We start from the raw sequence: 57,671 nt of genomic DNA, 5'->3' as shown, positions 1-57,671 counted from the left end.
TGACCGCAAGGCCGGTACCCGCCACCGTTACGTAGATACTTCTTAAAAACATCTTTCCGATTTCATATTCGGATAACACATTCACGTAGTTGGAAACCATCCATTTTGATGGTATTTTCCAGACGTTATCGATGTTAAAAAACTCCACACTCGTTTTAAACGAATTGATTAGTGCCCACGCAAATGGGAACACTAAGGATATTGCATAAGCTGTAAAGATGACAAACACAATACCTAATATAACTTTTTCTGTAAACGACTGTTTCATTTTTTAACCCCACTTATTTATCTTTAATTAGATTTTTTTAACTTTCTTAAACACGACAAATGCCACACCAAAACCAACACCAAGTGCAACCACACTGGTAAGTGAGGCCACTAAAGCTGTATTTGACTTTTGTGCTTCAGGCACTTCTGGATAAACACTTAAGATGACATGTTCAACCGATTGATTACCATCACTATCTGTCACGGTTAAGCTTATGGTGTATTGACCCACTTTTGTTAAGTCAAACCCACCATTGTTGATCATTTGATCGGTAATTGTAATGCTGTCTTTATTATCTGTTACTGTAAAATACGTTTTTAAATCAACGACGTCTGTGCTGTTTTGTTCAAACTGTACAGGTTTTGTGTTATTTATGGTAATGACTGGTTTGACAAGTGTCATAGGATCTACTGAATCAGTGATTTCAGGTTTTGAGAACTCGCCACCCATTTTAACGATACTCACGTCATCAAGTTTAAATGAACCAGACGCACTTGAAGCAAGTGCCACACGACCTTTGGTGTTGACGTCTTCGTAGGTTAACAGTGGTGCACCATCAAATAATGTGACTGGGTCTGAGGCACGTTTCATCCAAATGGAAACTTTTCCATTTAAAGCGATCACTTTAAACTCAAATGTTTCATCTTTGTTTTCATCCGCACTTAGCAGTAATGCCGTATCAACCGAATACACGGTTGCATCATTCATGTTAAGTGTATAAATCACTGCCCCACCATCTCTGGCTTGGAAAATAATAGTAGGTACATTCCAGAAGTTTTGTAAGGTAGATTCATAACCAAAGCTTAATGCTACATAATAAGTTGTAGGTACTTCAACCCCACCAATTTCGCCATCTTCATTTCTTGGCGTGATTGGTTGATTAAAATCTTCTAATGAGAAACGAACCTCAACATTCGCGTAATCGTGTTTCGTGATTAAACGAGCTGATTCACCAGCCACATCAAAGTTTAACTTACCATTTTCAATGTAGATGCCTTTAGTGGTTGGGAATAATGGCATCTCAGTGCCTGGACGAAGGTCTTTCGAGTTATAGATTTCCCAAAGGTTTGAATCTAGGTAACTTGTTTCAAAGTTTTCAGCTAAATCAGGTGCTTGACTTTGATCATAATAGGTATATGCTTTTGATGTAAAGTTATCGACAAGTAGTCTTGTGCCTACCTCACCAGTAAAACCGAAGTGACCAATGGTAGCGCCTGCTTTAAAGTCGTAATGCTTTAAATCAGCTAAGTTCACATGAACATTATTAAATGCACCAAATGATAACTCAACATCAATATAACCAGTACTTGCTAAGTTTAAGTCAAGCGATCTTTCCGCAAGAACTTGAACTAATGCTTCGCCATCGCCCATGGTTGCACCAATGAATGTCGTTGGTGTGCCTGCTACGTCACGATTAACAAAATAAATATGAACCACACCTTCAGTGACTAACGTGTCTGTTAAGGCTTCAACACCATAAACAACACCGGTCTTTTTATCTAGATCAAGTTGAGTTAGATTTTGTTGGTAAGCCATATGTAATTTTTTATCCACGTTTGGATTAACCACCACTGGGTTTTTTGATAGAATCATTGCGCCTAGCGCTGGATTATTTAAATCAAGTGCTTTTGCTGGACCATATGAGAATTTATCTGAAACGGCCAACGTTATTTCTTCTGGTAGTTCAGCAGATTCAAAATCTGACTCAACATAAAGAATTGATTCAGTAGCGGTTAATTTTTCAATCTTTAGGTTATCGAGTTCATATAACCCCTTACTTGATGAGACAATCGCAAAATGATAATCTTCTTCTAAGGATAAGCTACCGAACGTAAAGGTGTTTCTTAAGGTTGACATATCCATTGTCTCAGAAACTTTATCGTAATAAAGCTCTAATTTCTTTGTCGCTGTTGTATAAACGAATTTGAATCTGACATTGACGTTTGCAATGCTTGCAACCGAAGGTGTCATTTCCTCAAACGTCGTTAATGCATTTGGTGAAGCCGAACTTGGTCCATCGACGGTGTCGCTTGGGTTATTAATTTGAAGGCTTGAGATACGGCCCATTAAGTAACCGCCTTTACCCCAATCTAACCCTTTTACAATTTCTGTTTTGTTAAATGCAAACCCAAACCAGTCGCCCCAATCGGCAGACTGGTATAAGAAATCAAACTCAACACTATACCCTGTCACACCTTCACCTGAGGTGAGTGGGTTTGTGGTCATCATGACTTCTTCTGCACCGGTTGTATCAACGTAACGTAGTGTACCTGCATCGCCTAAATAGCCGATGGCTTCTGTTGTGTCATTGACGACTTGCCATTTTTCATCATTCATTCCGCCATCGAATGAATCATTTAAAAAGGTTTCGCTCATCACTGCTGCGTGGCTTGTGAATACAAACACAGAACTCACGCTAAATAAGAATAGTACTGCTAACAAACTCTTTTTGATGAAACTAATCTTTCGCATTTTTTTCTCCTCTTTTTATTTAAGGTATCCTTAGATACCATTAATACCTAATACTCAACGTTTTCTCCTATTTTTTCCATGCCCCACTTAATGAACATGATTAAAGGAATCGCCACCAATGTGAATATCATTCCAAACGCTGCAGGTGTGGTATAATCCCCCGATTGTACCATCTCTACAATGAGATACGCGATTGTTTTTGTTGAACCACTTGGTCCACCATTGGTTAATAGTAGAATTTGCAAGAAGATCGTAAACACCGCCGTTGTGCCTATCACAAACAGGGTTGTGATGGTAGGCCAAATCATTGGAATGATGATTTTAGTTAATTCAGTATACATAGATACCCCATCAAGTCTGCCTGATTCAATGACTTCACTTGGAAGTCTTGAAATGGCACCATTGATTAAGACCATGTTAAATCCGATACCTGCCCAAATACAGTAAAGATAAACCATGTTCATGGCTGTCCCCTTTGTCCCAAACCAACCACCCACTGGCTGAATGCCTAATTCAGCGAGTAATTGGTTTATTGGTCCAAACAAAGGATCAAACATGAATTGAAATGCCATTGTGAGTACCACAATCGATATGATGGATGGTAGGAAAAAGAGTACTTTAAATAGCCCTCTACCAGGCACACCTCGAAAGATGAAATACGCACTAATAATTGATAATGGTAGGGTAATAAAATTGGTAATCGGTAAGAACATAAACGAATTGATCACCGTTTGTTTCATTTGAGGTAACTCTCTTAAATCTCTTATGACTTGTTGATAGTTTTCAAACCAAACAAACTTATAGTCCCCTGTGTAATAATCAAATCGTTGAAAGGATAAAATAATCGTATCAATGTTCACGTAAACAAAGAAAACAAGGAAATGCGTCACTGGTAAGAAAAGCATCATGAAGATGAAGAATCGTTTTTGTCTTCTTCTTTTTGCCTTGTACGATTTGTCTAGTCTAAAGACATTCTCAAACGTCTCTACCAAAAAATGTTTAAACCGATTTAGTTGTTGTCTGATACGATTTTTTGTCATCCGCTAAACTCCTAATTTTAATCAGTCATGCCTGCGTTTCGTTTGAATTCATCCCAACGTTCGAAAACGTATTGGTAGTCCCCATTCCAAACCGACTGTGCCGATTCTTCTCCTAAATAAATATCCCCATAAGGTGCCCCACTCTTAGGGAATGTATTGACATACACACCATAATAAAGCGGACTCTTTGAGATGATATAAAAACTCTTACTGTTTTTCCATATTTCTAATGCACTTAAGATAAATGGACTTAATCCTTCAATTGTAGTTGGATCATATTCAAATGGTCTTGGTGTGCCTGTGTCTTTTGTATACTGTAGTAATTGTTTGTCTTCTGCCATAAATCTCAAAAATTCTTTAGCAAGTTCTTTATTTCTTGCTTGTTTAGGTACCACAATAAAATCACCAAGCATTGAGTTATTGATTTTTGGTTCTTTTGCCCCTTCAATCGTAGGAATTGGCATCATCTTCATTTCAAATCCAGCAGGTAGTGCCGCTTTCATTTCAGATTCAATCCATAAACCATTAGGAATCATTGCCGCAAACCCATTGATAAACTGCATTTGAGCTTGTGTGTGAATTAAACCATTCACACCTGCTGTACTGTTACTTTGATCACCAATTAAAGTTTCATAAGCTTCTAATGCTTTTAACTTGCCTTCTTGTTTGAATACCTCAGGGGATTCAAACTGATAAAACTCATTCATGGCTTCTAAGCCTTCGTATTGTGCCCACCAACCGTAGACCACAAAGTTCCAATAAGCTGAATATTGCCCAGGCCATGTGAATGGCTTAACACCAGCACCTTCGGTTTTGATTTGCTCAGTTAAATCAATTAGATCATTGACTGTTTCTGGTACTTCCCAGCCCTTGTCTCTAAACATCTTTGAGTTATACACAAGGCCAGTGACGCCATCATTCCAAGGTAGGGCGTAAATATTGTCGCCAATACGTCCAAACTCAACGACTTCGTCAATGAGTTTATCCTCTAAGGTTACCCCTGGCTCAGTCTCCATCTCATAAAGATCATCTAGTGGTTCTAAATAACCCCTGGTTGCCCAGCGCTGCCAGTTTGTTTCTAATAAGAAATAAATGTCAGCTAGATCTCTACCGCTTTCAATCTTTGGTCCCGCATTCGCGGTCATGTTTGGATTGCCATCAAGGACAATCTCAACGTTTTCATTTTCCGCTTCAAACGCGGTCTTTAAATTTTCTAGCCATCCTCTACCATAACCCGCCTCAGCAAACGCGATGACTAATCGCTCTTTACCAGAATCTTCTTTCTTCTTGCCGCAAGCAGCAAGACTCAAGGTTAAGGTAATACTCAGTAGTACTAATACAACTTTTTTCATATATTCTCCCTCATTCTTAGTATGGAATCACAAACGCACTAGATCCACTTGCTAAGTTTAGTGTGAGTTTGCCTTTATTTAACTTCACGGTTTGTTCAACCCCATCAATGTAGACAAGCGCATGCGTTGCGTCATTAAATGTGATTGTTACATCGTTTGATTTACCAAACGCTGGGTCTGTGAAATTAACCACCATAAACCCATCTTCTTTGTTTTGTCCTTTAAAGGTCCCCATTAAAACGTCTTCGGTGCCTTTAAAGCTCTTGATACGCTTATGTGATTCTTCTTTGTTGATCATTCGAAAGTTGGTGTTTGGAAAATCGGGTGTGGTTGAATACGTCATCACCGATTGCCAATCAAAACTCAAATACACGTGATCAAAACTCAAAATTTCATGATTCACTTTAGTACCTGCATCATACGTTGGTGTTTTTTCGCCATCTTTATCAATAAAGGCATCCGAGAAGGATTCAATGCCACCACTATCTGGTGTCCAGTACGTGAAGTGCTGGATACCTTTAGTGCCATAAGCCATCGCTACCGCACTTTGAAACCTTAAGTCTGCTTCTGTGATGTCTCTACGTTGTGTCCCTGTGATATTAAAATACCCGACACTTTGTAAGAATAACCAAAATGGTAGTCCCGCTTCTTTTGACTTTGTCGCAACTATCTCTAGGTTTAATAGATAATCATCGGTTAAAACAGATTCTTCATAAAACAACATTAAAGGGTAATGATCATAAGAAACAAATTTTGGTTTTACCACATCAATGTATTCTCCAATATAATCCTCATAATCCCTGTCACCTCGTGCCGCAAGGCTAGCGTATGTTGGAAATAAGTTCACATAGAAATCTTTATCTGGTAAGTATTGTTGGTAGACCTCATGATAAAAACCTAACCACTGATATAAATCAGCACTTGGCTCATCCACAATCAAATGCCCTTTAAATGCCGGATGATCCTTATAAGTTTCAATCGCATTTAAGAAGATTTCTAGGTCGTCCTCATACTCACTTTGAATCACATTGCCATTTGAATCAAAGATGTCTTGAAATAAACCCGCAATCCTTGAATCTCTCACGTAGTATTCAATACCGACTTGTTCAGATAAATCAAGCGCAAGCAGTGTCGCATTTAGATCAATGTGTTCATACAAAGCGTAAATCACATTAATCCCTGAATCTTTAATCCGTTGGTATTGTTCAAGGGTAATGTATTTATAATTACCATTTTCGTCTTTTACCGTGCTTGGGGAAACCCAAGCACCAATATGCATCGTCAGGTCTTCCTCATAGACTGGCGGTTTTGCGTCTTTTTGACAAGAAGCCAAGCCAAAGACTAGTAGAATTAGTGTGATGAATAATAAGAGTTTCTTACTTTGTCTCATACATCTAGATACTCCTTTTTATAATTGACTTCAAATGTCTCTGCTAGTTCTTTTAACTGGTAGTCTTCAATCGTATTAACCATTTGTTTACCTAAGGTCATCAAATAGATTTGAGCCGATTTTTCAACCGTTTCAATTAAACCAAAACAGTCATCAAGTGAACTACCTGAGGCAAACACCCCATGCATTGCCCAAACGACTAAACGATGGTTCTTCATCTTTTCAGCTGTTTTATAACCAATACGTTCGTTACCACATAACATCCAAGGCAAGATACCCACCCCATCAGGAAATACCACAATCGATTCTGTACACATCTGCCATAAGCTTCTTGTGAAACTACGATCATTTAATTCATGAACAAACGTCATTGCCATGATGTTTGTCGCATGGGTGTGAATGACGACTTTATGTGCTTGATCTTGTCTTAAACGTTCTTGATGTGTGAGTAGGTGAGTACTTAATTCGGATGTGGGTCTACCACCATCCTTAAAACCACCTAAAATTTCGACTTGTTTGCCGCCCTTTAATACCCGAATAACCCCAAGGTTTAAGAGCGGGTCTCTTGAAATATTTTTAATGTATTTACCTGAGCCTGTCACAACAAAGCATTTACCTTCTAAGTCTTTGACTTCACATTGAAGTTCGATTACTCTAATGCCTTTTAAGTCTCTAACTAAATCTAGTTCACTACCCGTCAGTAAATAAGAAATATTACCACTGTTACGTTCATGCCATCCATTTTGATACATTTGATCAGCAGTTCGTCCAATTTCATTTATAAAATCCGCTTTTAAGAATTCATTCATATATTTACCTATCCAATCTTTCTTCATAAGCCCTTACTTTATCAAACCAAGTGTGTTGAGACTCACAGTGATGACGCTTTAAGAATTCATCATAGACAACACCATAAGGTAGTCCTTTTAACATCTCTTGGTAATAAAGACGTTTTGAGTAATCTTTATTAAACTCAATGCTTGTTAGTGCTTCTTTTGGTTCTAGTAAAGCTTTCATTAATGCTAATTGAAATGATCTCGCCCCAATGACTAAGGCACTCACTCTTGAGATTGACGCATCAAAGAAGTCAAAACCAATATGCACTTTATCTAGTAAGTTACCTCTTACTAGCACTTGTGCAATCTTACTGGTTTCATCATCAAATATTACAACATGGTCTGAATCCCATCTAACTGGTCTTGAGACATGTAGTAAGAGTGTTTGATTAAACACACTAAGTGATGCAATCTTATCTGCCACAGACTCTGTTAAATGAAAGTGTCCTGTGTCAAAACAAACACCTAACTTGTTTAGGAGTGCATAACTTAAATAAAACTCATGAGAGCCTACCGTGTAGGCTTCAGCACCTATCCCAAATAGTTTTGACTCCATGACATCTGTTACATCTAATTTTTCTTGATAAATCTCATCAAGGGATTCTTTTAATCTCACCCTCGGTGTGATTAAATCATAGGGATTGTCTTTAAACCCATCTGGAATCCATAAATTCACGACTGAGGGTTGTTTTAATTCCTTTTGGAAGTATGCCCCGATTTTTCTACTTTGTATGCAGTGTTTTATCCAAAAGTCTCTAATGTTTTGATCTGGATGACTTAGTGTAAACCCATCACTTGATTTCTTATGAGAAAAACACGTCGGGTTAAAGTCTAGTCCAATATGTTCTTTTTTTGCCCAATCCACCCAAGGCTTGAAATGTCTTGGCTCAATTCGATCTAGGTCAATGACTTCATTTGTATCGGCATAGATTGCATGAAGATTGACTTTGTGGTTTCCTGGGATTAATGATAAGGCCAAACTTAAGTCATCTTTGACTTCTTGTGGGTTTCTTGCCCGTCCTATATAATTACCCGTGACTTGAATCCCACCAGTTAACGCATTGTCTTTAAATAAAAAACCTTTCACATCATCGGTTTGCCAGCACTGTAAGGATAGTCTAACTTTCCCTAAGGCATTAATCGCTTCTTCGGTATCCACACCTATTTCTTGATAGGCTTTTCTTGCTAATTCATAATTTGTCATGACTTATCCCCTTCAATTAGTTTTAGAAAGCGTTCGTAGGCTTCTTCACAAGCCTCACATTCGGTTGGTTCATAAACCGTCCCCTTAAATGATTTTTCAATTAAGGTTTGTCCACTCTTGATTGTCTTTATCTCTTTAAAATAATGCATCTGAACGATTGAATTACCAAGGACGGTTGCTTCAACCGCACCGGTGATGACTCGTTTCTTACAAAAATTCGCCGTCATTTGATTTAATAATTTTGATTGACTGCCTCCACCAATGATGAGTATCTCATCCATTGGTCTTTGAAGCACTTTTTCTAGTTGTTCAATGGTGTATCGGTATTTAAATGCTAGACTTTCATAAATCACTCGAAGCATCCCTTCAGTCTTAATAGGAATGTTTTGATTCGTCTTTTCTAGGTATGTTCTCATACGCTCTATCATACTGCCTTTGGTTAAGAATATTTCATCATCAGGATCAATAAAAGCTAGAAAAGGTTCTGATGAAATCGCTTTCTTTTCTAAATCAAAAAAAGAGAGATCTTCATTACTTTTCATTAACTCACTTCTTGATTCGTTAATTAACCACATACCCATGATGTTTTTTAGGAACCTGGTTTGTCCTAAATACCCTAGTTCGTTTGTAAAGTTACACCTAAGTGCTTCTTTACTTCGTTTGGGTTTAGATAAGAGTGTGCCAACCAAACTCCAAGTCCCAGAACTGATCAAGGCTTGATTCTTAAGTATCTTAGTTGATACAAAGGCACTAGCAGTGTCGTGTGAACACACGTTAATGACCGGTGTCTTTGGAAAGTTAAAGGTCTCTAGGGTTTCACCAAGAATCACGCCTGGGTTGACAAGTGAAGCAAATGAATCCTTTTGCTTGTCTACCTCAAAGAGTGTTTCAACAAATCTATTTGTTCTAGAATCATATAGTGCAGTGGTTGAAGCATTTGTGACTTCGGTTTGCTTGTTTCCGGTTAAGAAGTACCCAATCAGATTAGGAAGTAATAATATAGTCTCTGAATTATTTAATTGATTATGCCTTGCATGATCGTATAACTGATAAATTGTATTAAATGGTAAGTACTGTATACCAGTTAAACTGTATAGTGTTTCTTTCGAATACGATTCATGAAACAACGTAGATGATTCGATAAAACGCTTGTTACGATAACATAGAGGATCACTTGTCAGAGTACCGTTCTGATCTAGTCGTCCATAATCGACACCAAACGTATCGATTCCAATCGACTTAATATCTTCATGTAAAAAGAACGCTTTTTCAATCCCTGTGACGACTTCTTTAAATACATCATTAAAATCCCAGTAATGAAGTCCTTCTTTTTCATACGATTTAGTTTTAAATCGGTAAGCCTCATCGAGTCTTAGGGTTTGTTTGTCTTTAATGACAACCACAGCCCTACCACTTGAGGCACCAATATCGATTGATAAGTATTTAGAAATCATGCCATCTACCTCGCAGCTTGATGATATCATTTAGTGATTGAATAAGTCAACTTTTGATTGAATAGTTGATTTTCAATCACAAAAGTTCTATAATACAATCACAATAGCGCTTTATTTTGAGCGTTTTCATAAGGAGAGACCCATGGACATTAAAGAAAGACAAAAACGCATTCTTGAGATCATTAACACTAAAAAAACAGTCACCAACAAAGAGCTTCTTCATCTACTCTTTATCAGTGAAGCAACCCTTAGACGTGATTTAACCGAACTAGATCAAAAAGGCTTAATTGAGCGCACCCACGGGGGCGCCTCCATGATTGAATCGTCAAACATGGAGTCATCCATTTTGATTCGCTCACAAAAGAACGTCAAAGAAAAAAAAGTCATCGCACAAAGGTGCTTAGACTTTATTAAGAATAACGATGCCATTTTTATTGATTCATCTAGTACAGTTGGTTATATGTTACCACTACTATCCAACCTTAAAGATTTAACCTTTATTACCAACGGCATTAACAATGCCCTGGTCTTATCAAATAGTCTCTTAAAATTCTCTTTACACATTACCCCTGGTGTTTATAACGCAAACACCAGTTCAGTCTTAGGGATTGATACGATAGACTACATAAAGAACTATCACTGTAACATCTCTATATTCTCTTGTGGGGGTATCTCAGAGTATGGTATTACAGAAGCAAACCATGAACAAAGTACCATTAAAAGGGAAATGTTAAAACGTTCTAAGATACATATCTTATTAGCAGACCACACAAAGTTCAATAAGATCTTTATGAGCCAAACCTGTGACTTTGATCAAATCGATATCTTAATCACTGATCAAATGCCTACAAAAGAGTATATAACACTATTAGAACAAAATGATTGTCAGTTAGTGATTGCATAATAAAACCAGCAAGTGCCTAGATAAACTCTGCACTTGCTGGTTTTTCAATATTATAACTTTTCCTCTAAAATATCAGCAATTCTCTTACATGCAAAGCCATCACCATATGGGTTACTTGCTTTTGACATCTTTTCATATTCTTCTTTATCTGTTAATAATAGATTAAATGCTTTATAGATAGTCTCTTCATCTGTACCTACAAGTTTGAGTGTGCCAGCTGAAATACCTTCTGGTCTTTCTGTGGTATCTCTCATTACAAGAACTGGTTTACCTAATGATGGTGCTTCTTCTTGAATACCACCACTGTCTGTTAGAATTAAATATGAGGCATTTAAGAAGTTATGAAAATCAACGACTTCTAAAGGATCGATGATTCTGATCCTATCATTATCTGCAAGAATACTATTAGCAGTTTCTCTTACTACTGGATTCATATGAATTGGATAGATAGCTTTAATATCGTTATGTTCATTAATGATACGTTTAATTGCATTGAACATATGTTTCATTGGTTCGCCAAGATTTTCTCTACGGTGAGCTGTAATCATGATTAATCTTGATCCTTTTGCCCAATCTAGCATTTCATGATGATAGTTTTCTCTTACAGTTGTTTTTAATGCATCGATAGCAGTATTACCTGTAACATAAATAGAGTCTTGTTCTCTGCCTTCATTTAATAAGTTTTGATTTGCTGTTTCAGTAGGTGCAAAATTATACTTAGAAATAATCGATACTGCTTGTCTATTAAACTCCTCCGGATAAGGAGAGTATATGTTATGAGTTCTTAATCCTGCTTCAACATGACCAACCGGAATTTGTAGATAAAAACAAGCTAAAGCAGTCACAAATGTGGTGCTTGTATCTCCATGTACAAGTACTACATCAGGTCTTTCTTGTTCTAAAACTTCTTTTATTCGATTAAGTATATTTGTTGTTACATCAAATAGTGTTTGTTTGTCTTTCATAATAGATAAATCATAATCAGGTACAACACCAAAAGTGTGTAGTACTTGATCAAGCATTTGTCTATGTTGTCCAGTAACACAAACGACTGTTTTGAGTGACTCTCTTGTTCTTAACTCATTTACTAATGGGCACATTTTGATTGCTTCTGGTCTTGTACCAAAAACAAGCATAACTTTACTCATATTTAATCCCCTCTTCTTCGTTATAATTATAAGATTTTCCTTCCATGATATATGAAGTTATTACATCAGGACTTAATACTTTAATCACTATTGAATTATCCACATACAAAGATTTTACATCTCTAAATTGGACATAAAAATTGTCTATTTCATCAAATCTTACTAGCCAAAATCGTTTAAAGTGATCCAGGTAATTAATAATAAATGGGTCTGTATTCTTAGGATATAGAACCATTATAGGTTTGTTAGTGCCTGCATAATAATATAATTTACCGGGTATCTGCGTGCCAGAATTGTTTAAAATAGCGACATAAACATCTGTTTTATCTTCAATTTCTCTCAATTTTGATAGTGACTGATTTGGCATAACATCAATATTAGCCGTTGATGACAGTGTTAAATTCGAGTGACCAGCAATTACAAGCTTTGCATTCATTAAATTATCAAATGAATCATACAAAGGCTTAATATTTCTTATACTGGAATGGTAAGAACCTAAGTATGAAAATTGAATTGTGTCCTTTTTGTAATATTCTAATTTGTCATTGTTAACGTCTAAGTCTAGAGGTAATGGAATAAAACTAATTTTCTCAGCGATTTTGGCAAAATTCTTTTTCATATATTTTGATGTACTTGGTGAAACGTACACAATTTGATCTGCATTCTTTATCAAATTATACTCAATTCTTTTTAAGACTAATCTCGGTGTAATTACCTTATTAGAAATATCAATAGACAACGGATCACCCCATATTTGAATCCATTTCTTCACAGACAGTCCACTACTAATGAGCTTTTTTGCAGCAATATGTGAAGTCTTCGGATCTGATACACTGATTACATAATCATATGAGTTGTTATTTACACTTTCTAACTTAATACGTTTCGCAGCAAAAACTGTGTAATTAAAAACAGATATACTTTGATATACTTTTTTAACTATTTTTATTAATTCTTTTTTTACAAAACTTTTGAATCCAGTTTTTCCGATTGATGGGTTCAAATTTATTGGTTGCAATCTGAAAACATGACGAAACTTATTAGTCAATATACTATTATTTAGCTGAACATCATTAACAGTATTAATGGTTAAAGCATCGATAATATATCCTTTTTTTACTAGTGAATTAATAAGATTTCTATTAACTGTCATCGCGGAGGAACCACTCTCGATAGGGTCTAACGTTATAAAAAGAATTGTTCTAGGTTTAATCATTTTATCACCTTTTTCAATTTAAAATTATTCTTTATGTATATAATTGCTTTGGGTTTCATTAATAATAATATTGTTAGGTAAATTAACCCTACTGCAAAACTTGTGATAAATCCTTTCCAAATCCAATCATTCCAAGTCATTATTTCTAGTTTTAAAATAAAACTAAGTAGCAAGAGAACAACAAATATCGCAGATTGAGTAGGATAAAGTAAACTAGTATGTGGTCTTTTTGAAAAAAATGTTTTTTAGAATACAATATAATATCTATACTTCGATAAGTGAAAGATGCTAGCGACCCAACCATAACAGAATAGATTCCTAATGGTTTAATCAGTATTAGCGATACTACTAAGTTGATAGTAGCTTCTAAATATGCTCGATTTTTTGTTTGAGCATAATGTCCCTTTGCTTCAATAAGTATATTTGATGGGATTCGAATCATATTCAGAATCCCAATTACTATGAAAAATACATCAAGATATTCAATAATATAATTAGTGTCATCTATCCCATTAGTGTATAACTTAATGAAAGGTATTATTAAGAATGCCGTTACAGAATAAAACCAGAAACCGAATGTGAAAAAAACACTTTGAAAAATATCAAAAACATTTGAAGTTCTTTCGTCATTTTCAGATATCATTAAATTCCCGAAGCTTGATACTGAAGATTTAGAAAACATGAATAATGTTGTAACAATTGCATTGAATACAAGAGCATATACAGAATAGACACTTGTAATGTTTAACCCTAAAAAAGAAGTTAACAGTATAGGTGCTGAATTAAAGACAATTAGGCCCGAAATTTGATGACCAATTATTGAAAATCTATCGTTCAAAATATTCATTTGTGGTTTAAGATTGTAGTTAGATAATTTATATTTACTTCTTATGTATACTTTTGTGATTGTATACCTAAGCAAAACTGCTATGGCACTTAGTAGTTGTACATAAATGAACATAAAGCCTGATAAAATGAGTTGGATTTTAATTATTGTTGAAATTATTAAAGTAAACGTTTGTATATTATTTACAACATAACTCTTTTGGTCAGACATAAGCAAAACACGAAAATGTCCATTTAATGTATATTCTAAAATACTACTAAACCCAAGTATCAATATTAGATACGTTGGACTAAATCCAATCCCTGTATAATCAATGAATAGTGGATATATTATTGCTACAATAATAACAATAAACATAAAAATTATCGCTGTTGATTTATATAACCTTTTAGCTGTTGAAAGGATCAAATTTATAGAAGGCCAATCATTATGTACTAGTGGATGATATAGTTTATATGTCGCTGATAAGGCAATTCCCGCTTCTATAATACTTAAATAATTAATTATGTTTATGAAAGTATTATTTAACCCGTTTGTTTTTGAACCATAATAAACGATAATAAGTCTAACAACAATAAAGTTCGATACCAAAACTGCAATCTGATAAATTACTGATGACATCATAGATAAAAGAACTGACCTATTCCTCATTTGATAGTCCTCTTATTATTTTATGGAACTCAGACAAATCGTTATTGTTGTAACCTTTATGAGTTAATGAATTTTGTCTAATTATTCCATAAAAATCAGGTTCTGTGATTATTTTCTTAATCCATTCATACAAATTCACAACATTTTTTTCAGAAATCACTCCATCGATCATATGATTAACCATTTCCGAAGCTGAGTCAATATTAGTTGTCAATATCGGTAATTTAAAATGTCTTGCTTCCATAAGGACTACAGGCAAACCTTCATAATCTGATGTCAATACAAATAAGTCTGCATTTTTGAAATACGGGTAAGGATTGTCACAGCTCCCCTTAAATATCAAGTAATTCTTTAAATTCCTATTCCTTACCTGATTAAGTATTTCCTCATAATCTGGACCATCACCCAGAACATACCATTTAAATGATGTAATATTGTTATCTATAAGCATAGAAGCTACATCGACAATTCTATCTATTCTTTTAGATGAATTTTGGATACGGGCTACCGTGAGTATTGTAAAAACATTAGAATCATGTTCTATAATTTTTTTATTTAGACATCGCAGATAATCTTTCATAATCAACTGTATTATAGAGAATTTGAAATTTAGAGATGTCATTTTTAATAAAATTTTCTTAATTTTATTAAGAGAATCCATTGAGACACACAAAATAATATCATATTTAGAATAGTATACTTTGTAGTGGTGTGACTTGATACCTAATTTATTCGGATCGTTATGGATCCACGATAAATACAGTCTTGATTTTATTGTCGATAATAAAAGGTAATCCCAAATGCCTGGTCGTCCTGTGTAGGATATCGCAAGGTCATAATAAATTTCATCTTTCTGCCTAAATGATATTGCCAAATACAGCAACTTAGATAGTTTTATTTTATTAGTGATATAAAAAACGATTTTTAAAATAATATCGCTTAGTCCTTTAGTATTCTTGCGATGTGTACCTTCCAAATCAACATATTTTCTAATACTCTTGTTGGGGAACCTTAATTTAATACTCTTATCTAAGCGTCGAATCATGTTTTCATCATACTTACCTAAAATTTCTAAAGTAACATCATAATCTTTCATTAGGATATTAATGAATGAAACGAGTGAAGTTTCTACCCCTCCAATTAAAAAATTATTAATACTAATGTATGCTTTCTTCACTTTATAACCCTCTTATTATTTTATTTACGTATTTGTTTATATAGTAAAATATAAACATGATTAAAAATCTATCAAAGAAATACAATCCTAGTATCGAAATATTGTAGATGGGAAATAGTCCAAATACAACTGTTATAAATGAAAAAATGTATTTTTCGTCAACTGTACAGGATTTAATTGCGAAAGTATCAAATACGGACAATAATTTAGTTAAAATAGTTGGCATTAAAATTATACCAGCTATTTTGAAATAGGCAATACTCTGACCAATAAGCGGTATAATTTGATCACCTTCACCATACATCATACCTTCATATATGAAATAATTAAATCGATAGGAGGTGCCGTAGTTTTGAAGTATCTCATTTTTAAATAGAACGTTACCCAAATAACCTGACCATAAAAAGACGTCAGTTAAAAAAGTTTTAGCATTTAACAAATATGCGTCATTTTTGAATAGATCAATACTGTTTGCAACCGAGTTAGGACCAGAAAAATATACTTGAATTAGTTTTGAAAGTGATGTAATTGAATTTTCTAGGTTACTTCCATATAGTTTTTCTCGCTGCAATGTTATAATCGATATAATCAAAACAATAGCCGCTAAAAATACATACTTAATAAAACCATCATTTTTTCTATATATCCAGGAAATCATGGACATGTATGATATAGCACTAATTATAAAAGATGCTCTATTTTCTGATTGCAGAATTGACATACTAAGTACTACTAATGTTAATGAAAATAACAATCCCACATAATAACCGAATTTGCTATTTTTACTTAATCTGTGTATAAATGAAACAGAATAAATTGTAATCAGTATTTGGGTAAACCGAATGATTCTAATATCAAAACCTCTAAAGTAACTAACAATTTCAATATCTCGTATACTTAGAATGTCAAAATTACCCAATAATCTTGGGTATAAAGCCAACAGGACAATGGAGATTATTATTAAGCCAATATAAAATATAGAATAGTTACTGTTATTTGAATTATACGGCTTAATACTTTCTTTTCCAAGTTTATCCTTATAAAAATATGTAGCACTGATTATTATTGTTAACATTTCAATTATCATAAAAATTACAGCCACTAAGATGCTTGATGAATCTGGTTGTCGACCAATACTATCGGTTTTACCGACAATCGCGATGAATAATGGCATAATTATGTATCTAATTTCAAGAATCACGAATAGGATTTTAAATCCTAAATACTTGAATAATTTTAAGTATTCACTCTTAGTAAGAAGAATGATTGTAATTACGAAAGTATAAAAAATAGCTAAAAGACTGATTACGGGAATTTTATTGATCACCGATAAAACTACTATGATTAGTGATAATAGTATATTAGAGACAATCAGTATATTCTTCATATTGTTAACTCTTCTGAATTAAAGAAATCTTTAATCTTTAAATAGAAATATCTCTCATCTTCAAGAATAAATTTTAATAAGGAATCACAATTAGCTTCAAACTTCATTTTATCAATTCCCATATAGGCTGTATATAGTTCTTCTGCTAAATTATCCGATAGCCGCACATTCAACCCTATTCCATTTTCTAATGCTATTTGGCCTAGATAAACGTCCGGGTTAGCCCAAAGGGGTTTCTTATAAATAATCGCATCATAAAATTTATTTGATAGTGCATAGTGATTCACAGGATCTTTACCAGGATAATAACTGTTAATAATATCAGAACTAATTATCAGTTTCTCTTTTTGTTCATTATCATACTTTCCTGTCATATTGACATTTTCTAATCCTTGAGTGTATGATTTTAAATCTTGATAGCTAGCCCCGTGACCGTGAAACTCAACAATATATCTAGGGTCACACGCTAAACAGTCAACTACGTTTTTATCGTTTTCAAAATGTCTAATTGCTCCAATAAATGAAAGTTTTAAAGGAATGGTTTCCTTCTTTTCAAAACGGTGGTATTTGGCTTGAGAAACTTGATTATTGTTTATGTTATGGGACAGTATGTAATTGAACTTTGGTAGAAATTTTTAAAATATGGTGATGATATGGTTGTAATCCTAGAATAATTAATTATTTTTTTTTCAAAGAATCTAAAAAATATGTTGTTCTCATATGTATAGTCACGGATATCAAAAATAAATTTACCCCTGTATTTTTTTAAATTTTTAGTATTAACTAAAAAACCGGTTAATGTTGTTAGAAATATCACTTTACTGTATTTTTTTTGACTAAGTATCCTATTAACGAATTTCCTATATCTCATAAATTTTAAAGCTTTCTTATATTTACTTGTTTCAAGTGGTGTGTAATCATTATACACAACAAACTCTTTTCGTGTATATTCATAGTTTAATCTATTCCAAAATACAATCTCATACTCTAATTGTAACTCATCTAAAATACTCGTATATTTCTTTATATAGGGTGAAAATTCTGTATTGATCAAATGTATTATTCCAATCATATATTTACCTCTATTCAATATTCAAATTTACTATACATCATAAATTTTTATTATTTCATTCAAAATTAACTTTATATCATACTTTTCCGATTCCCTAATGTTATTATTACTATATGAGATCCAATTATCCTTATTATTAATAATTTTCTCTATTTTATGAGCTATATCACTCACATTCTTTGGATTAAACTTGAATCCAGAAATTTCTTCTGCTGAGTAATCATTAATACCGTGCACATTCGAAGTCAAAATTGGTAATCCAGATGCCATTGCCTCAATTGCAGCAATACCTAATCCTTCTCTTAATGAAGGAAAAATGAATATATCGGCTTCGAGTAAAATTGTGTTAATGTCTTCTCTATAGCCCAATAATTTTATCTTATCGTTTAGCTTATATTTGTTTATTAAGCGTTTGAGTTTACATTCAAGTTTACCTGTACCGACTATAGTGTAGGAATAGTCAAATTTTATTTTTAACAACGCTTTAATTACACGTACATGATTTTTATTCTTATTAACTTCACCTACAGAAACGAAATTGACTTTATTTGAATTGAATTTTTTTGTATTAACAATATATTTGTCTCTATCAAATCCAACACCATTAATATGAACTAATCGCTTCTGAAAAAACTTTTTTTTGGCTAATTCATAATCTTCCCAATTTATTACAATAAGGGTATGAGTATATTTAGACAAGTATCGTTCAAGCGGATAGTAAATAAGCCAAGATAATATACTACTTTTCCGGTGAAAATGAAAACCATGAGCCGTATAGAAAATTTTTGATTTGCAATTTCTAGCAGCAAGTCTGGTAATAAACGAAGCAACTGGTGTATGTAGATGGATAATATCATAATTATGTTTATTGCTTATTTTTCTTATTTCTTTGTATGCTTTATAATTATCAAAACTAAATGGGCTCCTGTTAAATGAAACGTTAAAAGTGTTTCCGATGATACTTTTTAACTCTGGTGCAATTTCCTTGTTAAAGTTTGCGGCAATATCGATTTGATGTCCGTTTTTGTTCAACTGTTTTATGTGTTCCACTAAAAAGGCGTTTATTGTACTTGATAACGTTGATACATATAAAACTTTCATTTTTTTCCCCCTCACATTTAGGTTCATTTTACTTTCTTAACGGGTGATCCAACATATGTTCCTTTAACTCTCAAATTACTTATAACTGTGCTACCCGCGCCTACTATGATATCAGAAGAAACACAAACCCCGTTTATTACGGTTGAATTCGCTCCAAGCCAGACACTCTTACCTATTTTTGTATTCCCGCAAATCACTGATCCTGGTGAAACGTGAGAAAACCCTCCTATATTTGTGTCATGCTCGATTATTGATCCAGTATTAATAATACAACACTCATTTACTATTGAATTAGTACTAATTACTGAATTCGGCATCACCACAGTACCTTTGCCAATTACAACGGTATCACTTATTATTGCACTAGAATCGATAATGGTAACTAGAGTGTTGTTACTATTTTTAGCGATATTGAATATAGATTCTCTAGTTTTGTTATCACCAACAGCAATAATATAGTCATAATTATCAATTGAATTAATCATGTCTATAGATCCAATTACCTTAATACCGTTAATCAATTCCCCAATGTGATAATCATCTAAAAATTGTATGGTTGTCCATTTAGATTTTTTTTTCGCCATGTCTAGTATTACCTTTCCATGACCTCCGCACCCAATTATTAAAAGTTCACTCATATTTTCTTATTACCTTCAAAATTTCTCATAGTCACAGAATCACTAGATGTTATTCCTTCTCTAATAATCACTTTTTTAATCGTTAATAACATCACTCTCATATCTGTTAATAACGTTATATTATCAACATAATTAACATCATAATCAAATCGTCTCTCCCATGAAGTGGCATTTCTACCATTTACTTGTGCAAGACCAGTTAAACCAGGCCTTACTTCGTGTCTTCTTCTTTGCTCGTCATTATATAACGGAAGGTATTGAACAAGAAGAGGTCTTGGACCAACTATACTTAAATCCCCTTTAAGAATGTTAAGAAGACTAGGTAACTCATCCAAGCTTGTAGAACGTAAAAACTTCCCAAATTTTGTAAGTCTAATGTCGTCTGGAAAAAGACTACCTTGTGCATCTTTTTGATTGGTCATAGTTCTAAACTTGTACAAATGAAAAATCTTTTCGTTTTGACCTGGTCGTGCTTGTTTAAACAAAACTGGTGAACCTAGTTTTATTCTCACGAGTATCGCAACAACAATTAAAACTGGTGACAACACAATTAACGCCATAAAGCTTAATATAAAATCCATTGGTCTTTTGATAAATCTTTCGTAAAATCCTTTTTTATGCATTCTTGAAAACCTCTTTAATTGCTTTAATCACTCGATTTTGTTCTTCAATAGTCATTTTTGAATCACTTGGTAGGCATAAACCTCTATTGAATAAATCGTCAGAAGTTCTATCTCCTATGAAATCGTATTTTTCAAAGAATGGTTGTAAATGCATCGGTTTCCATAAAGGTCTCGATTCAATATTCTCTTTTTCCAAAGCAATGATTAGATCTACAGGTGTTACTTTTCCTTTTAGGGTAATACTAGTAAGCCAGCAGTTTGAATAGTTCCAATCATTCATTGGCATGAATTCGATTTCTTTTATGTCTTTTAATGATTCTTTATAGTATTGATAAATCTGTCTTTTCTTCTCTACTCTTTGATCAAGTACTTTCAATTGTCCGCGACCAATGCCTGCAACCACATTACTCATTCTGTAGTTATAGCCTAATTCGGAATGTTGGTAATGTCTTGCTTGATTTCTTGCTTGAGTAGACCAAAATCTAACTTTTTGAATACGTTCAGCATTATTAGAAACCAGCATCCCACCACCCGAAGTCGTGATAATCTTGTTCCCATTAAAACTGAATATGCCATAGTCCCCTAAGGTTCCTGTATATCGACCTTTAAATGTAGTACCCAAAGATTCAGCAGCATCCTCAATTAGAGTTACATTATGCTTTTTACATAAGGCTACAATTTTGTCCATATCAGCAGATAGACCATATAAATGGACAACTAATACTACTTTCGTATTTGGATATTTAATAAGTGCTTCTTCTAAAAACTTAGGACTCATATTCCATGTTTCATAATCACTGTCTACAAATACTGGAATCGCTTTTTCATAGATAATAGGATTCGCGGTAGCAGAGAAGGTTAGAGATTGACATAATACGATGTCGCCTTCTTTTACCCCAGCAGCCTTTAAAGCCATGTGGATAGCTGCAGTTCCAGATACTAAGGCAGCTGCATGTCCAATACCCACTTTAACTGCTATCTCATTTTCAAAACCATTGACGTTAGGTCCTAGTGGCGCAACCCAATTGGTATCAAAGGCTTCTTTTACATATTCTTGTTCATAACCCTCAGCACTCATGTGTGGTGAAGAAAGTAATATTTTCTTTTCCATTTTCTTTTCCTCTATTCAAAAAACTCTATAATGTTTTCAATTGGATAATCAATTTGTAACAATTTATCTTTGATTAAATCTTTCTTTGTATAGGTTGTGATTAATATGCCATCATGTTCAAAATCATGAATGCTCTCTCTTGGAATGATGACATAATTGCCAATCTTTTGTCCAACCTTACTAAGGTCGTCATCAATCACAGCCAAGACATTCACTTCATTTGTTTTAGATGTCATAATCGCGTGTAAGATCATCTCTGCGACCTCTCCTGCTCCGTATAACAAAATATTGGTGAATCCTTTATCTTTGACTTGGGCTAAGAACTTCTCAAAGGTATCTTTCGCTTGGAAGTATAATTCTTTAGTGGCGTTCAAGTATCCAATATTGAGGACTTTACGCCTTTCAATGCCTATTTTTGTAATCAAATACTCAACATGTTTCGTTGAGTGTTTTATCCGTTTGACTAGCTTTTCTTTCTCAAACTGATCTAAGTGATCATTGACCATGGAAAGTGCAATCCCTATCTCTTTACTAATTTCTCTTTGAGTCACACGGCTATCTTTTTCAATCATGTCTAGTATCATATATTCTTTATATAATACTGTCGGTTTAAAGAATTGGTTTTTGTTCATATGCCACCGCCATCATTGTTCGTTTAATTAACGATTACATTTTATCTTAAAGATTTGATTATTACAAGGCTATTTTAACGATTTGTTTATAAAACGAACACTTTTGTCTGAATCCTTTCATAAATTTTAGTTTTTTTGAGTTATTTAAGCGTTTTTTTCATTTATACCCAGTAAGTGCCAATGATATTCATTTCAAAATTATTTCAAACACCACGATATTTTGCAAAGAATCATGATTTACTTCCTCGATATAAAGTACCAATCAAGATTGGTTTGTGAAGTTTATATTCTAAAAAATATGATCAAAAGAACCAGTAATATAATTTAATTAAGGGAACTGATTTTAGTGGTAAAAGAATTAATCATTATTGGTAACGGTACACATTCAAAAGTCGTATCTGAGATCGCAGTAGAAAATGGTTATACCGCAACAGGTTTTATTGAAAGTTCAAATAATCAGAAAAATACGCTTGGAACATTATCAGATATCGATCACATCAAATTTAAATATCCCAATGCCTTATTCTTCATCGCCTTAGGTAGTAATGAGTTTATAAAAGAAATCGCTATAAAACATCCAGATTTAGTTTACAGAACCCTAATCTCAAAGAGTGCTTATGTTTCTCCTAGCGCTTCTATTAAAGAGGGTACAGTTATTATGCACCGTGCCGTTGTTAACACAAACGCAACCATCGGTTCTCACTCAATCATTAATACAGGTGCAATCATCTGACATGATGATCAAATCGGTAACTTCACCTATGTTACCTCAGGTGTCACAGTCGGTGGTTCAACAACGATTGGTGATTTATGTTTAATTGGCATGAATAGTACCATTAGAAATAACATTCATATCACCTCAAATGTCACCATAGGGATGGGGGTGCGTCATTACAAGATCAATTGATGAGGCTCGTATCTATATTGGTATACCTGCGAAAAAATATATAAAATAAACGATAGAAAACCCGAAAGCAGTTAAGTCACATGCTTTCGGGTTTATTATTAATTCTTTAATTAGTCATTTTAGATCATATAAAAATCATCATTTGATATGATATGAATCAGTTAATAAGTAATAAAACATCAAATAGTTACTTTCCATCTCTTCTCTTAAGATATATGAATCAATTTCAAGTTCAGAGTTATCTTTTAATCTATTGATGTATGCTTGATACTTCTCAGTTGATTTGATATTCACATGTCTAAGTAGTGCTTTTGTCTCTTCAATTGAAGCGCCTCTAAGTAAGTTAAGGGTAGCTGCGGTATGCCTTAGTGAATGAGGTGTGATACCTAAGTGATCTAACTTAACGTCTTTTAAAAGCTTATTAAACATCGTCATAAAAAACATCCTGCCTAGCGGTTTTTCTTCCATCTTGTTTTTATGAGCGATAAATAGATAAGGATTATGATCTTGTCTTCTAGATATATAATCCGTGATGGCTTCATTAGCCCCACGTGAGATTTTTGAGGCCTGTTTATTTTCGCTATGGCCTTTTCTTTTGATGTATAGTAATGCTTCGTCATTTAACACTTGATAGTCTTCTAGTTTTAAATAAGTAATCTCATGAATACTTAAACCTGAGGTTAACATCAAATAGATGATTGCGTGATTTCTATAGTCCCAAATAAACTTTCTTTGGTCTTTTGTATATAAGAGGAGTTGTTTCGCTTCAAGTGGTGTTAAGACTCTTTTTTTAACGTTGGGTTTTATTCTTTCATTCTTAATATCAGTCATTATGTCATATTTATATTTAGGATCTAAGTTAAACCTTTCTTGATTCATCTTTAAATAAAGATATAAGCCCTTTAAAGCACTCATATGAATATAAACATAGTAAGTCGAATAACCTTGTTCTTTCATCTGATTTTTGTATCTAATGACATCACTTGTCCTAGGATAGGTGATGTCTTCTTTCTTTAGATAATCAATATATTTCTTAAATACAATCTTATATGACTTGATGGTTGAAGCTGAAATATTTTTTTCTGATAAATGGATTTCAGTTAAATCTTCTAAATGATGTTTAGTCATAATTCATTACCTCACATTTATAATTATTCATCACTACTTAATATAAAGCTTTCTAGTTCATTCTGGCTATCAAGATTCTTCTCTTTTAGATGATGGGCATAAATCATCGTAGAAGTTACTTGACTGTGTCTCATGAACTGCCTGGTTTGTTCGAGTGATTCACCTCTAAGTAAATTAGCTGTCGCAGCTGTATGTCTTAAGGCATGTGGTGTTAGGTTCAAATCACTTAACCCAGAGTCTCTTAAAACCCTTTTAAACATTGAATCAAAAAAGGTTCTTGATAACATGTATTTATCGGTATGTTTCCTATGAGAAACAAAGATATAAGGACTCTTATCTTCTCTTTTTGATAGATAATCATTGATCGCTTCTTCAACACCGCTAGGTATCTTGACGTACTCATCTGCATTATCTCTACCCTTACCTTGAACATATAAGATTAACTGTTCATTAAGTACACTAAAATCCTTTTTCTTTAAGCGTCTAACCTCAACACCTCTAATCCCCGTTGTTAGCATCAAATAGATCATCGCGTGGTCACGATAGTGCCAAATGTATCGTCTATTTTCTTTCGTTTTTATGATCAATTGCTTGGCTTGTTCAATCGTTAGTAGTGGTCTGTTGTTTTCTCTTGATGATTGTTCATTTTTAATAGATAACGTTATATCAAAGGCATATTCTAAGGGTAAATCATATCTTCGTTGATTGTCACTTAAATATCTATATAACCCTTTAATCGCTGTTAGTTGGAGATTAATCCAACTAACTGAATAGCCTTTATCTTTAATCGATTTTATGTATTTAGTTACATCACTTGTTTTAGCAAATTCAATTTGATTATTTTTTAAATAATTAGTGTATTGTTTAAGTATGGTTTGATACAAGTCAAAGGATTCTTTGGTCATATCCTTATCAGTAAGGTAGTCTTCAATTAGTTGGAAAAGTGGATGAAAAGACATTTTTACACCTCCTTAAAATAATCATTATCGTAATCATATAATACAAGATGAAAACTAAATTACTTCAATTTATGAAGTCTCTGTAAAGATCCATGATCATATAAAAAAAATGTATTGTTATTTTAAGGTGTTTAATAAATGCTACACAGAACCATCATCATTGAGTTGTTATAAAGCTCATTTTGAGGAATCAATTGTAAGCGTCAAACTTTAGACGTCAAAAAAAGACCTGATTGCTCAGATCTTAGTGGTTTTTGAGTTTGGTAGATGGGATAATAACTTTGACGAAACTTGTGAGTGTTGATTCATACTTAAATTTCTTTAACCAATACTGTAGGTGGTGGATTTTAACATCATATTTAAGACAAAAGTCTTTCATGGTTAAGTCTGATTCGTTGTAGGTCTTGACAAGAACGCGCCATTTGTTTCTTATGGATTACATTTCATTTGATTAACCGCCTTTTTATTTTAATCTTAGCAGTTTAGGATGAACAATGAAATCCGTCTAATATTTGACGCTTACATTTAATTTAACAAATCAAAATTACCTAACTACCGAAAAATATTAGACTAATGTGAAAAAAACCATCTCAAGTAGCTACACTTTGTAGAGATGGTAAGATAGCCAAAGCCTATAAAGACTCAATGATTAAGCACTGTACAATTCCAAAGATCGCCTTTTTCCATTAAAGAACAGAGAACACCTATTTCTTATTTTAAAACAGCAAACCATCATTGTAATAAGCTACCATTAGCCACTAGTTACTTTAAGAATAATATGCTGTTAATATAGAACAGTAGACAAAAAGAGTAAGAATCCTACTTATGTTAGAATATAAGGAAGGAGTTGATCTCATGTCTTCAACAGGCAATCGTTATTCAAACGAATTTAAACAACAAATCGTCGAGATAAGAAATAAAAGAAGTGCCGTTCAATTCGAGCGACACTTTTTGATAGAAGAATTTGGTTATTTAAGTTTAAAATGTCTGCTAGCTTCAACAGCAACTTTCCAACCCTTAATGTATTTAGCTCTGATGTCTTCAGTCATGCTCGGTTCAAATAAATTCTTTAATTGCCAAGAGGCTTTGATATCATCTTTCGTTTCCCAATAGCCAGTGGATAATCCTGCAAGATAGGCTGCACCTAAGGCAGTTGTTTCGAGGATTTTAGGTTGTTCAACTTTTAGATTCAAAATGTCTGATTGGAATTGCATTAAGAATTGATTAACGGTTGCACCACCATCTACCTTTAAGGATTTAATAGGAAGTTTGGTGTCTTCCTCCATAGCTCTTAATACATCCATGGATTGGTAACAAATCGATTCTAGTATTGCTCTAGTGATGTGTTCTTTGGTTGTGCCTCTAGTTAGGCCAAACATTGCGCCTCTCGCATCTGAATCCCAATAAGGCGTTCCTAGACCAACAAAGGCTGGGACAATGTATACCCCTTCATTGGAAGGTAATGATTTGGCAAGCGCTTCAGTTTCTTTGGCTGAATGAATCAGTTTGATACCATCTCTTAACCACTGAACAGAAGAGCCACCAACAAAGACGCTACCTTCTAGTGCATAAGTAACTTCATTACCTATGCCCCATGCAATCGTAGTTAATAATCCGTGTTGAGATTCTATTGGTTTAGCACCAGTATTCATAAGCATAAAACAGCCAGTGCCGTATGTATTTTTGACAGATCCTTTTTCAAAACAAGTTTGACCAAATAGGGAAGCTTGTTGGTCACCAGCAATCCCAGAAATCGGAACGATGCTTCCGAAGAAATGTTCTTTTATAGTATGTCCATAGATTTCGCTAGAAGACTTCACTTTAGGTAACATCGACATTGGAATACCAAGAATATCGCAAAGTTCTTCATCCCATTTTAAGGTATGGATGTTGAACAGTAATGTGCGTGAGGCATTAGTATAATCAGTTACATGCACAGATTCGCCTGTAAGTTTGTAGACAAGCCATGTGTCAATGGTTCCGAATAAGAGTTCGCCTTTTTCGGCTTTTTCACGTGCTTGAGAAACGTTGTCTAATATCCACTTAATTTTAGTTCCTGAGAAATAGGCATCAATTAACAAGCCAGTTTTAGCCTTAAAGGTTTCTTTATACCCTTTTAAAATGAGATCATCACATATAGCTGCTGTTTGTCTTGATTGCCAGACAATGGCGTTATATAAAGGTTGACCGGTTAACTTATCCCAGACGACGGTTGTTTCCCTTTGATTGGTAATCCCAATGGCATGGATATCTTCTGGTTTGAGTCTTGCTTCCAATAATGCTCTCGCAATGACAGCTAATACACTAACCCAAATTTCATTAGGGTTATGTTCTACCCAACCTGGATTAGGGTAATATTGTGTAATCTCTTCACTCGCTACAGCAAGCATGTTAGAGTCTTTGTCAAAAATTATAGCCCTTGTGCTTGTGGTACCTTGATCAATGGATAAGATGTATTTCATAGAGCGCCTCCTAAGAAAGTTACGATACTGGTTTTGGTTGATACAATGTCAACGCCAGTGTTTTTAATGTTATGTATGATTACATCTCCTATTTTAACATGATTTTCTACCCTAATGCTATCTAGGTCAGATAAAATAGCTTTCATAAGTTCTTTTGGGACTGGACTAGACGTCTTCACGGATAGTCTTGGAAGATTAGGAAATATGGTTTTAACTGTGGATGTAATCATTCTCTTAGGGGCAGTCATTTCTTCTATTGCATATTTAGCTCCTCTCGAACACCTGTTTCCAGTAGGTACCATTTCATCGGATACTTCAATATGACACCCTACAGGGCATACAATACAAGTTAGTTCTTTCATAATGTTTCCTCCAGTTCTAGAGTGATATCTTCAAACTTCTTAAGTTCTTCAAATTTGATGGTTATGTTTTCCATTTCTGCTGGGGCGATGTATTTTGCTTTCTTAATTTGAATGACTTCACCATTTTGCATTACTTTAAATGTGCCTGAAGTCAGTTTTCTTGTAACCCTAAAGGAAAGCGTAATGGCATCTTCACTGATGTTGTTAAAGTCGATTTCTTGAGGGACTGTATAACGGATATTTGCTCCAGGGATAATCCTCTTTACATGTTTTGGATTCTTACCATTAAGTAAATATTGTTTAGCATATTTACCGGCCTTTTCGCCTTCTTTACTTACCCAGTCTACCAGATCATGAACATGAAGTGCATTCCCACAGATAAACAACCCCTCGACAGAAGTCATTAAGGTTTGATCGACAACGGCACTCTTAGTAATCTTGCTTTTAGTCATCTGTAAGGAATCAAATAACCCCACATCAGGAATGAGTCCTACCGATAGAAGTAAGGTATCTACATCAAAGGTTTTTTCTGTATTAGGAACAGGGTTAAACTCATCATCTACTTGTTGAATTGTGATTTGTTCTAATTTGTCTTTACCTTTGATGTTTGTAACGGTATGAGATAAATATAACGGAATGTTATAGTCATCTAAACACTGGACAATATTTCTGGTTAAACCATTAGAATATGGCATTATTTCTGCAACACCCAGTACATTAGCACCTTCTAAAGTCATACGTCTGGCCATGATTAATCCGATGTCTCCACTGCCTAATATAAAGATGTTTTTACCAACCAAATACCCATCCATATTAAGATATCTTTGGGCACTACCTGCAGGCATAATGCCCTTAGGTCTTTCGCCAGGAAGCTCAATGGCCCCACGTGTTCTTTCATAACATCCAGAAGCAATGATCACTGCTTTGGACTTTATTTCTTGATACCCGTGGGCTTCGCTTGTAAGCGTTAGTTTAAATAAGTCATTCTTCTTGATGTCAATGACGGTTGTTCCATAAAGGATATCAAAGGATTCATTAGACAGAGATTCAATAAATCTTGAAGCGTATTCTGGACCAGTTAGTTCTTCATGAAACATATGTAAGCCAAACCCATTATGAATACATTGATTTAAGATGCCACCTAAAATACGTTCACGTTCAACTAGTAATATGTTTAGTCTATCATCAAGGGCACTTTTTAGGGCTGCTAATCCAGCTGCGCCACCACCAATAATGGTCAGATCGTATGTTTTCATTTTGACTTCGTCTCCTTAAGTAGAATTGGGGTATCTATAGAATAGTAATTAACTTCTGTCAAAGGCTTATTAAGTTCTCTTGCGATGATCTTTAATACTAAGCCTTCACAATACCCACCTTGGCATAAACCCGCACCCGCTCTAGCACGTTTCTTGATGCCTTTAATGGTGTCATTGCCTGTAGGACCATGAATGGCATCAATGATTTCCTGTTCACTGATTTTTTCACATTTACAAATCAAGTTTCCATATTTTGGTTTTGTTTGAAGTAATTGAAGTTTATCATCCATTCCTAGTTCATGAAAGACAATCGGTTTCTCGCGGTATGGATCAAACGCTTTTTTCATGGGTTGTTTGATCTTAAGGAGTTCATGAACTACATAGTTCGCAATGGCTGGTGCAGCAGTAAGACCTGGTGAATCAATGCCAGCGACATGATAAAAACCCTTATGTGTTTTCGATTCTTTGATATAGAAGTCTTCATAGGTAGAAGAAGCCCTAATGCCTGCGAATGTTCTGATGATTAAATCATAAGGAATATCATTCGATAAGTCTTTTAAGTGTTCTTTGATATAGGTTAAACCATCTCTTGAAGTACCATAGTTTTCACGTTCACTTGTAATAGTGGAGGTAGGACCTAAAAGAATATTACCATGTGTTTGAGGGACGATTAAAACACCCTTACCCTTCTTAGTTGGTAGTGGGTAAATGACACTATTAAACAGACCTTTTGCCTTACGGTCTAACACATAGTATTCACCTTTTTTAGGGATAATCTTAAATTCTGGACTTTCAATATATGAAGCGATTATGTCACTATTAACACCTGCACAATTGATGACATTTTTTGACACTATCGAATCCCTATTTTCCAGTATTAATTCAAAGTGATTCTCATGTTTAATGATGTTAATAACGTGTGCATTTCTTTTAAACTCAGCGCCATTTTTTATCGCATTACCAATACTAGCAATCGCAACTTCCCAAGGAAAAGTGACTTTGGTTGTTGGTAAGTCTAGAGCCATCACAATCGATTGTGATAACCTTGGATCTCTTTTTCTCGCTTCATCGCCCGAAATGATTGATACCTTAGGAACCCCATTTCTTAATGCACGTTCATAGAGTTCATGAAGCTTCTTATTCTCTTCATCATCATGAGCCACCACTAACGCACCGGTTCTTAATAGAGAAATATTTAATTCTTTTTCGAGTTGTTCATACAAGAGGTTTCCCTCTACACAAAACTTCGCTTTTAATGACCCTTCTTTTGGGTCATGGCCAGAGTGAACGATCGCACTATTCGCGACGGTTTGATGACTGGCAATATCATTTTCTTTATCAATCACCAATACTTTAAGTGGGTATCTTGATAGTTCTCTTGTGATCAAAGAACCAATGATACCTGAACCAATAACTACATAATCATACATGTAAATGCCTCCTTATAAATGAAAAGAGAAAAAAGGTTTCTAAAACGCTTTTTTTCTCTTTTGTCTCTTTTCTTAGATTAACTTTTATTTTAACCAAAACGCTTTATTGCTTGTAGTAACAGCAATTGCCCCACTTAAAAGGCACGTAGCGATTTGATCTTTAGACCTTATTAAACCACCCATCAAAATGTCACATTTAACATGTTCTTTAATTTCGGGTAATATATCTACACACAATGCTGGAAGAACCTCTAGGTAGTCTGGATTGAGTTTTGAAACTACTTCTAGACCTTGTTCAAGTGATATTGAGTCCTTAAAGAAAAACCTTAGGATTCCAATCACCTGCCTTTTCTTACATAATTCGATAACTCTCGGTTTGCTTGAGATGATGCCATCTATTTTTAGAGTTTGAATTAAATAGATTGCTCCAAATTCATCAGAACTTAATCCTTTGATTAGTTCGGAATGAATTAATACTTTTTTGTTGAATTTTTTCATTTCTAATACAAGTTCAGGTAATTGAGCCAGTTGAAAGTTCATCAGTATACCATAAACCATATTACTGGATAAGAACACTTTTAAATCTTGAAAATTTCCGATTGCCGGGATGATTCTTTGATTGTTTAACACAAGTACCCCCTCTTATAAAAATAATAGCAAACTCAAAAAATGCTCATACGATATGCATTAGTGGATTTTGCTCTAGACTCTATCTCTTAAATTCTATCTTCATTATAGATTTTAAAAGTAGTTTAGTCAAGAGGGTAATTCATATTTATATCAATAGACCAATCGTTAATTATACTAATTAAAAATAAAGTAAAGAGCTTTCGTCCTTGTTTTCGTAGAATATAGTACTCAAAATAGCCTATTTCCAACGTATTGACATATATTTCTTTGGGTGATATAATGAAATCGATAACGTAATGTAAGCGCTTAGAGCCCGTAGAGTGAAGCTGGAAAAACGATTCTTTTAAGAATAGTTTTAGCTTCACTCTTTTTTATGGATTCTATAAAATTACATAGAAAAAGGAGAGATTATGTTGAAGAAAATTCAAAAGCCAGTTGTATGGTTACTAACACTCGTTATTGTTGTGTTAGCATCAAGTTTTTTTGCATCGACGGTTCAAAACTCGTTTTTTCAAGTTAAGGTTGATAAGGTGAGTTTTGAAACAGAAAGAGGCACTCTTTCAGGCTACCTATATAAACCTAGGGGCGTTAGTGATTCTAAACCTGCACCAGCAGTAGTACTTACCCATGGGTATTTAAACAATGCTGAAATGCAAGAAATTGGAGCCATTGAGCTTTCAAGAAGGGGCTTTGTCGTATTGGCATTTGATATGTACGACCATGGCGATTCAAGATGGGATACGCCGGCTGCGTTTAACTTCTTTGTTAGATCAGTATATGACGCTGTACAATATGTTTATGATTTAGATTTTGTCTTAAAAGCTGCTAATGGCGATGGTATGATTGGCGTAAGCGGTCACTCTATGGGAGGGTTCTCATCATCCTATGCAGTCATTTTTGATGAAATGGATTTCCTAACAAATGGCTACAGAAAGATAGCTGCAGCATTACCAGTTGGTGCTGACTTTAGATATATCGGTGTTGCCAATCCAGAAACTATGTTTGGCCCAAGATCTGCTGGTATTATCGCTGCCCATTGGGATCAATTCTTCTTTGATAATAGTGGTGCTGACGGCACTGTGAAATACAAAGATTTCGTTAAAGACACTGTGGGGCTTAAGTTCCTAGGTAGAGATGACGAAGGCAATGCAGAAGCTTCAACATGGTATGACAGAGATTCTGGTCAAAGAATCATCTATACACCAGATGAAACACATCCTCAAAATACATGGAGCTTAGAAACTGGTAGAAATACAATTGATTTCTTCACAGATGCATTTGAATTCCAACTTAATAGACATGCAGATTTAGGCACACTTTCTTCATATGGTATTGAAGAACAAGGTGGACAAGTATGGTGGCTTAAAGAAGCATTTACGCTTATCGCTTTAATCGCATTGTTCTTAATGATTTTCCCAGCATTCACTTTACTAACACAATTACCAGTATTCAATAAAATTATTAAACAACAAAGTGAATCAACTAGCCTAAAATCATCCAACGAACCTCATTTAAACAAACTTAAAGTGGTTTTAATTGTAGGATCATTATTGTTAAGTGCTTTCTATTTAAACATCTTCATGGATAGACAAGCTGCAGGTATGGACTTACTTGCGAAAACGATGCATTATGTTGCTGGTGGGGCAATATTCTTCGTAATCGCTGTATGGTTAATTACCCTTGTTAAAGAAGAAGAAAGACTTGTTAAACTTGCACAAAAGATTACACTTGGTTCTTCTGTAGTTGTCTTAATCGCATTAGCATTTAGATGGGTATTAGTCAATCCAGGCATCATTAATAACGTTAATTACTGGAGTGCACCTTCTATTAACTCAATTGCCTATTGGGCAATGGCTGCTGGTTTATTAACATTACTGATTACATTTGCTACTACACCAATGTTCAAAGTTTCTGATAACCCTTACGGGCTTAAAGCATCTTGGACAGAAGTTGGTATGGGCTTAGTAACTTCAATAGTCTTAACCTTTGGATTCTTCTTATTCATTGCGATCATTGAATGGATTTTCAAGACAGACTTTAGATTCTATACATATGCAATTAAAGTCTTCAACAACCGTCAATTTATTGCAGCATTAAGATACATACCAATTTTCTTCGTTTACTACTTAGCAGTAGGCATTAGCGTATTCGTTAATGCTAAGAAGATGAAGCCAATACTTGCTGATATCTTAGCAGCAGTACTATTGGTTGGACCAGTCATTTTATTCTTAGTGTATGACTATTTTGTTCTATACAACACAGGTGTTGCAGCATTCAACAACTTCTCACTTAACGCAATCCTATTAGTTGGTTTAGTTCCAACCCTAGTGGTTGCAGGTATCATCTTAAGAAGATTAGCTGAAAAGACAGGCAATATTTGGACAGGTGTATTCTTCACAACAATGTTCTTCACATTCGTTGCTGTAGCAAACACAGCTGTTTACTTAATCACATTCAAATAAATCTAGTAGCTTTTAGACGGGAACTTAAATAAGTTCCCGTTTTTTTGTATAAGATGTTAATATAGCAATCTATAAGAGTTTAGGTCTGTATGATTTTGAACAGTTTATTATCTTTGGGATTTTAAATGCGATGACGGTACATCTGTCAGCTATCTCAAGCTTAATCGCAACAGCAATTATTACAACCGTCATCAACCATGCATTTAGTAATGAATTGCCTATAATATATCACTTAATTAGCGTAAATTATTTCTAAAAGCTGACTGGTTTTATCATCCAGTTCGATAAGGTTTGTCTAGATAACGATAAACCGATTCGCTTATAGTCTTCGCTTTGGCGATATAAAGGGAGTGCGTTGGCTTTTTTATCGGTAATTACCTGTGAAAGTAGACTCGCTCTAGCGATACTACCTTCAATTGGTAAGTGAGGACTTTCTTGTTTGTGGAATGTGTTACACACCGGACACTTATGTGTGATCGTCTTTTCCATGACCTTAATCGCTTCAATGGTTTCTCTAGTCAAATACCGCCTTCAACTAAAGTAGAATGACAATCGCTGCAGGTCTTATCCTCCTCATTTAAGTCATAGACGATTTCTCTTTGTTTAACCGTCTTTACTTGTTCTTTAAGTCTTTTTTTTAGGTGTGCTGACTTTATCAATGGTTGGTTCAACGGCGTTTAGGTTTTGATGTTCTTCTGGTTCATTAAAGTTGAACAAGTTAACGTCCTCATCCTTCTTCATTTGTTCACTCTTTTTACCAAAGAGTTCTTTATTAAATTTCGATAGAGTAAATTAAAGGGTGTCGACTTGTTTCATTAGACTATATATTTGATGGTCTTTCTCACTTAACAATAATGCTAAGTCTGGATTCTCTTCAATTAGTTTTTTGATGTTTTCATTCATAAGATAACCCCCTTATAAAGCGCTTTTATCTACTTATAGTCATATCAAAAAAAACGATGAAAAATCAACGTTTTCTATCGTTTCATTATCTGATATTTTAGTATAAATAAAGCTTTTTTATAGGTTCAAACTTACGTGTTTCAAGTCTCAGTTCATGGCCATTAATGAACCATTTTAACTCTTCAAAACGGATGTTGAATAACCCTTCTTTATCCGGCCATTTGAATTTACCTTTTTCCAACCTGCGGTAATATAACCAAAAGCCATGATCGAAGTGAAGTATTTTGAATCTATTCCTACCCTTATTACAAAAGACAAACAGACTGGGTTCAAACGGATCTAACTTAAACACCGTTTGAATCATGATTGAAAGACCATCGACCTGTTTTCTCATATCGGTGTATTCATGACTGAGATAGATGTTTTTAACTTTATCCAGGTTAATCAACGTTCATCACCCAGTCTCCGTAGGGTCTTAATTAAATCAATCAAGGTAGATTCGTTATAGGATTCAGGCATATTAATCCGTAAATCCTGAAAGTCAAACGTTAGTGGTTTTTGAGTTTGATAGATGGGATTAATAACTTTGACGAAACTTGTCGGTGTTGATTCATGTTTAAATTTCTTTAACCAATACTGTAACTGATGGACATTGACCTTATGTATTTGACAAAACGCTTTCATCGTTATGTCTGATTCGTTGTAGGTCTTGACAAGAACGCGCCATTTATTTGTTTTTTTTGATTACATTTCATTTGATCAACCGCCTTTTTATTTTTAATCTTAGCAGTTTAGGATGAACAATCAAATCCGTCTAATATTTGACGTTTACGGATATTTATCAAACCTAGGATAAATAAAGGCATTAGCATTAAGTAGTAATGTAGTAACAATCTTATAGATAAAATCATAAGGTGTCATAATTTCATTTGGCTTATGTTTCAAAAGAAAAGACAGTCTTCCGCTTTTCTCGGATACTGTCTTATCGTTTTCTATTTTGATATATCTTGATTTTAGTTTTGCACATTGACTGGCAACTCTATCAATACAAATCTTAACCACATCGCTTTATAAAATATTCGTTCCAAAAGGTGTATAGAATGTGCTTGTGTTATTTATGATTTGTAAGGCATCTACTGAACCAGTTTTGTTTTTTCGTTTAAATATTGGCATTTACTTGCCTCTAGAATTATTTATTATTTCAGTAATAAATTTTCTCTCTGTAAAATGGGACTTATTAAACTGAACAAGCTTTTTAGTGAAAAACTTACAATATAAATATTTGAGATAATACCCTGATTTATTCACAAATGTGTGTCCAATATATTTCGCTCTAAAATATAATTGTGCAAAATATGATATTACAATAGCAATCTCCAGATAACCCAATGTTGATACATCAATCTTCTTGTTCGATATCCACAATAGCCCTTGATATATCAATAATGCAAAGAAAGTTAAATCTATTGTATTATACAATATATTAGTATCACCGATTTTATGAACAGTTGCGCTAGGTTCAATGGCAAAATTAGGATTTCCAATATCGCCATTATTCTTATACTCCAAAATGGTTGAAATTCCATACTTTTCTACTTTATCATTTGATTCAGTTATTACATGAATATAATAACGCCTTATTAATCCGCCATCGATCATATCAGATAATTTATCATCTAATTTAATATACAACTCTTTAGGTTTACTATAATAAACAGAATATCTTGAATTCAGATGATTGTTATCTGTGGATAAAAGACACTGTATTTGCTCACTTTTCAAATAAGGCACTTTAATATCCTTATCATCTGAACACGTTATTTTTAAATATTTATTGTGTATTCGAGATCTTACTTGATTAGCCTTTGGCATATCTTCCTCGAAAAATGATTCTACTAGTTTGATAGATCGCCACTTGTACATGGTCGAAATAAACCATAAGTTCTTTGTTTCTTGACTTGTCATTTCTACAAATTCTGCTTTTAACACAAAAATCACCTCACATTTAATTGCTATTTAACCCATGTTTTCTTGTTAAAAGAATCTCTTTCCAGTGGGTTTCTCTCTCGAAAATATAAATGTCACTAGTGTTTAAATTGTTGATTTCTAGAACTGAATATTGGAAATTCTTTTTATAGTCATCTCCATTTATTTTCAATAGTTCTCTTAAATCTTTATTACCACCATGTCCATTTTTAGAGTATTCAGACCATCTCTGCCATAATGCAGATTCTCCATAAGCACTTCCCACATAAAGCTTTCCTGTCAATGTATCTGCAATTAGATAAATCCCTTTTGCTTTTGAAAGTGCATTTTTCCAAGTAGGTATATCTTGGTTGATAATGCTGTTTAAAATATCATAGCTAATTTTAATCTTATCAAATCCAGGAAAGTCCTCTATTGATAACTTATTTACATCAATTTTATATACTACCATATCAGCTGGTTTATTTTCACTAGCTGGCATTAACTCTAATCTGGGATAAGATGCTCTAAAATCTTTCTTGTAAGTGAAAAATAACCTACCTATTAGGTCACTCTGAATATCAAGTAGATTCGTTTGATATATGTAAAGATTTGAACTTACATCGAGTGTCGGATCACATAGAACTTCAAAAATACCTGCATACATCCATATATCTCTATCGTAATTAACGAGTGAAATAATGTACTTTCGATTAAAATTAGGCTTTGTTTGATATTCCTGATATTCTTTAAATCGTCCCAACAAATATTCGTTTAATGGGTCATTGTTTGCTCCAAAAGCGAAATGAATCTTATAATTAATAAAATCTTTCTCATCGATTCCTAGTATATTCGTTAAAGTTAACATACGACAACCCCTCACAATTTAAATTATTTCTATTATATCATATTTCCAAAATCTATTTTATACCTATTTAAAACTGCATATGCAATAATTAATGCTACTGTTCCATCAATTAGTTTGTATTTGGAGTTTAGCTTTGAGGGTTGAATGTTTCCATTTAAATCTACCTTAGCTTGTGTATTAGATAAGCACCATTTAAGGATTGGATTATTATCATAAACTAATAGATTGTTTTTAAGGTCTGCTTCCATCTGTTTCATGGGTTCGGATAATGAATAAATACCTTGTCTAACTTTTTCCATGTTAAATCCTAGGTCTTCCATCTCTTTGATCCAATATTGAGAGTTCCAAGGATCATACCCTACCCAAAGAGGTCTTATACCATATGTTTGAATCATCTTCATAAACAACTTTGTAACAAGACTAAAATCGTTCTGATTTCCTTCTGTTAGTGTTAAAAAGTCTTTTTTTACCCATATGTCATAGGGAACATTATCTTCTGTTATTCTTTTATCTAGAACTTCACTTGGCATAAAGAAATGTTGAATCACAAATTTCTTGTTGCTATCTTTTTTCTAAATGATTAAGAACCATTTTACAACCGCCTTTTACATAAACAAACATTAAAGGTTTTTAAATAAGTATTTAAACTCATATCTTGCTTACCCACATGACTGTGGGATTTTTGTCTATTTAGATTTTTAGATTTGAAAATAAAATTTCCTATTAATAAAAAAAGCTGACTGTCATTATATTGACAGTCAGCTAATATTAAAATGAGTGCCTTATGAATTAAAACTGATTAAGCTTGGTAGTGATTCCAGTTCACCTGATAAATCACGTGATGGAATACTAGAAATGTTAAAGGCAATGTACTCATAGTTGCCAATAAATGCTTCATCTAAGACAATCGTTCCAGTCAGATTTTGACTTCTTAGCATGACAGTGTACGTATTATGATCATAGCCTAAAAAGACGACTCGAACTTGATAACCTTCAGCAATCGTTAGTGATGAGTAATCAGCTAATGATTCAATCGATAACACGTTAGATACACCAAATCCCTTAATGAAGGTTGTATCACCTGTGGTGATTTTTGTTTTATTATCTTCATAGTAACCTGTTTGAAAACTGAGTGTTTGATCCACGTGAGGCACTAATTCATCCGTGAATTCACCAAATGAGATTTTTGTTGAAACAACTTCAATTTCTAGTTCAATGTTTGATGCCGGTTTTTTTGAAAGATTAAACGCGATGTATTGATAGTTTTTAAAGGCTGCTTCTGTCAAAACAAGTGTACCTGTGAATAAATCACTTCTTGCCATTACTTTATAACCTTCGCCTTCTTTATTCAAGAAGATGACACGACCTTCATAACCTTCTTCAATAGTCACCGTATTGCCTGCATTCATCACTGTTCTTGGTAATACACTTGAAGCGATATAATTGACGCCTGTTGTGACTTGTGTTTGATTTGTGTTCCAATAACCTGAGACAAACACAAGATCTTTTAGTGTGTATTCAAACTGATCTGGTAGGTTTTCTAACTCAAGCGATAAATCTCTTGCAGGTAGACTTGAAATGTTAAATGCCACGTACTGGTCTTCTGCCCATAAAATCTCATCTAAAATAATCATACCGGTTAGATTATCGGTTCTTCTAGTGACTTTGTAGTTACCATACCCGTCGTAACTGAAGAAGACGAATCTGGCTTGATAGCCTGATTTGATATTAATCGCCTCAACATCATCAAAATACATCTTTGATAAAATATTTGTTCCTGCAAAACCTTTAGAAAATGCATCGGTCCCAGGCGTAAGTGCAGTTGCACTTGCTGCATAGTAGCCACTTGAGTATGTTAGCTCGTAATCGACGTGAGGTATTTGATTCGGATGCATTGAAACGATTGAATCAAAATCCTCAACGGTTAAGTCGCTTTCTTCATCCACACTCGTTACATTAAATGCTATTAATTCTTTACCTTCTGAGAAACTCTCATTTACCCAAAGTGGTTCTGTTTGATACTCGCTTACAGATAAAACCGTATAAACACCTGATTCAAACCCAAAGGTTACATAAGCAAACTGATAACCTTCACCTACTTCAAGGACCATATCAAAATTATAGAATGCTGGTGTTAACGGATTGGTAGAAAGATGTTTATTAGAACTTGTGACTTGTGTATTATCAAGTGCCCAATGACCTTGAGATACAACAAACTCTAAATCGATGTGATTATCCATTGTCCCCTCAGGGTGATATATCTTTAGCTTACTTGCTACTTCTTCTAGTCTCATACTAATGTCAACTGTTGGCACACTAGAGACATTAAATGATACGTATTGACCCATGTCAAAGAAGCCTTCTGTTATCTCAAAATAAGGACTCGTACTATTATCTAAGCGTTTAACTACTTTAAACCCATCGCCTTGTTTTTCTAAGAAGATGATGCGGTATTGATACCCAGATTCAACTGTGATGACTGAACCTACTGGTAATAGTCCCATCGGTAAAGGATTGACTGCCAAGTATCGATTATGAATCGCATCAGTTTCTGGTGAGACCGAGGTTGCATTGTCTGCCCAGAATCCTTGAACATAATCAAAAGTTACTTCGTCTCCATAATTGATTTCATCGGTTTTTACAATGTCAATGTTTCTAAAATAGAGCGTTGTTAAAATATCATCTGCAGTTGTAAATCCTTCGATGTTAACTAAAGATCCGAACCAGAATTGAAGATTTCTATTTTTGATTGTTGCGTTCACATTGACACTAAAGTCTAGTGTATAGGTTTGCCATTCAGTCGTTAAGTTTTTAACCACTTGCATATTTTCTAAGTTAACGCCGCCGTTACCTTCCATCGCTACAACAATGGCTCTTGCAGTATCTGCTTTTGCTTCAAAGCTTAGTTGGTAATTGCCCATAAAGGCGGCTAAGTTCATGATCTTAAATTGATTTTCCCAAATATTACCACCGGTTGGTGCAATGTTCGTAATTTCAATTTCAACCACACCATTTGCGGTCGTTGCGGTTAGTCCACCTCTGGTTTCTTCAAACCAAGTTTCATACCCTACCGGTAAGTTTGTTTGTTCATCAATCACATCAAACGATGGTAAATCAAATGGATCTGCCACGTATAATTTTCTAGTCGCAACCGTCTCGAGTCCTTCAGAGTCAGATACTGTGTATCTAAACGTATAGGTGCCTTTTTGTGCTGGTTGTCCAATTTCATAAGGCACTTCTGAGATGTCTTCAAAGATTACATCATTGATTGTTAATTGGTCACGGTCGTCCTTGACTGAGATGCCACCTTTAACTAAGAAGTTGGTTGCGCCTACAGGCAATAAGACATCTGGTCCAACATTGAGGGTTGGCGCTTGATTTTCTAGTTCTGGCCCTGCAATAATTTCAATGTTCTTAAGATAGACTTTCCCTAAAATCGTTTGTTCTTCTAGTGGCACACCTTGGACTTTGTGGAAAGTCCCAAACGCAAATTGAAGTTCTACGCCAGCAGTAGATGTTTCAGTCGAGTAAAAATCGATCTCGATGATTTGTTCTTCTGTTGTGACATCAACCATGTGTTCACCAATTGGTTTTTGTGGTAGTCCACCACCTTGAACTTGAACCATCATTTTTCTATTTGCTTCAGCACTTACCGTAAATCGTAATGTGTAGGATTCAAATGCCGTTAAGCTGAGTGTCTTTTGAGACAACTGAACGTCCCACCAGTTGTTGTCCATCACCACGGATTGTTCTTTAATATCGATAATCGCAACCCCGTCTTCTGTGCTATATTCCACATTGACACCTTGAGACTGATTAAACCAACTGCTCCACCCGTTTAGTCCATCACTAAAGTCACCATTTAAAAAGCCCGCAAGGCCTTTAACCGTGACAACTCGTTGAGCAATTGCTTCATTATCCGATTTGTCTTTGACACGATACGTTAAGATGTAGTCACCTGGTTTATTAATATCGACTTCACCCGTGATGGTGATTTGATCGGTCAATACGCCATCCACATCATCTTCTGCCTCGACGCCATCTGTTGGATCAAATGGTGTGCCGACATTTATTGTCACGGAGTTTGCACCCGTAATCACGGGTTTAACTGTGTCTTTATTCTCGGTTTGTTCTTCACACGCTGATAGCGCAAAAACAAACGTAAAAGCTAATATCACTAACCATAATTTTTTCACATTAATTTCTCCCTTTTTTATTTGATTTAATTACTAATTTGAAATTTTGTTTGATATGCTTGATTGACCGCTTCTATCGCAAGATTCATTTGTTGTTCTGTGACGTTTTGTGGTCTGTAAGTTAATTCATCAATCGAAAGTCCTGTGAGTGATTTAAACCACATTAGACCTGCAACATACCTGCCATAAACATTCAAGTGATAGCCATCTCTTGTTAAATTGTCTCCAATTTCTGTATTTCTAAGGTTTTGAATGGCTGTGCCTGCAGGAATAATTCTTGTAAAAGCGTCATGTTTTAAAATGTAGTTTTGGCTGACATCCATGATTGATTGATACATTAAAGTTTGATCTTTTTCATACCTTGGGAAGTCAGAGTGGTTACTATTTTGTGCGTACGCCCACGTTTGATGCCATACAAACGTTGATTCAGTCAATTTTGTTTCATTGACATAGTCCAAAATGTCATCCAAATACGGTTGTAAACTTTCTTCAATACCAGAAAGCCCACTAACCTGTTGCATTGAGATGATGTCCCAAGGTTCATCTAATAAACCAACGACTAAACTCTTTGCCCCTTTATTCTCCCATTGGTTATTACTATACTTGTAATAGGTATAGCTTGATGTACGATTTTTTATGCTATTCCAATGTGTCTCAAGTGATGCCCCACCAATGTAGAGATTACCGATTATCACCTCTTCAACGCCTAAATTGGACGCAATCTCTCCTAGGTAGGTTGTCGCATCTTCACTAAAACTATTACCAATTGCTAGTATACGTAGTCTTTCTTTGTAACTGGCAGGATCTGTTACTTCAACTTGAATATAGGCCGAAGAAGACATGTCTTTTCCTTTAATTCTTACCATATACTCTCCTTTCTGATTCGCCGTAATTAAAAGAACTGAATCGTCTTGATCTTGCTTGATTGTTAAGGCTTCTAAGCTAAGATCGCTCTTAAACTTTCCACTGACTATTTGTCCTTGTAATAGTTCAAGTGTCTCATAGACGCCCTCTACTTCTAAATATTTCATGACCGTCTCGCCAACATTTATACTCATCAAGTATGGTGATTCTAAACTTCCCAAGCCCTTAAGACCTTCCAACGTGATGTTTATGTTGTCAGGCCCTTCGTCGATGGTTTCTTCGCAAGCGCTCAAGAACCAACCAGAAGACAACACCAACATTAATAACAATGCTTTTTTCATTTTTTCCTCCTTATTCTCGTTATCGAAACGTTTCGATTGAATAACATTAAATGACATTTCATCCAAATGTCCTCGATTCATTTCTAAACTTTTCACTTATAGTATATATGAAAACGTTTTCTTAGGCAAGTGAAATTATAGTTTTTGTGGGAAAATTCATTACTGCTTTTTAACTTGTCCGAATAACGAACCCTAATAAAGGTCTAGAATGATCAAGGAGCATGTCTTTTTGAAGAAACTGATGTTTGTATCCTTATTAGTGTTTTTATCTATTATCCTTGGTGGTTGTGAGTGCTGCAACCCCATTTGAAAACCGCATTAAGTCATCCCATTCGTTTAGGGTAATTTCTTCTACTGGTTTTTTCATCTGCTGGATCTGATAAAGTACCGCACCAATAAACGCATCACCCGCACCCGTTGTATCAATGGCCTCGACCTTAAAACCGTCATAGTCTCTTTTTTCATCTTTTAAATAGAGGCTAGAACCATGTTTACCGCGGCTGTAGAGTACGGCTTTAACTCTTCCAACAAACAGCGACTGAATCGCCTCACTCGTATCCGTAATGCCTGTAATAAACGTTAATTCTTCATCAGACACTTTTAAGATGTCCGCTTTTGGTATAAAGTCATCCATTAATCGTTCGTGCGTTTGTTTGATTGGGTAATCAATCAAACTCACACTACAAAAGTGTAGAATGTCTTTTTGAAGCGATAATGGCTTAATTTGATCATAGCTTAATAACATATCCGCACTTGGGTTTCGATAAAAGGAAAACTCACGATTCCCTTTTGATTTTCTTAACTTTAAATTGAATCTCGTTTAAAGATAAAAAGAACCCCTAATCTAAGGGGCGATGATAGACAATCAAAATGATACAACACAAACAACTGCAAAATTGCGTAGGATTTCCTATCTCGGTTCTTTAGCTATTTTCATCAAACGAACGTCTTATTTTACTGGCTTTACAGTCACTTTAGTGCTAGTTGCGATACTAATGACATAGACACTTACTAGCTGCAAAAACGGCGAAATGTATTGCCCGATAAAGGCATTTAGCTTTGGTGCGTTTGATTGATCTAACAAAGACAATAATACGACAAGAAAAATGAGTGTTGATAGAATTAGATAATAGCTAAAATAGCGATAGCTCACTTTAATTTTTACGACTTTATCTAGGACAACCAAATAGATGGTTGCGGCTAAGCTAACGATCAAGCTTGAATAGAAGTTTAGAAGTAAATACCCATTTGTTTTTAGCCTGTTGGCTTCATTCAAGAAGTTTGTGTCATTTGAGGTTTGATAACGTTCTAACAACGCCTTCGCGTCATTGACATACGCTTGATAATAAGGCAGAATCAGTAACATCAACACCAAAAGAATAGAAAAATAAACGATTAAATACTTATAGTTTAATTTCATAAATAACCCCCATCAATTGTTATACGATTTGATTTGTTATCTTTATTCTACCCTAGATGGGTAAATAAATCCATCCATCTTAAGAAAAGGAACCTAGAAGGCTTCTAGGTTCCTTAACGACTCACCCTTTAACGTAGATTTCAGTTTTTTCGCCGCTATCTTTAAATAACGCATGTCCTTTGGTTTTTAAAGCCAAATAGACTTGATAATAATCACCACTTGATCCAGCAAAATTAAGGCTTAGAACCACGTAGAGGATTATAAAATAATCATTACTAATCCAAACCAACAAACCACTTAACAAGACACCAAACACCAAAGAAGGCATTAAACACACAAGAATAAAATCACGTTTGTTTAAACGTGCGTTGCTACCTGTGGTTAAAAATGGAAATGAAATGCGGTACCTTGATTTGGTTTTTGAGAGCAGTTGGATGGTGATTCCATGCGTAAGTTCATGTAGCGCCATATAAATAACAAGCGCAACAATCACCAACACCGCAATCAAATACCCTTTGATATTCGAACGCTCTTTATCAAGTAAAAGATAGATTAGTGCCATGAACGCAAATATCACTATGAAGATCACCTGTATGACGGTATTTTCTTTTTTTCCTTTTAAATCATAGGTTTGACTTAACACATAGTTTTGTTGTTTATTCATTGTTAACTCCTTTTCGTTTGTTTACTTTAATCGTATACGAAAAAATATGTCTTGTCTATAAAAAGATGAAAAAAGATAAACTTTTTATCGTTTATCCTTCTTTGATTAGAAGCGCATCTAGCGCTTCTTGTTTTTCATCTAAATACATCTGATTGATATAAACACCTGAAAGTAAGTCTTCATAAATATCGACATAGATGTGTTTTACTGCATCCCAAGACGTGTAGTTATTTGTTTCAACCACTAAGGTAACAAGCGACTCATCAGCCATCTTTAATCCAGCCTTCATGACAAGGTCAGCGGGGGTATTACCTAATTCATTCGTGACCTCAAAAATGGGTGAGATGATTCCACCAAGTCCGGTGGTATAAAGGTAATTAATCTCTTTGTCTGTCATAAAGGTTAGCCATTTCTTCGCACTTTCTTTATTTTGATGGCCTTTAATTAGTGCATACCCCCAAGCCCCCGCGGTTGTGGCACGTGTGTTTGTGACTTTATCCTTTGGTGCACTCGTGATTAGATAGTCCTCACTCTGTTCAATGTAGACATTCCCGATGGGGCCAATGTGCCCATAAGATAACCATAGATCGCCCGATTCTAAAAGAGTCGTCGGTTGGGTGACTGATTGAAACGCTGGGCCATAACTAAGGGCATCCGCTTCAAATAGATCTTGTAAATACGACATTGCTTTAAAAAAGCCAATGGAGGAAACACTCGGTAAAACGTAGTCATCGACTGAAGCACTAAGCCCTGAGAGTGGGTAGATGAGTTGTGAGGAGACCTCACCATATGGAAAACCAAACTTGGCTTGGTTTGTCTCTGTTTTGATTCTCTTTGCCCAAAAAAACAGATCTTGCCAAGAAAGTTCTTTAATTTCAATGATTTCATTGTATTCATTTCTAACGACGTCGACCGATGGTGGGATGTATGGCAGTGCTTGTTTATTGATTAACGTTAAGTAGACGTCATAAGACACGAGTGCTAAATAGGTTTTATGACCTTTCTTGATGTAGGAGTCAAAAGAAGAAACAAACGTTCGATCGGTTAAATCATCTAAGTAATTGACGTCCTCTAAGTAATCACTTGACATGAATTTGTCTAGGTTTGCCGTATCTAGCATCACCACGTCCGTTTGAATATCTTTATCATCAACTTCCGCTTTGATGTGATCGTAAGCCTCTAAGGGCGATTCGTAAATCACATTGACCTTAATCCCATGTTCGGCCTCAAACAGTTTAACGAACGTTCGAAAAAACGTCTTTTCTTCTGGTTGTTGTAAGCCCGTTAACCTAAGATTTAACACTTTTGCTTCTGCTTTCTTTTGACAAGAAAACAAAGCGAGTAGACAAATCAAAATAATCATCTTTTTCATGACTCAATCCGCGCTTTCTATGATGTAGTGTTTTTTGATGTAATCCCTCGTGTCCTTAAAAACGAGGTTAAATTCGTCAAGTAATTGTGTTAATTGATTACTGTCTTCTTCTAAGGCGCTTTTGTGCATCTTTAGTATGATTTCATAGAGTTGATCAGCACCAATACTCGCACTTGAACTTCTGAGTTTGTGAAGGATACTTCTTGTTTTAATGTAGTCTTTTTCAATCACTGCCTGACTAAGTTCGATACCGACCTCACTGGTTTCCTTGTAATACTCTTTGATGACTAAGGTGTACAAATCGGCGTTTTCGCCTAATTGTTTAATGCCTTTATTGACGTTGATTGGCAGTCTTTCTTGAACCACGGGTTTGTTGTGTTTGTTTAATGTTTGTTTGATTTGATGTGTCAATACCTCTGGATCAAACGGTTTAGAGACATAGCCTACCATCCCAACCTCGATGGTGGTTTTAATCACCTCAGGACCAATTTCTGCACTCATGGCGATAACGAGTGCGTCTTTATTCATACGTAAGATTTGTTTTGTCGCGTCATAGCCATTTAAATTAGGCATGTGAATGTCCATTAAGATGAGGTCAATGTCAGCTGATTTTGATTGGTACAACTTAACGGCTTCAAGCCCATCATCTGCCCTTAATGTATCAAAGCCTTGTTGTTCTAATAAAAGCTTAGATATGAGCTGATTGGTGTCGTTATCATCGACGATCAAAATGATTTTATTCAATTTTTCAATGGCTTCATCCTGGATTTTTTCCTTCGTTTTTTCTAAGGATTTTGGTAAGAAAACCTCTAAAAGTGTGTTGTGTAAAATACTTGAAATGACTGGTTTGCCAATGGCTGCGTCAATGGCTTCATGATTTAATTGATCAAATAAATCGGTACGCTGCATCGGAATCATCAAGATGATTTTTGGAAACTGCTTAATGGCGGTATTTTCTTTTAATCTTTGGATGAACTCTAAGCCCTTCTCACTTGGGGTTTCGTAGTCACAAATGAGTAAATCAAACGGGTCAGTCATCTTTTGGTTGTACTGTGTGATTAACGACTCTGCGCTAACGCTAGAAGTCGTTAGTTCACTTCTGATGCCAAATGAATGTAGGTAGGTTTCCATCATATTTAAGTTAGACGTGTTTTTATCTAAGACTAAGGCATGGATATTTTTAAAGAAGGTATTTGAACTTTCCTTTAAAACCGATGCTTCTTTTTCTTGGTCATAACTAAGAGAAAGTTCAACGACAAACGTAGAGCCTTCAAACTCTTTTGAATAGACACTCACAGACCCACCCATCAGTTCGACTAAGTGTTTAACAATCGATAAACCAAGACCAGAACCACCAAAACGACGATTAATCGACGCATCGGCTTGTTTGAATGGCACAAAGAGTTGACTCATCACTTCTTTATTCATACCGATACCAGTATCCTTAACTGAGAGTATCAAGTGTTCTTTATCTTCGCCAACGGCTTTTTGATGGATTTCAAAAATCACGTCACCTTTATCGGTGAACTTGATCGCGTTATTCAATAAGTTTAATAACACCTGTTCAATCCGTTTAGGATCTCCTCTATAGTAGGTGTGTAGTTTAGGGTCTTTAATGTATCTGAAATTAAGTCCTTTTTCTTCTATTTTGACCGCTAAGATACTCATTAAGTTAAAGACCACTTGATCCAAACTAAACGTGATTTCCTCTAATTCAATTTTTGAGCTTTCAATCTTAGAATAATCTAAAATGTCATTGATTAGATTAAGCATGTTGGTTGAGGCCTGAGTGATTCTTTCTAGATACATCTTTTGAGTGAAATTAACGTCGGTTTTCTTAAGCAAATAAGACATCCCTGTAATCGCATTTAAAGGCGTTCTAATTTCATGAGACATGCGCGCCATAAACGTCGATTTGACCAGGTTGGCTGCCTCGGCTTCTTTTTTGGCAGCCTCTAAGTCTTTTCTTGTTTTTTCTTTTTCTATGATTTCACTTCTAAGTCTAACAATCCAATAAGAAGAGATTATCCCAGCAACTAAAATAAACGAACCAAGTATAACAAGCGTTTGAATCAAAGGACCAAAGTCTTTGGTTTCTAGGGTATCAACGGTTACCCATTTCGAATGAATCGCGACTTTCTCCTCAGCACTAATAGAACTCAGCGCTTTGTTTAAAATACTTAATAACACTAGGTTGTCTTTTTGGATGGCAAAATGCAGACCCACCGGGTCATTTGATGGTATTGCACTAAATCTGAGGTTCGTAATGCCACTTGATTTAATGAGGTAATCGGTGGTGGCTAGGTTTCCGACAAACGCGATTTCTCTGCCATCACTAACGGCAGTAAGCGCCTCATCGATCTCATCGTATAAGCTTAGGTTGATGTTTGGAAAACCAAGTAAATAACTGTGGTGACTGCTGTTGATTTGCACCGCCACGGTTTTACCTTCTAAGTCCGAAAGACTTTTTATTTTTTGATCCGAGTTTAGTGTAACAATCACTCGTTTGATTTCATAATACATGCTAGAAAAAAGGAAAAAATTTTCCCTGTCGCTTGTTTTTGATAAGGCCGGAAGGACATCTATTTCACCTTCAAGCGCTTTAAAGTAGGCTTGTGCCCAAGTGAGGTTTTCTACGACCTCAAACGTTAGTCCTGTGCGTGCTTCAATTAACTTAATGTAGTCACTTGCGATGCCTAAATAATCCCCGTTTTCGATAAATTCAAAAGGGACAAACATAGGATCGACCCCAGTTTTTAGGATTGGATGATCGTTAATGTAGTCCATCTCATTTTGGCTCAAGTTTAAAGAAGAGGCGTTAAGGTCTCTTGTTGTTTGAAAGGCTAAAAGTAGGGTCATGCTCAATAAGAAAATCAAATATTTTTTCATGTGAGCCACCTCATTTAGGTTTGCGTGTATTGTTTGTTGATTTGTGTGACTTCATCAATCACTTCTAAGAATGCTTCAGCAATTTCAGGGTCAAAATGACTGCCAATGCCTTCTTTAATGATGTTTATCGAATCCTCAATGCTGTAGGCCTTTTTGTACACACGTTCGTTAATTAGTGCATCAAAGACATCAATGATTGTCATGAGCCTTCCAGGCAGTGGAATTAATTCACCTTTAAAACCGTTAGGGTAACCTGAGCCGTCCCATTTTTCGTGGTGAAAGCCAACAATTTCTAAGGCAGTCTTGATAAAACTTGGGACCTCGACGTCAAACGAAAGCTCTTTTTTTAACGCAGCTACACCAAACTCAACGTGTTTTTTCATCAGTTCAAATTCATCTTTATCGAGTTTGCCTGGTTTTAATAAAATATGATCGGGTATGGCTACTTTACCGATGTCATGCAGTGGGCTTGTTCGGACAAGCTCAGTGATATAATCATCCGTTAGTACATCATGATACTTTTTTTTCTTACTTAAATGATGACACAAACACGCCATCATTTGTTTGGTTCTCATGATGTGATTATACGCCTCAAGGTTACGTGCTTCAATCAAACCCACGAGCGCGTGAATGGTCACATCTCTTGCAACAACAAGCTCACGCGTGGCTTTTTCTATGCGCTTATCTAGAACGTAATTTGCGTCTTCAATGTCGTGTTGAAGTTCTAGTAGCTTTTTGTGAATCTCAATACGAACTTTTAAGGCTCTCAGGTTCACTGGTTTTCTGATGTAGTCAACCGCACCGAGTTCAAGTCCCTTAATTTCATTTTCAATTTCATCGAGATTGGTCAGAATAATCACACGAATGTGGTTGTATTTTTCGTCTTTCTTAAAATGCTCTAAAACTTCAAACCCGTCCATAAATGGCATATTCAAATCGAGAATCACCAAGTGGATGCTTGGGTCCTCATCTAGTATTGCAAGTGCTTGATTGCCATTACGTGCGATTTTTACATCATAATCCGATAACATGTTTTGTATAATTAGTAAATCAGTTGTGGAATCATCAACAATTAAGATTTTCGTTACCATTAATATCACCCAGACCTTATATTTATCTTAGTTAATTACATTATAACATATTTTTTATAAACTCTATGAAATCGCATTCATAAATTGATTGAATTGTTTCTAATAAAAAATGAAATGAATGAAAAAAATGACCAAATGGTCATTTTCTCGTATGTCTCTTAATCAAGTTATAAATCGTTTCTTCTTTTTTTCTTGACTTCCAATTGATGGAGGTTTGTTCCAATACTATTCCGCCTTTTTGTGTAATCAACTTTCTAATTTGGTTTAAGGTTTGATTGCCCCCTAACCATGAAAATGGAAAAAAGTGAGTGACAAATAAGACAAACTCAATACCATCAAAAGATTCAAATGTATTTAGATAACCTTTGGTTGCTACTGGCATCTGAAACCCGTGGACTGGACTTCCAAAGTAAACCCTAGATACGCCATCTAATGATGGGATTTCAATCATCGAGACAAGCGTCTGTTTTTTCTCATCCACATACGCTTTTACTTCCTCACAAGAAATCCCTAAGCTCTCAGATAAACGCCTAGCCACACTTAAGGTGTTACCTGTTTTTGAATAACAAATCACTTTTTCTTTCAAATCTATCCCTCCTCATATAGGATTATAATGTCGTTCTAAAAGATCACTTCCTTACCCTTAGTATAGAACTTTTGTTATTCTTTGTCGATAACCAATCGATAAATCAAGCTTCTTTCAATCAATTGTTATATTCTCTTATTTAGTCACAGCCCATCAAGATTTCTTGATTTTTTTTATACGTGTCTTGATAGTCCGGACGTTCTTTAAATTCACTACTTGTTTTTTTGATACACAAAGAAAAATCAGTTTGACTGACTTCTTTTTCTTTGAATGTCTCTAAGAACTCATTAATTGAAACCCCAACACCAATCAGTGAGTTATAAGCACCAAAGGCTTTGACTTGGATAAAGTAATTAAGACTGACGTGTAAATACAAAATTGTCTCTTCACTTAACGTCTTTTTTCTTAAATAGCTTGGCATTAGTCCCCAGTAATATTCTTTTTCTTTTGATTCTAATGTTTGATCTATTAAGATTTCACTGACTTGGATGACGTTTGGTTTATTCGATTCGTAAAACGTATGATTTAAACAGTCTAGGACGTATATCGTCTGTGTTTCTTGACTGTTTGTCTTAGCTTTTTTTAGTATAAAGCCAGATTGTTTGATTTTTTTAGTATGTTCAAACGGGTGTCGATTCGTAAACATCACTTTATCAACCAACAGCTCTTTAAGGCGTTGATCCATCAAGTAGTGCCATAAAGACAACTTTTGAATGTTTTTGTTGCACTTTGAGCCTCTTTTATGCTTAAACACCTTAAATGGTTCATTAGATAACCTTACTTTTTCTTTGCATGATTGACAATAATAGACCTCTAATGTGCTTGCTTGTTCGGCTCTAATTAACTGATTGGCTTTGTTTTTTGCGACAAACATAGTTTCCCACCTTTCTATGTAGGTTCATTCTAACAAAGATAACAGCTTCTTAGTAGGGCGTATTTGTCACTATTTGAAAAAAAGAGGCACCCCAAGGGACCTCTTAAATGTCTTTAAATAAGAACGAAACTTCTCTACTGAACCGTTTGATAAAGAGTGCTTTAAATCGGGTAAGTTTGGCTTCATTAAGCTCAGAAATCAATAACCCATAAAGACGTTTTAGTGCTTGGTCTCTTTCTTCAAACTGCTTTAACTCATGATGCGCAGCCGCTTTAAAGTAGTAGATTGTATCTAGTAGATAGTACGATTTAATCTTTAAACAATATTTAACCGCCTCATCGGCGTAGTAAAGCATCTTTTCATAATCTTCAACAATGCTATAATAGCGACTTAATTCTTCTAACACTAGTGTGACTATTTTGATGTTGTGCCCTGTAACAACCGTTAGGTTATTGTCTAAGTATTGGGCCAACTTTTTTGCGATCACTTCTGGTTCACTAAACGATTCAAAACTCATCAAGGTTAGTAAGATGTGTAGTTCACTTTGAGATAACGCGTGCTTCTTTAAGAGCGCGTTATAGTCTAATAATTGTTTAGTTTCATTGATGAGTTCTTCTTCTCTTGTGCCATTAAAATGATGACGATAAAGTATTTCGCCATGTTGGTATAAAAGTAAATCCGTTTCTAAGATTAACTCATCTTGGTTGATGTTTTTCTTAATCTCATCGGCGTCTTTTTTGTTCTTTTGTAAGACATACGTATAAAAAGACAAAATCGTTTGGCTTTGTTTGATTTTATGTGATTCTAACTCCATAATGACGTTTTCAGCATTAAAGCCCAAACGTCTAGAGAGTTTATCTAAAATCACGTAAGACATTTGTGAGTCACCACCAATGTATCTGCGAAACTGCCTGGATGACACAATGCCGTCTAAAAATTCTTCGACCGATAGGTTTCTCATTGACCTTAAACGGTCAATGTAAAACGCCAAGTGCTGACTTTGATTGATACTATTCATTAAAACGCCCCCACATAAAAATCTTAGTATTTCTATTATATGCTTATTTGTCTGTTTTTTCTATTGATTGTTCTTTTTAACCAATTGGTCGAATATCTTTTTTTCCCTTAAGTTATAAAGTTTGAAAAACCACGGGGTTAGTAAATACCCGTATTTGAATATTTTAGATGGGTGTATGTTCTTTTTGTTCTTCTTGATTCCTTTGATTAAGACCTTTGCCACGAGACTTGATTTTTGTACAGGCCATGGTTTATGTGTTTGTTTGGCTCGTTCAAAAAAGGCCGTGTGAGTCGCCACAGGATAAAGCGAAATCAAGTGCTGATCTTTATTCATTTCAAAGCGATACCCATCCATAAACGCCCTGAGTGCAGCTTTAGTCGAACTATAGAGCGCATAGCCAGGTAAACTAACAAAGGCGGTTGCTGAAATCGTAGAGACAAAGGTAAATGGCTTATCCTGGTGTAATTCTTTCATCTTAACAGCAAAATCAATGGTTTGTTTGACGTTAAGATCATAGATGGCATTGACGTGTGATTCTTCGTACGAACTTAATCGTTCGTAGTAAGCAAACCCGGCGTTTGAAATAAATAGGTCAATAGAGCCAAGCGTTTTAAGTGCGTGATTAAACACATCTGCTCTTTCATTTTCTTTTGACAAATCAGCGTCTTGCTTGATGAGTCTTTCATGAGAGAAATCAAGCCTTGTCATTTGTCTTGAGATGGCGTAAACGAACGCGCCTTCGTCTAATAATTGGTTAACCACTTCGAGTCCGATACCTTTTGAAGCCCCTGTAATCACAACTTTCTTATTCTTTAATTCCATGGGCTTTTCTCTCCTTTAAGTGTTTTTTATATTTCTTATAGGCAAACACATAATGACTGCTTGTGTTAGCCGTCACATACAAAAGAAGCGTGGTATTATTAATGGCCTTGAAATGGCCTTTTTCAAACAAACTTTCTTCTGTGAGACACTCGATTTCGTTTAAGACTTTCTCATGCGTGTCATCTAAGTACCGTTTGGCTTCTTCAAGCGTCGTTTTTTGATGTTTTTCTTTAATTGCTTGGTTCATCTTAGGATAAGTCTTCCAGGTATAACCCGCGGGTAGAAAAGAAACTTGAGTGTTTTTATCCTCTCTTAATGCTTTAATAAATGATAACAACAAACACTGCCATTCATAAAGATGCACTAGGACATCTTTTAAGTTTTCATCTCTTTTGTAGTGGGTTTCTTTTAACTTATCGTCCTTAAAAAACTGAAAATGGCTTTCTTGTTCTTCAAGGCTACTAGACTCAATTAACCCCTTTAAGTCGTCGTAGTTATTTTCGATAAGTAAGGTTAGTGCCTCTTTAGTTTGTGGTCTACTCATGGTTACGCTCCTTAGTCCGTGTCGTTAATTTTATTATACGCTAACTAAGTGCTTAAAGCCTATATCTTAATCGATTAATTTTAACCCACGGTAACTCGCAATTTGTTTGACGTCTTTGTCGCCACGCCCTGATAGGTTGACAACAATGCTTTTATCTTTACCAAGTGTTCTTGCTAAGACCATGGCGTAGGCAACCGCATGTGCCGATTCAATGGCCGGGATGATGCCTTCTTTTTTCGATAAGTACTCAAACGCGTTAACTGCTTCCTCATCGGTTATTGACACATAAATCGCACGTTTATTGTCAAATAAGTAGGCATGCTCTGGTCCAACCCCAGGGTAATCAAGCCCCGCTGAAATCGAATAGACTTCATCGATGTCGCCATTGTCGTCTAATAAAACTTTGGTACGCATCCCGTGGATGACGCCATTTTTGCCTCTTGTCATGGTAGCCGCATGGAATTTCGTTTCGATGCCTTTACCTGCCGCCTCAACCCCAATCAACGTCACTTCTTTGTTATCGATAAAATCATAAAACGCACCAATCGCGTTTGACCCACCACCCACGCAAGCAATCACGTAGTCTGGTAATTTATGTTCAAGTTTCAAATGCGCTTGTTTAATCTCCATGCCAATGACTTTTTGAAAGTCACGTACCATGGTCGGGTATGGGTGTGGTCCCACCGCAGACCCAATCAAGTAAAATGTATCTTCTAGTTCATTACTCCATGCATCTAGTGCGCTATCAACGGCTTCTTTTAAAGTTTTAAGTCCAAAATCAACGCTAACGACTTTCGCACCGAGTAATTCCATACGGTAAACATTTAGTGCCTGTTTTTGAATGTCGACGGCACCCATATGGATTTCACATGCCATGTTAAATAACGCCGCAATCGTCGCAGTCGCAACCCCGTGCTGTCCCGCACCGGTTTCAGCAATCAGCTTTTTCTTGCCCATCCTTTTGGCAAGCAGCGCTTGCCCAATGACGTTATTAATCTTGTGTGCCCCGGTGTGATTTAAATCTTCTCTTTTTAAATAGATTTTAGCTCCACCCAAATCTTCACTCATGTTTTTTGCGTGATAGAGCAGGCTTGGCCGGTTAGCATAGGTATTTAAATAAAACTGAAACTCTTCTAAAAAGAGCGGGTCGTCTTTATAACGATCATACGCTTCTTCGACCTCTTTTACTGCTTTTAAAATGTGTGGTGGTAAGTATTGTCCACCAAATTGTCCAAACTCCATGTTTGAAACCCCCTTCGTTTTTTACGCTTTGTTTAGGGAGTATTTAATTAAGAGGGTTTTAGGGTATGAAAAAGCCCCAAGACATCTAAAAAGATGCCTTGGGACGAAATGTTCGTGGTACCACCCAATGTTTAAGAAACAATTGTTTCTCCTCTTATCTAAAATACGCCGTCATTAAAGACTTTAATATTTTTGCTTGATAACGGAAGCGCCCGGCTCATGCTACTAATGTTCACACGGCTTCTACCTTAGTCCATTCATTAAAAGTTCTCATGCTTGTCTTACACTCTCACAAGCTCGCTAAATGAGACTTTTTTAACTACTACTCTAAAGTCATCGAATTTAACTCTATTATATACCTATTTTTGAGTATTGCAAGATAAAATGTTCAAAATGTCTCATTTCCCGTCTTTTGTGAATACACAAGACATAAAAAACGACAGTCCATGTCTCTATCGAGGGATAAAGTGGCTGTCGTTCATTTTTAAGTCCGAAAGTCAGGTATTATACCTAAAATAAAGTAAAAAGAAAGGCCATTTTTTAAATCAATCTTTTGTTGATAGTAAATAATAAAACCCAACCACAGGAATAAATGCTAAATACCAATGTTTCTTTATCGGATACATCAAATAGACACTTAAACAAATCATGAATAAAAAATCAAACGTCATGATGTGCACAAAGCTGTCACTCATAAACGCTCTACTGTACTCGCTAACACGACCTAGAATCACCCCATAGATGATTAACAACAAAGACATAACACCAATCACAAGTAAGAATACCGTAGGTCTATTTTTTGTTACGCTAGGTACTTCTTTTCTTTTAATAAAATAAGGCGTTAACGCAAACGCACCAAGCATAAATGAAAGAATAAAATAGGGATACTCCTTCTTTTCAATCGTCTCATAGAACAAGGCATAAAGTAAAAAAGACAGCGGGAATAACCCCATTAGGTTAAACACGGTAAACACAAGTGGATCTGCCTCCATTTTAAGGATATCGACTAAGACGCTACTCGTTGAAAAGAAAAAGATCAAATGCATCAAGCTATAGCTAACTAGTAATCCATAAGCCCATTTTAATTTCATGATTGATCACCTCATAGTCTTAGTATATCTCAATTTAGACTTTTGATAAATTAATTCGCCTTTCTTAAAAAAAGAGCCTTACAACCCATAAGGGAAGTAAGAACTCTTAGTTTAATCATGATTAACTGTAATAAGTGATTGTTTTGATTCTTCCTAACCAACCATTACTAGAGGTAGGGCTGGCATTTTCAAATACGAGACGATAATAGAAATCACCTTGTTGTTCTAATTCAATTGTGATGTCTGTCATTGATGAAATCTGAGTATCTTGACCATGTGTGGTTGAGGTATCGATTAAAGTAATTGTCGAACCCGATGTATACGATTTATTGTCATATAAATCGATTAACTCATCTTTAATCATTAACACCTTTTTCGCATCTGAAACTTCAACAAGTTCGATTTCATCTAACTTGGTTAAATCAAACCGTGTCCCATTATACCAACCAACGTGAATACCCGTTAGATTGACTTTTTGTCCAGCAATTGCGCTTTGAATGTACGTGTAAACCTCGTGGTAACGGATGGAACAAATCAAATCACTGTTCGTGTGGGTTCAACTCAGAATGATTTTCTTATCTTTCTATCTTTTTAGTTGAGATTAAGTTAACGCCTGTCCCAAACAAATTTTCAATCAAAACATCGCCGACATTGATTGGCGGTGAAACGATGATTTTTCTAGACGCATCGATGACCTCAAAGACGTACTTTTTTTCAATCATGTCATCGGTTTTTACTGGCAGTCTAGGGGTTAACTTTGAGGTCGTTTTGGTCGTTGTTGTTACCAAACGTTTTGGGCAAG

At 35.0% G+C, this 57,671-nt stretch carries 55 protein-coding genes, 2 pseudogenes and 1 other annotated feature (2 of these 58 cut by a window edge); of the genes and pseudogenes, 4 read left to right on the top strand and 53 right to left on the bottom strand.

Translation table 11 applies throughout. The annotated features are described in order from the left end of the window. The 8 genes in view from BN853_RS00465 to BN853_RS00430 are tightly spaced (at most 47 nt apart) and all read right to left on the bottom strand, a layout consistent with a single transcriptional unit that may run on beyond the window. Positions 1-268: the beginning of a carbohydrate ABC transporter permease gene (locus BN853_RS00465; RefSeq protein ID WP_030003988.1), read on the bottom strand. The gene continues 572 nt to the left of window position 1, outside the view; 268 of the gene's 840 nt are visible here — the first part of the coding sequence; the start codon lies at positions 266-268; its stop codon lies off the left edge, out of view. Between the two features lie 27 nt (positions 269-295). Next, a complete protein-coding gene (locus BN853_RS00460) occupies positions 296-2,740 on the bottom strand; it encodes a DUF5011/hyalin repeat domain-containing protein (protein ID WP_030003987.1) in 2,445 nt (814 codons plus the stop codon). A 47-nt stretch (positions 2,741-2,787) separates the two neighbouring features. Continuing rightward, positions 2,788-3,780 carry a carbohydrate ABC transporter permease gene (locus BN853_RS00455; protein ID WP_030003986.1) on the bottom strand — a complete coding sequence of 331 codons (993 nt, stop codon included), beginning with the start codon at positions 3,778-3,780 and terminating at the stop codon, positions 2,788-2,790. A 17-nt stretch (positions 3,781-3,797) separates the two neighbouring features. Next, a complete protein-coding gene (locus BN853_RS00450; RefSeq protein WP_030003985.1) occupies positions 3,798-5,132 on the bottom strand; it encodes an ABC transporter substrate-binding protein in 1,335 nt (444 codons plus the stop codon). A 16-nt stretch (positions 5,133-5,148) separates the two neighbouring features. After that, positions 5,149-6,522 carry a beta-galactosidase gene (locus BN853_RS00445; RefSeq protein ID WP_030003984.1) on the bottom strand — a complete coding sequence of 458 codons (1,374 nt, stop codon included), beginning with the start codon at positions 6,520-6,522 and terminating at the stop codon, positions 5,149-5,151. Further along, complete coding sequence (rhaD, locus tag BN853_RS00440) at positions 6,519-7,358, bottom strand: rhamnulose-1-phosphate aldolase (protein WP_231857078.1); 840 nt, start codon at positions 7,356-7,358, stop codon at positions 6,519-6,521. The genes BN853_RS00445 and rhaD overlap by 4 nt, the downstream gene beginning before the upstream one ends. Next, positions 7,336-8,562: an L-rhamnose isomerase gene (locus BN853_RS00435; RefSeq protein ID WP_030003982.1), complete on the bottom strand. Its 1,227-nt coding sequence runs from the start codon at positions 8,560-8,562 to the stop codon at positions 7,336-7,338. Before BN853_RS00435 ends, rhaD begins: the two co-directional genes overlap by 23 nt. Then, on the bottom strand, positions 8,559-10,016 hold the full coding sequence (locus tag BN853_RS00430) for a rhamnulokinase (RefSeq protein ID WP_030003981.1): 1,458 nt from the start codon (positions 10,014-10,016) through the stop codon (positions 8,559-8,561). The genes BN853_RS00435 and BN853_RS00430 overlap by 4 nt, the downstream gene beginning before the upstream one ends. 142 nt (positions 10,017-10,158) lie before the next feature. Between BN853_RS00430 and BN853_RS00425 the strand changes: the two genes are divergently transcribed. Next, on the top strand, positions 10,159-10,920 hold the full coding sequence (locus BN853_RS00425) for a DeoR/GlpR family DNA-binding transcription regulator (protein WP_030003980.1): 762 nt from the start codon (positions 10,159-10,161) through the stop codon (positions 10,918-10,920). A gap of 50 nt (positions 10,921-10,970) precedes the next feature. Here the strand turns inward: BN853_RS00425 and wecB are convergent, their stop codons facing one another. From wecB to BN853_RS00365, 12 genes are all read right to left on the bottom strand, one after another. Beyond that, entirely contained in the window at positions 10,971-12,068 is a 1,098-nt protein-coding gene (wecB, locus tag BN853_RS00420; protein ID WP_030003979.1) for a non-hydrolyzing UDP-N-acetylglucosamine 2-epimerase, read from the bottom strand. Beyond that, on the bottom strand, positions 12,061-13,284 hold the full coding sequence (locus tag BN853_RS00415; RefSeq protein WP_030003978.1) for a glycosyltransferase family protein: 1,224 nt from the start codon (positions 13,282-13,284) through the stop codon (positions 12,061-12,063). Before BN853_RS00415 ends, wecB begins: the two co-directional genes overlap by 8 nt. A 151-nt stretch (positions 13,285-13,435) precedes the next feature. Further along, on the bottom strand, positions 13,436-14,782 hold the full coding sequence (locus BN853_RS00410) for a polysaccharide biosynthesis protein (protein WP_030003977.1): 1,347 nt from the start codon (positions 14,780-14,782) through the stop codon (positions 13,436-13,438). Beyond that, positions 14,772-15,959, bottom strand: a complete 1,188-nt coding sequence (locus BN853_RS00405; protein ID WP_030003976.1) for a glycosyltransferase — start codon at positions 15,957-15,959, stop codon at positions 14,772-14,774. Before BN853_RS00405 ends, BN853_RS00410 begins: the two co-directional genes overlap by 11 nt. Before the next feature lies 1 nt (position 15,960). Further along, positions 15,961-17,346, bottom strand: a complete 1,386-nt coding sequence (locus tag BN853_RS00400; protein WP_030003975.1) for a hypothetical protein — start codon at positions 17,344-17,346, stop codon at positions 15,961-15,963. Continuing rightward, the gene (locus BN853_RS00395; RefSeq protein ID WP_030003974.1) at positions 17,343-17,720 is read right to left on the bottom strand and encodes a hypothetical protein; all 378 of its coding nucleotides are present in this window, start codon (positions 17,718-17,720) and stop codon (positions 17,343-17,345) included. The genes BN853_RS00400 and BN853_RS00395 overlap by 4 nt, the downstream gene beginning before the upstream one ends. 218 nt (positions 17,721-17,938) lie before the next feature. Further along, positions 17,939-18,418 (bottom strand): hypothetical protein, encoded by a 480-nt coding sequence (locus BN853_RS00390; protein WP_030003973.1) that lies wholly within the window; start codon positions 18,416-18,418, stop codon positions 17,939-17,941. Between the two features lie 30 nt (positions 18,419-18,448). Next, positions 18,449-19,519: a glycosyltransferase family 4 protein gene (locus BN853_RS00385; protein ID WP_030003972.1), complete on the bottom strand. Its 1,071-nt coding sequence runs from the start codon at positions 19,517-19,519 to the stop codon at positions 18,449-18,451. Positions 19,520-19,542: 23 nt separating this feature from the next. Beyond that, a complete protein-coding gene (locus BN853_RS00380) occupies positions 19,543-20,157 on the bottom strand; it encodes an acetyltransferase (protein ID WP_030003971.1) in 615 nt (204 codons plus the stop codon). Next, positions 20,154-20,780, bottom strand: coding sequence for a sugar transferase (locus BN853_RS00375; RefSeq protein ID WP_030003970.1), 627 nt, complete (start codon positions 20,778-20,780; stop codon positions 20,154-20,156). Before BN853_RS00375 ends, BN853_RS00380 begins: the two co-directional genes overlap by 4 nt. After that, positions 20,773-21,891: a DegT/DnrJ/EryC1/StrS family aminotransferase gene (locus tag BN853_RS00370; RefSeq protein WP_030003969.1), complete on the bottom strand. Its 1,119-nt coding sequence runs from the start codon at positions 21,889-21,891 to the stop codon at positions 20,773-20,775. The genes BN853_RS00375 and BN853_RS00370 overlap by 8 nt, the downstream gene beginning before the upstream one ends. An 11-nt stretch (positions 21,892-21,902) precedes the next feature. Continuing rightward, entirely contained in the window at positions 21,903-22,523 is a 621-nt protein-coding gene (locus BN853_RS00365) for a winged helix-turn-helix domain-containing protein (RefSeq protein ID WP_030003968.1), read from the bottom strand. Positions 22,524-22,869: 346 nt separating this feature from the next. On the opposite strand from BN853_RS00365, the gene BN853_RS00360 reads away from it, so the two are divergent. After that, positions 22,870-23,256, top strand: coding sequence for a PglD-related sugar-binding protein (locus BN853_RS00360; protein WP_030003967.1), 387 nt, complete (start codon positions 22,870-22,872; stop codon positions 23,254-23,256). A 90-nt stretch (positions 23,257-23,346) separates the two neighbouring features. Further along, complete coding sequence (locus BN853_RS09185; RefSeq protein WP_084232873.1) at positions 23,347-23,430, top strand: hypothetical protein; 84 nt, start codon at positions 23,347-23,349, stop codon at positions 23,428-23,430. A gap of 138 nt (positions 23,431-23,568) precedes the next feature. On the opposite strand, the gene BN853_RS00355 is transcribed toward BN853_RS09185, so the two are convergent. The 8 genes from BN853_RS00355 to BN853_RS00325 form a co-directional block, all read right to left on the bottom strand. After that, positions 23,569-24,558 (bottom strand): tyrosine-type recombinase/integrase, encoded by a 990-nt coding sequence (locus BN853_RS00355; protein ID WP_030003966.1) that lies wholly within the window; start codon positions 24,556-24,558, stop codon positions 23,569-23,571. A gap of 23 nt (positions 24,559-24,581) precedes the next feature. Further along, positions 24,582-25,517, bottom strand: a complete 936-nt coding sequence (locus tag BN853_RS00350) for a tyrosine-type recombinase/integrase (RefSeq protein ID WP_030003965.1) — start codon at positions 25,515-25,517, stop codon at positions 24,582-24,584. 244 nt (positions 25,518-25,761) lie between these two features. Beyond that, on the bottom strand, positions 25,762-25,950 hold the full coding sequence (gene tnpA / locus BN853_RS09180) for an IS66 family insertion sequence element accessory protein TnpA (protein WP_427909979.1): 189 nt from the start codon (positions 25,948-25,950) through the stop codon (positions 25,762-25,764). A 535-nt stretch (positions 25,951-26,485) separates the two neighbouring features. Continuing rightward, positions 26,486-27,979 (bottom strand): glycerol kinase GlpK, encoded by a 1,494-nt coding sequence (gene glpK, locus BN853_RS00345; RefSeq protein ID WP_030003964.1) that lies wholly within the window; start codon positions 27,977-27,979, stop codon positions 26,486-26,488. Beyond that, entirely contained in the window at positions 27,976-28,341 is a 366-nt protein-coding gene (locus tag BN853_RS00340) for a DUF1667 domain-containing protein (protein WP_030003963.1), read from the bottom strand. Before BN853_RS00340 ends, glpK begins: the two co-directional genes overlap by 4 nt. Next, positions 28,338-29,597, bottom strand: a complete 1,260-nt coding sequence (locus tag BN853_RS00335) for an NAD(P)/FAD-dependent oxidoreductase (RefSeq protein ID WP_030003962.1) — start codon at positions 29,595-29,597, stop codon at positions 28,338-28,340. The genes BN853_RS00340 and BN853_RS00335 overlap by 4 nt, the downstream gene beginning before the upstream one ends. Next, a complete protein-coding gene (locus tag BN853_RS00330; RefSeq protein ID WP_030003961.1) occupies positions 29,594-31,027 on the bottom strand; it encodes an NAD(P)/FAD-dependent oxidoreductase in 1,434 nt (477 codons plus the stop codon). Before BN853_RS00330 ends, BN853_RS00335 begins: the two co-directional genes overlap by 4 nt. 84 nt (positions 31,028-31,111) lie before the next feature. Next, positions 31,112-31,657, bottom strand: a complete 546-nt coding sequence (locus tag BN853_RS00325; protein WP_030003960.1) for a glycerol-3-phosphate responsive antiterminator — start codon at positions 31,655-31,657, stop codon at positions 31,112-31,114. Positions 31,658-32,070: 413 nt separating this feature from the next. Here BN853_RS00325 and BN853_RS00320 point away from each other — a divergent pair, with 413 nt between their 5' ends. After that, the gene (locus BN853_RS00320; RefSeq protein ID WP_157869916.1) at positions 32,071-34,119 is read left to right on the top strand and encodes an alpha/beta fold hydrolase; all 2,049 of its coding nucleotides are present in this window, start codon (positions 32,071-32,073) and stop codon (positions 34,117-34,119) included. A 252-nt stretch (positions 34,120-34,371) separates the two neighbouring features. Here BN853_RS00320 and BN853_RS00315 read toward each other — a convergent pair whose 3' ends face one another. The 25 genes and pseudogenes from BN853_RS00315 to BN853_RS00210 form a co-directional block, all read right to left on the bottom strand. Beyond that, positions 34,372-34,641, bottom strand: coding sequence for an IS66 family transposase (locus BN853_RS00315; RefSeq protein WP_052591084.1), 270 nt, complete (start codon positions 34,639-34,641; stop codon positions 34,372-34,374). 102 nt (positions 34,642-34,743) lie between these two features. After that, positions 34,744-34,896 (bottom strand): annotated as a pseudogene (locus BN853_RS08890) (hypothetical protein); the annotation flags it as partial. A gap of 223 nt (positions 34,897-35,119) precedes the next feature. Further along, on the bottom strand, positions 35,120-35,470 hold the full coding sequence (gene tnpB / locus BN853_RS00310; protein ID WP_052591082.1) for an IS66 family insertion sequence element accessory protein TnpB: 351 nt from the start codon (positions 35,468-35,470) through the stop codon (positions 35,120-35,122). After that, positions 35,467-35,748: pseudogene (gene tnpA / locus BN853_RS09175) on the bottom strand (IS66 family insertion sequence element accessory protein TnpA); the annotation flags it as partial. The pseudogene tnpA (BN853_RS09175) and the gene tnpB, both read right to left, overlap by 4 nt. A 102-nt stretch (positions 35,749-35,850) precedes the next feature. Then, on the bottom strand, positions 35,851-36,084 hold the full coding sequence (locus BN853_RS09170) for a phage portal protein (protein ID WP_030003957.1): 234 nt from the start codon (positions 36,082-36,084) through the stop codon (positions 35,851-35,853). 111 nt (positions 36,085-36,195) lie between these two features. Beyond that, positions 36,196-37,011 (bottom strand): hypothetical protein, encoded by an 816-nt coding sequence (locus BN853_RS00305; RefSeq protein ID WP_030003956.1) that lies wholly within the window; start codon positions 37,009-37,011, stop codon positions 36,196-36,198. Positions 37,012-37,027: 16 nt separating this feature from the next. After that, positions 37,028-37,855 (bottom strand): GIY-YIG nuclease family protein, encoded by an 828-nt coding sequence (locus BN853_RS00300; protein WP_030003955.1) that lies wholly within the window; start codon positions 37,853-37,855, stop codon positions 37,028-37,030. A gap of 32 nt (positions 37,856-37,887) precedes the next feature. Then, positions 37,888-38,403 carry a terminase TerL endonuclease subunit gene (locus tag BN853_RS00295; protein ID WP_282430946.1) on the bottom strand — a complete coding sequence of 172 codons (516 nt, stop codon included), beginning with the start codon at positions 38,401-38,403 and terminating at the stop codon, positions 37,888-37,890. Positions 38,404-38,637: 234 nt separating this feature from the next. After that, a complete protein-coding gene (locus tag BN853_RS00290) occupies positions 38,638-42,051 on the bottom strand; it encodes a DUF5011 domain-containing protein (RefSeq protein WP_030003953.1) in 3,414 nt (1,137 codons plus the stop codon). A 26-nt stretch (positions 42,052-42,077) separates the two neighbouring features. Beyond that, positions 42,078-43,256, bottom strand: coding sequence for a DUF4886 domain-containing protein (locus BN853_RS00285; protein WP_030003952.1), 1,179 nt, complete (start codon positions 43,254-43,256; stop codon positions 42,078-42,080). Positions 43,257-43,521: 265 nt separating this feature from the next. Beyond that, the gene (locus BN853_RS00280; protein WP_030003951.1) at positions 43,522-44,001 is read right to left on the bottom strand and encodes a PfkB family carbohydrate kinase; all 480 of its coding nucleotides are present in this window, start codon (positions 43,999-44,001) and stop codon (positions 43,522-43,524) included. Between the two features lie 204 nt (positions 44,002-44,205). Further along, positions 44,206-44,676, bottom strand: a complete 471-nt coding sequence (locus tag BN853_RS00275; RefSeq protein WP_030003950.1) for a hypothetical protein — start codon at positions 44,674-44,676, stop codon at positions 44,206-44,208. A gap of 121 nt (positions 44,677-44,797) precedes the next feature. Then, positions 44,798-45,340: a DUF3267 domain-containing protein gene (locus BN853_RS00270; RefSeq protein ID WP_030003949.1), complete on the bottom strand. Its 543-nt coding sequence runs from the start codon at positions 45,338-45,340 to the stop codon at positions 44,798-44,800. Between the two features lie 91 nt (positions 45,341-45,431). Beyond that, entirely contained in the window at positions 45,432-46,712 is a 1,281-nt protein-coding gene (locus BN853_RS00265) for an ABC transporter substrate-binding protein (protein ID WP_052591079.1), read from the bottom strand. Positions 46,713-46,715: 3 nt separating this feature from the next. Beyond that, positions 46,716-49,601 (bottom strand): response regulator, encoded by a 2,886-nt coding sequence (locus BN853_RS00260; protein ID WP_030003947.1) that lies wholly within the window; start codon positions 49,599-49,601, stop codon positions 46,716-46,718. 14 nt (positions 49,602-49,615) lie between these two features. Further along, positions 49,616-50,692: an HD-GYP domain-containing protein gene (locus BN853_RS00255; protein ID WP_030003946.1), complete on the bottom strand. Its 1,077-nt coding sequence runs from the start codon at positions 50,690-50,692 to the stop codon at positions 49,616-49,618. A 139-nt stretch (positions 50,693-50,831) separates the two neighbouring features. Further along, a complete protein-coding gene (locus tag BN853_RS00250; protein ID WP_030003945.1) occupies positions 50,832-51,278 on the bottom strand; it encodes a flavodoxin family protein in 447 nt (148 codons plus the stop codon). A gap of 139 nt (positions 51,279-51,417) precedes the next feature. Next, positions 51,418-52,152: a competence protein CoiA family protein gene (locus BN853_RS00245; RefSeq protein WP_030003944.1), complete on the bottom strand. Its 735-nt coding sequence runs from the start codon at positions 52,150-52,152 to the stop codon at positions 51,418-51,420. Between the two features lie 103 nt (positions 52,153-52,255). Continuing rightward, positions 52,256-53,170, bottom strand: a complete 915-nt coding sequence (locus tag BN853_RS00240) for a hypothetical protein (protein ID WP_030003943.1) — start codon at positions 53,168-53,170, stop codon at positions 52,256-52,258. Positions 53,171-53,230: 60 nt separating this feature from the next. Beyond that, positions 53,231-53,992, bottom strand: a complete 762-nt coding sequence (locus BN853_RS00235) for an SDR family NAD(P)-dependent oxidoreductase (RefSeq protein WP_030003942.1) — start codon at positions 53,990-53,992, stop codon at positions 53,231-53,233. Beyond that, positions 53,976-54,536: a ClbS/DfsB family four-helix bundle protein gene (locus tag BN853_RS00230; RefSeq protein WP_030003941.1), complete on the bottom strand. Its 561-nt coding sequence runs from the start codon at positions 54,534-54,536 to the stop codon at positions 53,976-53,978. The genes BN853_RS00235 and BN853_RS00230 overlap by 17 nt, the downstream gene beginning before the upstream one ends. A gap of 66 nt (positions 54,537-54,602) precedes the next feature. Then, positions 54,603-55,778, bottom strand: coding sequence for a tryptophan synthase subunit beta (gene trpB, locus BN853_RS00225; protein ID WP_030003940.1), 1,176 nt, complete (start codon positions 55,776-55,778; stop codon positions 54,603-54,605). Positions 55,779-55,874: 96 nt separating this feature from the next. Further along, positions 55,875-56,124 (bottom strand) — a binding site (T-box leader). A 199-nt stretch (positions 56,125-56,323) separates the two neighbouring features. Then, positions 56,324-56,869, bottom strand: coding sequence for a hypothetical protein (locus BN853_RS00220; RefSeq protein ID WP_030003939.1), 546 nt, complete (start codon positions 56,867-56,869; stop codon positions 56,324-56,326). 121 nt (positions 56,870-56,990) lie between these two features. After that, a complete protein-coding gene (locus BN853_RS00215) occupies positions 56,991-57,407 on the bottom strand; it encodes a hypothetical protein (protein ID WP_030003938.1) in 417 nt (138 codons plus the stop codon). Positions 57,408-57,444: 37 nt separating this feature from the next. After that, positions 57,445-57,671, bottom strand: partial view of a DUF1667 domain-containing protein gene (locus tag BN853_RS00210; protein ID WP_030003937.1) — the 3' portion only. Its footprint extends 118 nt past the window's final position; only the last 227 of its 345 coding nucleotides appear in the window; its start codon lies beyond the right edge, outside the window; the stop codon is at positions 57,445-57,447.

The sequence above is a fragment of the Paracholeplasma brassicae genome (assembly GCF_000967915.1).
In the GTDB taxonomy this organism is placed as follows: Bacteria; Bacillota_I; Bacilli_A; order Acholeplasmatales; family UBA5453; genus Paracholeplasma; species Paracholeplasma brassicae.
Note: the sequence above shows the minus strand (reverse complement) of the source record. Positions and strands in the feature narration are given on the sequence as shown.

What these genes read in the sequence shown, in the direction of transcription:
- BN853_RS00460 (WP_030003987.1), bottom strand. Translation starts at nt 2,740, where the DNA reads ATGCGAAAGATTAGTTTCATCAAAAAGAGTTTGTTAGCAGTACTATTC.
- BN853_RS00455 (WP_030003986.1), bottom strand. Translation starts at nt 3,780, where the DNA reads ATGACAAAAAATCGTATCAGACAACAACTAAATCGGTTTAAACATTTT.
- BN853_RS00450 (WP_030003985.1), bottom strand. Translation starts at nt 5,132, where the DNA reads ATGAAAAAAGTTGTATTAGTACTACTGAGTATTACCTTAACCTTGAGT.
- BN853_RS00445 (WP_030003984.1), bottom strand. Translation starts at nt 6,522, where the DNA reads ATGAGACAAAGTAAGAAACTCTTATTATTCATCACACTAATTCTACTA.
- rhaD (WP_231857078.1), bottom strand. Translation starts at nt 7,358, where the DNA reads ATGAAGAAAGATTGGATAGGTAAATATATGAATGAATTCTTAAAAGCG.
- BN853_RS00435 (WP_030003982.1), bottom strand. Translation starts at nt 8,562, where the DNA reads ATGACAAATTATGAATTAGCAAGAAAAGCCTATCAAGAAATAGGTGTG.
- BN853_RS00430 (WP_030003981.1), bottom strand. Translation starts at nt 10,016, where the DNA reads ATGATTTCTAAATACTTATCAATCGATATTGGTGCCTCAAGTGGTAGG.
- BN853_RS00425 (WP_030003980.1), top strand. Translation starts at nt 10,159, where the DNA reads ATGGACATTAAAGAAAGACAAAAACGCATTCTTGAGATCATTAACACT.
- wecB (WP_030003979.1), bottom strand. Translation starts at nt 12,068, where the DNA reads ATGAGTAAAGTTATGCTTGTTTTTGGTACAAGACCAGAAGCAATCAAA.
- BN853_RS00415 (WP_030003978.1), bottom strand. Translation starts at nt 13,284, where the DNA reads ATGATTAAACCTAGAACAATTCTTTTTATAACGTTAGACCCTATCGAG.
- BN853_RS00410 (WP_030003977.1), bottom strand. Translation starts at nt 14,782, where the DNA reads ATGAGGAATAGGTCAGTTCTTTTATCTATGATGTCATCAGTAATTTAT.
- BN853_RS00400 (WP_030003975.1), bottom strand. Translation starts at nt 17,346, where the DNA reads ATGAAGAATATACTGATTGTCTCTAATATACTATTATCACTAATCATA.
- BN853_RS00395 (WP_030003974.1), bottom strand. Translation starts at nt 17,720, where the DNA reads ATGACAGGAAAGTATGATAATGAACAAAAAGAGAAACTGATAATTAGT.
- BN853_RS00390 (WP_030003973.1), bottom strand. Translation starts at nt 18,418, where the DNA reads ATGATTGGAATAATACATTTGATCAATACAGAATTTTCACCCTATATA.
- BN853_RS00385 (WP_030003972.1), bottom strand. Translation starts at nt 19,519, where the DNA reads ATGAAAGTTTTATATGTATCAACGTTATCAAGTACAATAAACGCCTTT.
- BN853_RS00380 (WP_030003971.1), bottom strand. Translation starts at nt 20,157, where the DNA reads ATGAGTGAACTTTTAATAATTGGGTGCGGAGGTCATGGAAAGGTAATA.
- BN853_RS00375 (WP_030003970.1), bottom strand. Translation starts at nt 20,780, where the DNA reads ATGCATAAAAAAGGATTTTACGAAAGATTTATCAAAAGACCAATGGAT.
- BN853_RS00370 (WP_030003969.1), bottom strand. Translation starts at nt 21,891, where the DNA reads ATGGAAAAGAAAATATTACTTTCTTCACCACACATGAGTGCTGAGGGT.
- BN853_RS00365 (WP_030003968.1), bottom strand. Translation starts at nt 22,523, where the DNA reads ATGAACAAAAACCAATTCTTTAAACCGACAGTATTATATAAAGAATAT.
- BN853_RS09185 (WP_084232873.1), top strand. Translation starts at nt 23,347, where the DNA reads ATGAATAGTACCATTAGAAATAACATTCATATCACCTCAAATGTCACC.
- BN853_RS00355 (WP_030003966.1), bottom strand. Translation starts at nt 24,558, where the DNA reads ATGACTAAACATCATTTAGAAGATTTAACTGAAATCCATTTATCAGAA.
- BN853_RS00350 (WP_030003965.1), bottom strand. Translation starts at nt 25,517, where the DNA reads ATGTCTTTTCATCCACTTTTCCAACTAATTGAAGACTACCTTACTGAT.
- glpK (WP_030003964.1), bottom strand. Translation starts at nt 27,979, where the DNA reads ATGAAATACATCTTATCCATTGATCAAGGTACCACAAGCACAAGGGCT.
- BN853_RS00340 (WP_030003963.1), bottom strand. Translation starts at nt 28,341, where the DNA reads ATGAAAGAACTAACTTGTATTGTATGCCCTGTAGGGTGTCATATTGAA.
- BN853_RS00335 (WP_030003962.1), bottom strand. Translation starts at nt 29,597, where the DNA reads ATGAAAACATACGATCTGACCATTATTGGTGGTGGCGCAGCTGGATTA.
- BN853_RS00330 (WP_030003961.1), bottom strand. Translation starts at nt 31,027, where the DNA reads ATGTATGATTATGTAGTTATTGGTTCAGGTATCATTGGTTCTTTGATC.
- BN853_RS00300 (WP_030003955.1), bottom strand. Translation starts at nt 37,855, where the DNA reads ATGTTAACTTTAACGAATATACTAGGAATCGATGAGAAAGATTTTATT.
- BN853_RS00285 (WP_030003952.1), bottom strand. Translation starts at nt 43,256, where the DNA reads ATGAAAAAAGCATTGTTATTAATGTTGGTGTTGTCTTCTGGTTGGTTC.
- BN853_RS00280 (WP_030003951.1), bottom strand. Translation starts at nt 44,001, where the DNA reads ATGTTATTAAGCTATGATCAAATTAAGCCATTATCGCTTCAAAAAGAC.
- BN853_RS00275 (WP_030003950.1), bottom strand. Translation starts at nt 44,676, where the DNA reads ATGAAATTAAACTATAAGTATTTAATCGTTTATTTTTCTATTCTTTTG.
- BN853_RS00270 (WP_030003949.1), bottom strand. Translation starts at nt 45,340, where the DNA reads ATGAATAAACAACAAAACTATGTGTTAAGTCAAACCTATGATTTAAAA.
- BN853_RS00265 (WP_052591079.1), bottom strand. Translation starts at nt 46,712, where the DNA reads ATGAAAAAGATGATTATTTTGATTTGTCTACTCGCTTTGTTTTCTTGT.
- BN853_RS00260 (WP_030003947.1), bottom strand. Translation starts at nt 49,601, where the DNA reads ATGAAAAAATATTTGATTTTCTTATTGAGCATGACCCTACTTTTAGCC.
- BN853_RS00255 (WP_030003946.1), bottom strand. Translation starts at nt 50,692, where the DNA reads ATGGTAACGAAAATCTTAATTGTTGATGATTCCACAACTGATTTACTA.
- BN853_RS00245 (WP_030003944.1), bottom strand. Translation starts at nt 52,152, where the DNA reads ATGTTTGTCGCAAAAAACAAAGCCAATCAGTTAATTAGAGCCGAACAA.
- BN853_RS00240 (WP_030003943.1), bottom strand. Translation starts at nt 53,170, where the DNA reads ATGAATAGTATCAATCAAAGTCAGCACTTGGCGTTTTACATTGACCGT.
- BN853_RS00235 (WP_030003942.1), bottom strand. Translation starts at nt 53,992, where the DNA reads ATGGAATTAAAGAATAAGAAAGTTGTGATTACAGGGGCTTCAAAAGGT.
- BN853_RS00230 (WP_030003941.1), bottom strand. Translation starts at nt 54,536, where the DNA reads ATGAGTAGACCACAAACTAAAGAGGCACTAACCTTACTTATCGAAAAT.
- trpB (WP_030003940.1), bottom strand. Translation starts at nt 55,778, where the DNA reads ATGGAGTTTGGACAATTTGGTGGACAATACTTACCACCACACATTTTA.
- BN853_RS00220 (WP_030003939.1), bottom strand. Translation starts at nt 56,869, where the DNA reads ATGAAATTAAAATGGGCTTATGGATTACTAGTTAGCTATAGCTTGATG.